Genomic DNA, 44,732 nt, shown 5'->3' with positions numbered 1-44,732 from the left:
AACAAACCGTAGCCGCTCGTCCATGATCCCAGTTTCTCGCCAAACCATCGCCGGTCCTCCCGGCGGACAAGAAAACTGTCACCCATGCTATCGGTCCATTCTGTTACCTATCTATCCGGTTCGGACACCGGGACCTTCTCCCCGTATAGTGACGGGGAGAAGGGACAAGGCTCAACCCTACAGCTTGCCGTTGCGCTGCTGGACCATCATGAAGGTATCGTAATTGTATTCGGCAACCTGCGCCCAGAGATAGTGCTCCTTGCGGAAGCCCTTGATCGATTCCCAGATCTTCTTGAAGGGCGCGTTCGAGGCTTCCATTTCGGCATAGACCTCGTTTGCCTTCTCGAAGCACGCGGTCATGATCTCCTGGCTGAACGGGCGCAGTTTGGCGCCGCCGGCCACCAGCCGCTTCACCGCCGGAGGGTTCACGTAGTCGTATTTCTGCAGCATGTTGGCATCGGCGGCCTGGGCGCATGTACGCAGCAGCGACTTGTAGGTCGGCGAAAGCTCTTCGTATTTCGCCTTGTTGAACATCAGGTGGACGGTCGGGCCGCCTTCCCACCAGCCGGGATAGTAGTAATAGGGCGCGACCTTGTAGAAGCCGAGCTTCTCGTCGTCATAGGGGCCGACCCACTCAGCGGCGTCGATGGTGCCCTTTTCCAGCGCCGGATAGATGTCGCCGCCGGCGATCTGCTGCGGCACGACGCCGAGCTTCTGCACCACTTTGCCGGCAAAGCCGCCGATACGCATCTTGAGGCCGGAGAGGTCGGCGACGGTTTTGATCTCCTTGCGGAACCAGCCACCCATCTGCACGCCGGTGTTGCCGCCCGGTAGGCCGAACAGACCTTGCGTGGCGAGGAACTCGTTGAACAGGTCTATGCCGCCGCCATGATAATGCCAGGCATTCATGCCGCGCGCATTGAGCGAAAAGGGCACGGCGGCACCCAGCGCCCATGTCGGATCCTTGCCCCAGTAATAATATGCCACCGTGTGGCAGGCCTCGACCGTGCCGGCCGTGGTGGCGTCGGCGGCCTGCAGGCCAGGGACGAGCTCGCCGGCGGCAAAGACCTGGATCTGGAAATTGCCGTCAGTGGCTTCAGACAGCATCTTGGAGAACACTTCGGCGCCGCCATAGATGGTGTCGAGCGACTTCGGGAAGGACGACGCCAGCCGCCATGTCACCTTGGGGTTGGACTGGGCTATGGCCGGTGCGGCGAGCGTGGCCGCCGCCGCGGCTGCACCGACGCCGGTCACGCCGGCCTTGCGGATGAATGAACGACGATCCATGCAGTTCCTCCCTTTTGGATCAACAGACCGACGCCGGAGACATCCTCCGTACCCGCATCGGCTGGCGAAACAATACACAGGCAGGGGGTCGAGTCCAGCACGGCCACCGTATTTGGCGACGGGGCCATGGGGGCCTGCAACTATAGTCTAACAGGGGATTTCGTGGCCTATGCGACACGCTGAAACTTGGCATGGAAAAATGCCCTGACATCGCCTATTTTGAGGGCAGGACATTCCTTGCCAGATGGAAAACAGACCCAAAATGCAGCAGCCGCTCGTCGCCATATCGACCGACGTCCGTCAATTCGACAACTACACCTGGCATGCCGCGCCGCAACAATATCTGGAAGCGGCGATCGCGGGTGCCGGTGTTTTCCCCCTGCTCGTGCCCTCGTTCGGCGACCGGCTGGACTTCGACGAACTCCTGTCGTCGGTCGACGGCGTCATGCTCACCGGCTCGAAATCCAACGTCGACCCTTCGCTCTATGGCGGCGATGCCAGCGAAGCCAATGGCCCCTATGACACCGCGCGCGACTCCACGACGCTGCCGCTGATCCGCAAGGCGATCGAGCGCGGCGTGCCGCTGCTCGCCATCTGCCGCGGCATTCAGGAGCTGAACGTGGCGCTTGGCGGTACGCTGGGCACCGAGATCCAGGAGCGCGAGGGATCGCTGGACCACCGTGCGGCGATGAGCGACAAACAGGACGAGCGCTTCGCCATTCACCAGACCATTTCGATCAAGCCGGGCAGTTGCCTGGCCGGCGTGTTCGGTGCCGGCGACATCAAGGTCAATTCCTTGCATCGCCAGGCGATCGAGCGGCTGGGGTCGAAGCTCGAGATCGAGGCTGTCGCCACCGACGGCACGGTCGAGGCGGTTTCGGTCAAGGGCGCCCGCGCCTTCGCCGTCGGCGTCCAGTGGCATCCCGAATATTGGGTCAAGTCGGACAGCAATTCCGCCAAGATTTTCCGCGCCTTCGGCGATGCGGTGCGTTTGCACGCCGCCGCGAAAGCCGGCGCGCGGGCCGCGGCGGAGTAGTTCAGTCTCGCGGCTTCAAGTCACCATCCGCCGCGAGCGACAACAACGGTAGCGCCGGGGCATAGGATTCGTAGCCATCGCCGTCAGCCACGGCAAAGGTGACGATCGGATCGACGCCGTCGGCACTGAAGGCGACCGTTCCGTCGTTTTGCTGGCGCCAGAATTTCACCTGCTCGATGCCTGGCAGGAGCCGTCGGCAATTCGGAGCCACGGTCAACAGCGACAGACCATCCGAGACCGAGGCGCCGCGCGTGACCGCGCAGGCCCCCCCGTCGCCATTGGCGACCAGCCTGTAGGTGTTGGACGGCGTAGCCTCTAGGGCGACGCTTTCGCCATTGCCGTCATGAAACAGTTGAACGCCGCCAACCAAGGCTGCGGCTGCGATTACCGCGGAAAGCGCCTTCATACTGATCTTCACCCATGCATACAGACAGGATGAAGAATGATTTCAAAGGGTTAAGCAGACGTTAATAAATATGGCAGCCCGACCGCTCAAGGGCGAGCCTTCACATTGACCGTCTCCGGCACCGGCGTCAGCGCCCGGCGCTCGCTGAACCAGGAGACCAGATTGTCGACGCAGAGATCGGCCATGGCGCGGCGTGTGTGCTCCGAAGCCGAGCCGACATGCGGCAGCAGAGAGGTGTTTGGCAAGTCGAGCAACGCCTTGGGGACATTCGGCTCGTCGGCGAAGACATCGAGCCCGGCGGCGGCAATGGTGCCGTCGGCAAGGGCGGCCGCGAGGGCCGCTTCGTCGACCGTGCTGCCGCGGCCGATGTTGACGAAGACGCCATTCGCGCCGAGTGCCGACAGGATCTCGGCATTGACCGCTTTCTGCGTCGAAGCTCCGCCGGGCGCCACCGAAATCAGCGTATCGACCGCCTCGGCCAAGCCCTTCAACGTCGGATGGTACTGGTAGGCAAGGGCTTCGACACGACGCCGGTTGTGGTAAGCGACCGGCAGGCCGAAGGCCTCCAGCCGCCCGGCAATGGCCTGCCCGATGCGGCCCATGCCGAAAATGCCGACGCGGCGCGCGCGCAAGGTGAGCCGGCTCAGCGGATAGTTGCCCTTGCGCATCCAGTTGCCGTCACGCAGCCAGGTCTCGGCGCGCGGCAGGTCGCGCACCGTGTTGATCAGCAGCCCGATCGCGGTGTCGGCGACCTCCTCGGTCAGCACGTCGGGCGTGTTGGTGACCATGATGTTCTTCGCCGCCGCATGGCCGACATCGACGGAATCGTAGCCGACGCCGAAAGAGGCGATGAGTTCGAGATTTGGCAACGCATCCATCATCGCCGCGCTGATGCCGGCAAAGGAAGCGACGCCACGTACGGCGCGGCGCATCTCCTCGGTGACCAGCGCCGGATCGGCCCGCTCGATGCCGACGCGCCTGAATGTCCGGTCGATGCGATCGGCGGCATGGCCGCTGAAATCCGATGGCACCAGAATGGCAACGGCTTGCAGATCTTCGGCCCTGGTCATGCACGCTCCACCGGCTTGCCGGTCGACTGGCGCACATGCAGTTCCGGCTTGATCAATTCCTGCGAGGGCCGCACCGTCTGACCGTTGAGCTTGTCGAGCAGCGCGCTGGCGGCGCGGCGGCCAACCTCGCGCTGGCCGTTCCAGACGGTGGTCAGCGCCGGCGTGGCGATCGCCGCCTCCTCGAGATCGTCATAGCCGGTGACGGAGATGTCGATGCCCGGCACCAGGCCGGCGCGCGCAATGCCGTTCATCAGGCCGATGGCGACGAGGTCGTTCCAGCAGCAGGCGGCGGTCGGCCTGTCCTTCAGCGCCAGGAATTGCCCGGCCGCCTCGAAGCCCGCCTGCTTGGTGCGCGGGCCGGCGATGCGCCAGGACGATCTGACTTCGAGCCCCGCCGCCTCCATGGCGTTGACATAGCCCTGGTAGCGATCGCGGCCGGTCGAGGTCTGATCGGTGCCGCCGATCATGGCGATGCGCTTGTGGCCGAGCGAGATCAGATGGTTGGTGGCGAGGCCTGTTCCATAAGAGTCGTCGCCGCGAAACACCGGCACGTCGGCGCCCTCGACGGTGCGTGCGATCAGCACCGCCGGCAGGCCGTTCTCCTCGGCCATGACGATGTCGGACGCGGGCGTGCCGATGGCCGGTGACATGATGACGCCGTCGGCGCCGAGTTGCAGCAGCGTATCGATGAAGGTGCGCTGCTTTTCGAGCTGATCATAGTGATTGGACAGGATGAAGGTCTGCCGGCTGCGGTCGAGCTCGCTCTCGATCGAGCGCAGGATCTCGGCGAAGAACGGGTTCATGATGTCGTGCACGACGACACCGACAATGCCCGAGCGCGAGGTGCGCAGGCTGGCGGCGCGGCGGTTGTAGATATAGCCGATGGCGCGCGCATGTTCCTTGATGCGGTCGCGCGTCGAGCCGGCAACCAGCGGGCTGTCGCGCAGTGCCAGCGACACGGTGGCCGTGGACACGCCAAGCGCATCCGCGATCGTCGACAGCTTGATCTTCTGTGCCAGGCTTTCGCTCCCCGTCGTTTTTTAAACTGTTTAAGGGCGGCCTTATGCCATCGATCGGGGCCAAATCAAAGTTTTTTTGCCAGCGCCTCGGCCTCGACATCCGAGGCGGCGCGGCTGCGCAGCCGAAGCCGGTGTTCGCGATGGACGATGTAGAGGCCGCTGGCGACGATGATGGCGGCGCCGACCAGCGTCCAGCGGTCGGGGAACTGCTTGAAGACAAGCCAGCCGGAAAGGATCATCCACACCATCTGCGAATAGGGATAGGGGGCGAGCGCCGTGGTCGTTGCCCGCCGATAGGCCTGGACCAGCAGCCAGTGGCCGACGCCGCCGAACACGCCGAGCATGAGCAAGACGAACCAGTGCCAGCCATCGTGCGGCAGAGAGAAGGAAAACGGCAGCATGGGCAACAGCAGCACCGCCGGCGCCAGCGCCGAGAACAGGATCAGGCTTTCCGAGGTCTCGGTGGCCGACATGCGTCGCGTCATGATGACATAGAAGCAGTTCGACAGCATCGAGCCGAGCGCAAAGAGGTGTCCGATGCCGAAAACGCCGACACCTGGCCTCGTGATGATCAAAACCCCGGCGAAAGCGGCCAGGATCGCCAGCCACCTCCGCCAGCCGGCCCATTCGCCGAGCAGCGGGCCGGCAAGGGCGGTGATCACCATCGGCCCGAAGAAATAGATCGACGTCGTCTCGGCCAGTTGCAGGGACCGCAGCGCCAGGACGTTGAACATGGTCGAGCCGAACAGGAAGGCGCCACGGATCACATGCGCCGGCAGGTTGACCGGGCGAAACCGCGCCGGCTCGCGCCAGCCCCGCAGCAGCGCCCCAACCAGCACGACATGCACGGCAAAGCGCACCCAGGCGACGATCAGGACGGAGACGCCGGCCAGGACGAGATATTTGCTTGAGGTGTCGAGGAAGGTGAAGAAGACATAGGTGGTCAGCATGCACAGGATCGCCACCGGCGGCGTCGCGCTTTCTGACTGTCTTTGGGAAGGATTCACGTGCAGGCCGGGGAAAAGCTGGGCTGGAGCCCACCTTTGCGGGAATTGTCGCTTGCCGGCAAGCCAATTGTCGCCCGCTGCCGCGCCTGGGGTCGCTGGTACAACAACAGCCGCCGTCAGGCTTAGTCCGCGGGCGCTATGTGTGCATTCGGGCGCCCTTGGTGATCTTGTCGACAACCTTCTTCTCGGCGCGCAGCGCGATGCCGACCACCTTGGCGTCTTCGGGCGCGAATTCGGCAAACACGGCGCGGTTGGCGGCGTCGAAGCCGGTGGAAAACATCTCCTCGACATAGAGCGAAGTCGTCACGCCGCGTTCCAGCACACGCCGGTGGATCGCACCGAGCGTCGCCTGGTCGGCCGAGAGCACGATAACCGGCTGGATCGACAGCGGATTGTAGAGATTGCCGGCGCGGTCGCGATAGGGCTCGCCGATGATGTCGGGGAATTGCGCGACGATGCCGCTGGTCAGGAAGGCGGTGACGTTGAGTTTCTGCCAGACGGGCAAGTCTTCTCGCAGTACGATTGCAAATTTCGTATCGAACATGACAAAATGGCCATTCGAGGTTAGGCCCCGATAGCGAGGCTGTGAAGGAGACGATGTTGCACGATCTAGGCAGCCAGGCCTTCGAGGGTCTTGGACGTTTGTGCGCAGATGCCGCTGAAAACTGCATCATCTCGGCTCCCGATCCCGCCGGGATGGAGCGCATCGAGGCCCGGTTTCACGGCAGCGCCTTCGATCCGCATCGCCACGACACCTATGCGATCGGGGTGACGCTGCGCGGCGTGCAGACCTTCCGCTATCGTGGCGCGGCACGGCTGAGCCTGCCTGGCCAGGTCATCGTGCTGCATCCCGACGAATTGCACGATGGCGGCGCGGGCACCGAGGAAGGCCTGCGCTACAGAATGCTCTATCTCGAGCCGTCACTGATGCTCGACTGTCTCGGCGGCGCGGCGCTGCCGTTCGTCGGGGACGGGGTGGTGACGGACGATGCCTTCTGCGCGACGCTGTTTTCGGCGCTCGGGCCGTTGGAGCAGGAACTCGACGAGCTGTTCGTCGACGACTTTCTGGCGCAGCTGATGCAAAGCCTGGCCCGGCATGGCGGCCAGCCGGCAAAGCCGATAGCCGGGACGGCGCGGCGGGCCGCGACGCTGGCGCGCGAGTATCTGACGGAAAACCTCGACCGGCCCGTGCGCTCTGGCGAGTTGGAAGCCGTCACGGGTCTCGACCGCTATGCCCTGTCGAGACATTTCCGCACGGCCTTCTCGACCAGTCCGCATCGTTTCCTGGTGATGCGCCGGCTTCAGCGCGCGCGCAGGATGATCGCCGCCGGCGAGCCCTTGGCGCAGATCGCGATCGAAGCCGGCTTCAGCGACCAGAGCCACTTCAACAGGCAATTCAAGAAAGCGTTCGGCATGACACCGGGACGCTGGTCGTCCTTGATCCATGGAGCTGCCGCGGCAGCCTGATTGCCGAAGAGATCAGTCGTCCGACTCGGCGTCGTCGTCGATCAGCACCAGTTCCTCATTGGAGAGGTTGGCCTCGATGCGGGCGAGCAGCTTGAACAGCGCCTTCTGGTCCTTCTTGTCGAGGCCTTTCAACGCTTGCTTTTCGGTCTTCTTCACCGACTTCTCGATGGCGCGGATGGTTTCACGGCCGGTATCGGTGAGGAAGATATGCGCCTGGCGGGCATCGGATTCCGACGCGCGTTTTTCCAGAAAACCCTGCGCCTGCAGCCGGTTGATGGTCTTGGTGATGGTCGGCGGGCGCACGCCGAGACGCCCGGCGAGATTGCCCGGTGTCTGGCCGTCCTCACGGTCCAGCGCCAGCATGATCTGGTCCTGGCCGGCGTAGAAGCCATGCGCCAGGAGCCGTGCCGCCAGCGCGGTCCTTGCCAGCCTTGCCGCTGAATGCAGCCGGCTCATCGTTGCAGTCTTGTCCGCCTTGGCCATGGTCATCCCTCTTCGGCCGTACCGGTGCGCACAGCATAGACGCAGCCGGCCGGTTGGCAATCGACGATCGAAAGATTCCGGCATTCGAAACAGCTTTGCCGGCAAGCATTGCGGTGTCCGCCGTGGTGATGCCAGATGTTTATTTCAGTTAGATGACAAACGAGTTTGGCGGGGAACGGATTCGCTGCGGCTGCGATCCCACGACCGGCGGCCCCCGGACAGGACGTCGTCTTGATCTTCCATCGCCGGGGCGGCGATGGCTTTTCGCGGCCACGATGTCAGGACGAATCCCAGCCGGCAACTTTGGCCCATGGTTTGCCCGTGCAAAAACCCGGCGCACATCCTATATGGAACCGACAATCCCTTTTCGCGGCCTGGATTTCAGGGCCCAGTCATTTCGAGGCAAGCCATGAGCGACGCACAGACGCAGATTCCCGTAACCGTTCTCACCGGCTATCTCGGCGCCGGCAAGACTACGCTGCTCAACCGCATCCTGTCGGAGAACCACGGCAAACGCTACGCCGTCATCGTCAACGAATTCGGCGAGATCGGCATCGATAACGAGCTGATCGTGGAATCCGATGAGGAAATCTACGAGATGAACAATGGCTGCGTCTGCTGCACGGTGCGCGGCGACCTGATCCGCGTCGTCGAAGGCCTGATGCGGCGACCCGGCCGCTTCGACGCCATCGTCGTCGAAACCACCGGGCTCGCCGATCCGGTGCCGGTGGCGCAGACCTTCTTCATGGACGACGACGTGCGCTCCAAGACCAAGCTCGATGCCGTGGTGGCGCTGGTCGACGCCAAGCACCTGCCGCTGCGGCTCAAGGATTCCAAGGAGGCCGAGGACCAGATCGCCTTCGCCGACGTCGTCGTGCTCAACAAGACCGACCTCGTCACCCCCGAAGAACTCGCCAAGGTCGAGGCAACGATCCGCGCCATCAATCCGGCAGCCAGGATCCACCGCACGACACGCGCCGGCGTGGCGCTGTCGGAAGTGCTCGACCGCGGTGCCTTCGACCTGTCCAGGGCGCTGGAAAACGACCCGCATTTTCTCGAGGCGCATGACGACCATGATCACCATGACCATGACCATGATCATGATCATGATCACGACCATCATCATCACGACCACGATGGGCACGACCACCACCATCACGCGCATCCGTCCGATATCCATGACGTGACGGTGCAGTCGGTGTCGCTGCGCGGCGGCGAAATGGACCCGAAGAAATTCTTCCCGTGGATCGAGAAGATCACTCAGATGGAAGGCCCCAACATCCTGCGGCTGAAAGGCATCATCGCGCTCAAGGGCGATGACGAGCGCTATGTCATCCAGGGCGTGCACATGATCATCGAGGGCGACCACCAGCGGGCCTGGAAAGACGGCGAAAAGCATGAGAGCCGGCTGGTGTTCATCGGCCGCGAACTCGACGCCGAACGGCTGAAGAAGAGCTTTGACGCCTGCCAGGCATCGTAAAGTCGTATTGATGATCTTGAAGGGTTGATGTCGACTTCATGTACACATAGGATGTGTACATGAGTTTGAGGAGATTTCCGATGCCCAGGTCGGCAGACAATAAAACTGAGCGCTATCAAATCCGCATCGCGCCTGCGCAGAAGGCGATGATCGCGCGCGCTGCCGCACTGTCTCATCAGGACGTTACCGACTTCATTCTCAACAAGGTGGTTCCCGAAGCACAGGCGGTAATCGAAGCAGCCGAGGTTGCGAAAGTATCCGACCGCGATTTCACACGTATACTCGACCTGTTGGAGAACCCGCCGAAACCAAATGCCAAGCTCCGAGCGGCGATCGCGGCCTTGCCGGATACTCTGTGACACTTCCGTCCTGGCACGAGGAGCCGATCGCGAAACGCCATGATCGGGCCTCGTTCGATTGCGGCGATGCGCAGATGAACGATTTTCTGCGGCGGTACGCGCGGCAAAGCCACGAACAAAATGCCGCCAAGACCTTCTGTGCGATCGACGATGCGGCTTTGGAGCAGATCCTCGGCTTCTATACGATCGCACCTTCAGCCGTTGCTCATGAAGCCGTGCCCGAGGCGATGACGAGAGGTTTGGCGCGGCACGAGGTTTCCGGCTTCAAACTTGCCCGGCTGGCGACCGACCGCAGAGTCGCCGGACAGGGGCTCGGAAGTCAGCTGCTTGCCGCCGCGGCATTGCGCTGCTTGCGACTGGCCGGCGAAGGTGGCGGAATCCTGCTCATGATCGATGCCAAGAGCGAGCGGGCCGCAAGATGGTATGCCAGCTACGGAGCCGAGCGCCTCCAAGGATCGAATCTGACCCTGGTGATGCCATTGGCGACGTTCGCAACCGATCTGCGGGCGAAGGGGCTGCTTTGATGACAGCCTCTCGCACTTCGCTGATCCTCCGGTTGCCGGAACCGCAAACGTCGAGTAAGCCGCCTCTGTACTGTCATCTAGCTGAACAAAGATAATCATGCCCACAGTCGCCCCGCTCGATCTCGAAGGCCATTGCGTCGCCGCCGTCTTCCTTGGCGATGTGCCGCATTTCGCGCTGGCCGATGGCGCTATCCACCGGCTCGACAATGGCCACAAGACTGTACAGGCCAATGACGGGCTGCTCGCGGCCTTCCATGACGCGGCAAACGACCGGCTGATCACCGGCGGCGAGGACGGCAAGGTGTTTGCCGTGAAAGCCGGAGGTGAGACCCGGGAGGTGGCGAGCGCCGGCAAGAAATGGATCACCAGCGTTGCCGCCGGGCCGCAAGGCGCCATCGCCTATGCCACGGGAAAGACGGCCTTCGTGCGCTTCGCCGATGGCAAGATCCGGGAATTTGCCCATCCGCGCTCGGTCGAGGGGCTGGCCTTCTCGCCCAAGGGGATGCGCTTCGGCGTCGCCCGCTACAATGGCGCGACGCTGCATTTCCCGGCCGCCGAAGGCAAGCCGGTGGAGCTCGAATGGGCCGGCGCCCACACCGGCATCACCTTCTCGCCGGACGGCACCTTTCTGGTCACCACCATGCAGGAAAACGCCCTGCATGGCTGGAAGCTCGCCGACGGCAAGCACATGCGCATGAGCGGCTATCCCGGCAAGGTCAAAAGCCTGTCGTGGAGCGTCAAAGGCAAGTGGCTGGCCAGTTCCGGCGCGCCGGCGGCGATCGTCTGGCCGTTTTCGGCCAAGGACGGGCCGATGGGCAAGGCGCCGCTGGAACTCGGCACGCGCGGCAACGCCATGGTGACGGCGGTTGCTTGCCACCCGAGCCAGGATGTCGTCGCCGTCGGCTATGATGACGGCATGGTTATGGCCGTGCGCTTTTCCGACGCCAAGGAAGTGCTTTTGCGGCGCCCGGGCAAGGGCGCCATCACCGCGATGATGTGGGACAAGGAAGAACGCCGCGTCGCCTTCGGGAGTGCCGCCGGCGACTGCGGCGTCATCGACATCACTGCCTAGTTTCGAACCAGCGGATTACTCGGCGCCGCAGGAAACCTTGCCGGTCAGATCGACCGGCTTGCCATCGCTGTCCTTGTCGGCCGTGCTGTCATAGACGGCGAGCTTGTAGTTTCCATCATAGACGCCTTCGTCGCTGGCCTTGGTCAGGATCGTCAGTTCGACCGAACTGTAGGTCTTGGCCACCTCCTGCTCGCGGTAGATGTTCAGCCGCAGTTCCTTGTTGTCCAGCCAGTACTGGGTGAGGTTGGAGTTCTCAAAAATGGTCTTTCGCAGCTGATCGCCGGCGGGCCTTGCCTTGATTTCGAGATCACCGCGAAAATTGAAGGTCGGGCCGCCCATCCCGGTGGTGACGCCGGCATCGACCTGGAATTTGACCAGTGGATCATCGACGGAGCACCAGATGCCGCCGGTGGCGAACGCCGTACCGGTCGACAGGAACAGTATCGTCACGCAGATGATCGTCCGCATTTCCCTTGCCCAATTACCGTCCACATTGGCGCCGACTTCGCACGGAGCGTCAAGCGCCGCCGGCCAAGGCTGAGCCAATGCAGAACAGACGCACGGCCAATTGCCGTTGCGGAGGTGGATTGGCTAAGAGGAATGAGCCAGAGGGGTTTTCATGCACAGCAGCGATAGTTCAAAGACCATCGGCGGCATCAGCCGCGACCGCATCGCGCACTTGCGTGAGACGGAAGGGGCTGCCTTCCGCAAGGCGCGGCCGAAATCGCAGGCCAAGGTCGGCAACGGCCTGCCCGGCTTCTTCGGCGGCGTGCCAATGCACTGGATGAATGACTGGCCGACGCCGTTTCCGATCCTGGTGGACAGCGCCAGGGGCGCCACGATCACCGACGTGGACGGCAACAGGCTCGACGATTTCTGCCTCGGCGACACCGGCTCGATGTTCGGCCACTCGCCGCTGGCAGTGGCACGCGCCATTCGCCGCCAGGCCGGGCGCGGCCTGACCTATATGCTGCCATCCGAAGATGCGCTGGCCATCGGACCGCTGCTGCAGCAGCGCTTCGGCCTGCCGTTCTGGCAGATCGCGACGACGGCGACCGACGCCAACCGCTTCGCGCTGCGCGTCGCCCGCGCCATCACTGGACGGGAGAAAATCCTGGTCTTCAACGGCTGCTATCACGGCTCGGTGGACGAGACGATGGTGCGGCTGATCGACGGTATCCAGGTCAACCGGCCAGGACTGGCGGGCGAATTCCGCGACCTGACCCGTATGGCCAAGGTCATCGAGTTCAACGATGTCGCCGCACTGGAAGCCGCGCTCAACGACAGGGATGTCGCTTGCGTCATCGCCGAACCGGTGCTGACCAATTCCTGCATGGTGCTTGCCGATCCCGGCTACCACGAGGCGCTGCGACAGTTGACCCGTGCTGCCGGCACGCTGCTTTTGATCGACGAGACGCATACGATCTCGACCGGCCCGGGCGGTTACACCAGGAAATATGGGCTGGAGCCGGACTTGTTCGTTCTGGGCAAGCCGATTGCCGGCGGCGTGCCGGCGAGCGTCTGGGGCATGAGCCATGAAGTCGCTTCGCGCTATGCCGACTACAACAGGACGAAAGAGCCTGGCTATTCCGGCATGGGCACGACGCTGTCGGCCAACCCGCTGCAGTTCGCCGCCATGCGCGCCACGCTCGAGGAGGTGATGACGCAGGAGAATTACGACCGCATGGATCATCTGGCGCGCCGGCTCGATGCCGGGCTGACCGGCGTGATCGACCGTTACCGCCTGCCCTGGCATGTCGCCCGTGTCGGGGCCCGTGTCGAGTTCATCTGCGCGCCCGGTCCGCTGCGCAATGGCGCCGAGGCGGAGGGTGCGCATGCGCCGGAACTCGAAGCCGCCATCCATGTCGCGCTGGTCAATCGCGGCGTGCTGATCGCACCCTTCCACAACATGATGCTGATCTCGCCGGCGACGTCAGGTGCCCAGGTCAACCGGCTGATCAGCGCCTTTGGAGCGGTTGCGGCAAAGCTTGCGGCATGAGACAAGCCCCTCAAGCCAACCCGAGTTCCATCATGACTTCACCTTCGGGCTCGACGCCCACCGAGGCGCAAGCCTTCCTCGACGCCCATCCCGAGATCGAGGCCTTCGATATCGTGCTGACCGACGCCAATGGCGTCGGGCGCGGCAAGATCGTGCGCCGGCACGAGCTGAAAAGCATTTTCGAAGGCGGCCGGCATATGCCGATCTCCATCCTCGGCCTCGACATCACCGGCGAGGATGTGCACGAAACCGGGCTGATCTGGGACAGCGGCGACGGCGATCTCCGGGCCTGGCCAATTCCCGGCACGCTGGTGCCGCTTTACGGTACGAATCCGCCGCGCGGCCAGGTGCTGATGGCTATGTATCATCTCGACGGCCAGCCAATGTCGTCGGACCCGCGGCTGGCGCTCGCCCGGCAGGTCGACATACTGGCTGCCAAGGGCCTCCATCCGGCCGGCGCCTTCGAACTCGAGTTTTTTCTGCTGGCCAATGAGCGTGATGCCGATGGCAAGGTGCAGCCGGCGCGCGCGGTGCTCGATGGCCGCGTCTCGGGCAAGACCGAAGTCTATTCCGTCGACCATCTGCATGGCATGGAGCCGCTGTTCTCCGACATTTACGCCGCCGCCAAGGCGCAAGGCATTCCGGCCGAGACGGTGATCTCGGAATATGCGCCTGGCCAGTACGAGCTGACGCTGAACTACCGCAAGGACGTGATGCGGGCGGCCGACGATCTGGTCATGCTGAAGCGGCTGGTGCGGGCGCAGGCGCGCCGTCACGGTGTCACCGCCTGCTTCATGGCCAAGCCGATCGAGAAATATGCCGGCTCCGGCATGCATTTCCACGTGTCGCTGCAGGACAAGGATGGCCGAAACGTCTTTTCGGAAGCCACCGGCGAGAACTGGTCGCTGCCGCTGCTGCGTGGCCTTGGCGGCCTGATCCAGACCATGGCGGAATCGATGCTGGTGTTTGCGCCGCACGCCAATTCCTGGCGCCGCTTCGTCTCGCAATCCTACGCACCGGTGGCGCCGACCTGGGGCGTCAACAACCGCTCGGTGGCGCTGCGCGTGCCGGCGGGCGATGCGAAAAACCGGCGCATCGAGCACCGGCCGTCCGGCGTCGACGCCAATCCCTATCTGATCGCCGCGACGGTGCTCGCCGGCATCGTCAAAGGCCTCGACGAAGGGCTCGATCCGGGCCCCGAAACGACCGGCAATGGCTATGAGGCTGCCGTCACCCGTACGACGATGCCAGCCGATTGGCGCGCGGCAATCGAAGCGGCCAGGGCGTCCAGTTTCCTAAAGGGCGCGCTCGGCGAGGACCTGCACCGCACCTTCGTTGCGATCAAGCAGTCCGAATACCTGCGCGTGGCCCGCACGGTCAGTGAACTGGACTATCACCTCTACCTGCACGAAGTCTGACGGCTGGGCGACCCGGCGGCGATCACTTTTTCGCCGTCACCATCAAATGAGATGGCGTGATGATTGATCAGAACATATCATGAACAAATGAGTGTTCTCACCATCCGTGAAAAACTGGCAATCCTGTCCGACGCCGCCAAGTACGATGCCTCCTGCGCCTCATCGGGCTCCGCAAAAAAGGATTCGCTGAAGTCCGGCGGCGTCGGCTCCACCGAAGGCATGGGCATCTGCCATTCCTACGCGCCGGACGGCCGCTGCATTTCGCTGCTGAAAATCCTGCTGACCAATTTCTGCATCTACGACTGCAGCTATTGCATCAACCGCTCGTCGTCGAATGTCCGGCGCGCCCGCTTCGGCATCGACGAGGTGGTGAAGCTGACCATGGATTTCTACCGGCGCAATTATATCGAAGGCCTTTTCCTCTCCTCGGGCGTCATCCGCTCGCCTGATGAAACCATGGGCGAAATGGTCGAGGTGGCGCGGCGGCTGCGGCTGGAGGAAAAATTCTCCGGTTATATCCATCTGAAGACCATTCCGGAAAGTTCGGCGGACCTGGTGGAGCAGGCCGGGCTCTATGCGGACCGCTTGTCGATCAATATCGAATTGCCCACCGACGAGGGCGTGAAGAAGCTGGCGCCGGAAAAGAGGCCGGAGACAATCCGGCTCTCGATGGCCAACCTGCGCCGGAAGATGGAGGAGAAGGCCGAGCCGACGCTGCGGACCAAAAAGCGCGAACGCTTTGCGCCCGGCGGCCAGTCGACGCAGATGATCGTCGGTGCCGACAAGACCTCCGACGACGGCATCCTGCACACCAGCGCCCGGCTTTATGGCAGTTACCACCTGCGGCGCGTCTATTATTCGGCCTTCAGTCCGATCCCCGATGCCTCGTCTTCGCTGCCGTTGCAGAAGCCGCCGCTGATGCGTGAACACCGGCTCTACCAAGCCGACTGGCTGATGCGCTTCTACGGATTTTCTCAACCGGAAATCCTGGCCGGCAGCAGCGATGGCATGCTCGATCTCGCTATCGACCCGAAGCTTGCCTGGGCGCTGCGCAACCGGGGGCAGTTTCCCGTCGACATCAACCGCGCCGACCGTGAGACGCTGTTGCGAGTGCCCGGCCTCGGCACCAAGGTGGTGACGAAAATCCTGCAGACCCGCCGGCACCGGCGGATGCGGCTGGAAGATGTCGGGCGGATTTGCCATTCGATCGCCAAGCTACGGCCCTTCATCATCGCCGAAGGCTGGTCGCCAGGTGCGCTCACCGACAAGGCCGGCCTGCGCGGCCAGATCGAGCGATCCTGCGAACAACTGGCGCTGTTTTGACCATGCTGCCAGCGGAGCTCGACCTCGCCCGCTACACAGTTTGGCTTGAAAGCCAGACCGATTTCGCCGGCTGGCGCGACGCGGCTCGACGGCTGGCGCTGAATGAGGTCAGACCCGAGGATATCGGCTGGCATGTCGCAGCCGGTTCCGACCGGCCGCAAAGCGATTTGCCTGACGTGCCCGAGGGCGCGCAGCTCGTTGTGCCGCGCGATTTCATCGATCACACTGAAACCGCCTTCTGCCATTGCGACCCCGGCCGTTTCGCCTTCCTCTACCGGCTGTTGTGGCGGCTGCGTGCGGAGCCCAAGCTGCTGGCGATCGCATCGGATCCCGATACCAGGCGGCTCGAGGCGATGGAAAAGGCGGTGCGGCGCGATAGCCACAAGATGCATGCCTTCGTCCGCTTCCGGAAGATCGGCGATGGCGAGGAGGAACGCTATGTCGCCTGGTTCGAGCCCGACCATTTCATCGTCGAGCGCAATGCGGATTTCTTCGTCCGGCGTTTTACCGGCATGCGCTGGACGATCCTGACGCCTTACGCCTCCGCCGACTGGGATGGCGAAAGGCTAGCGATCGGACCGGGCGCCGCCAAGACCGACGCGCCTGACCAGGACGACACCGAAGCGCTGTGGCGGACCTACTTCGCGAACATCTTCAATCCGGCGCGGCTGAAGGTGAAAGCCATGCAGAAGGAGATGCCGAAGAAATATTGGCGGAACCTTCCCGAGGCCTCGCTCATTCCTGACTTGATCGCGGGAGCGGACAAGGCCGCCAAGGATATGATTGCCAGAATGCCGACAACGCCCGCGCCGCACCACGCCAAGGTGCAGGCAAAGCATTGGCCGAAGCATCAGCCAGCCGAAACGCCTGACGGCGATGCCGCGCACACGATTTCCGAGTTGCGCGAAGCCGCGAAGGGCTGCCGCCGCTGTCCGCTTTGGCGCGATGCGACGCAGACCGTATTCGGCGAAGGACCTGACAATGCCAAGGTGATCTTCGTCGGCGAACAGCCTGGCGACCAGGAGGATCTCGCCGGCAAACCTTTTGTCGGCCCCGCGGGCAAGGTGTTCGATGCGATCTTGGACGATGCCGGTGTCGACCGCCTGGAGGTCTATGTCACCAACGCGGTCAAGCACTTCAAATTCGAGCCACGGGGCAAACGCCGCATCCATTCCAAGCCGAATGCCGGCGAGGTTCAGGCCTGCCGCTGGTGGATCGACAGGGAATTCGAGCTGGTCAAGCCGGAGCTTGCGGTGGCGCTCGGCGCGACGGCGGCGCTGTCCCTGCTTGGCAAGGCGATCCCGGTGACCAAGATGCGCGGCCAGGTGGTCGAACGCGAGGACGGGTTGCGCGTCTTCATCACCATCCACCCCTCCTTCATCCTGCGCATCCGGGATCACGCGGATAAAGAAGCCGAACGCGAGCGGTTTTTGCAGGATATGAAGCAGGTGAGGAAGCTTATGTCGACTTGATCCATCAGGTCCGAGCGCTGGATAAGGATCGAGCGGTTGGCGCCGCCCCTCATTGTCCTGCCGGACATTTCTCCCCGTGTAGTGACGGGGAGAAAGGGGCTGTGCCCTGCGCTTTCGTCAATCACCATCGTTGCAAGAAAAAGCTCCAAGACGCAGTTAGCTTCCTTCTCCCCGTCACTATACGGGGAGAAGGTGCCGGCAGGCGGATGAGGGGCAGCGCTTGCGTTTGGGAGAGGGGACGCACCAGCCTTTAACGGACGAGAATTGCCCTGAGATCATTGACGTTCGTGCCGGTCGGGCCGGGCACGAAGAGATCGCCGACGGCATTGAAGGCCGTCCAGGCATTGTTGCCGGCCAGCATCGCCTTGGCATCCACACCCGCCGCCCGCATGCGCGAAACGGTCGAACCGTCGGCGAAGGCGCCGGCATTGTTTTCGGAGCCATCGATGCCGTCGGTATCCGCGGCAAGGGCATGAGTACCCTCTACGCCATTGATGCCGATGGCGAAGGAGAGCAGGAATTCCGAATTGCGGCCGCCCTTGCCCCTTATGCCGTCAATGGGGGCACGGAGCGTTACGGTCGTCTCGCCGCCCGACAGGATCAGCACCGGCTTCGAGAACGGTCGGTTGCGGGTCGCCACTTCGCGGGCGATGGCGGCGTGGACGCCGCCAACCTCGCGCGCTTCGCCCTCGATGGCATCGGAGAGTATGACGGCTTCGATGCCTTGCCGCCTCGCTTCCGCCGCCGCCGCTTCCAGTGATACGCCGGCCGAGGCGATCAGATGCACCTCGTTGCGCGCAAAGCGCTGATCGTCGGGACCTGGTGCGTCGGCCCCCGGCGACTGGATGTGCGCCATGACCGCGTCCGGCAGTTTCATGCCATAGGCGGATATCGACGCCAGCGCGTCTTCACGGCTGCCAGTGTCGGGAACGGTCGGGCCGGACGCCACCAGGGCCGGATTGTCGCCGGGGATGTCGGAGACAACCAGCGACACCACCTTGGCCGGCCATGCGGCAGCGGCCAGCCGGCCACCCTTGATGGCGGAGAGATGCTTGCGGATGGTGTTCATCGCCGCGATCGGCGCGCCGGAAGCAAGCAGCGCCTCGTTGACGGCAATTTCGTCGGCCAGCGTCAGGCCGGCGGCCGGAGACGGCAGCAGGGCCGAACCGCCGCCGGAAATCAGCGCCACGACCAGGTCGTCCGCTGTCAGCCCTTGCACTTTCTCCAGCAGCCGCCGCGAGGCCTCGAGCCCGGCGGCGTCCGGCACCGGATGCGCGGCCTCGATGATCTCGATGCGCTCGCATCTGGCGCCATAGCCGTAGCGGGTGACGACCAGCCCTTCGATCAGGCCGTCCCAGACCTTCTCGAAGGCCGCCGCCATCTGTGCCGAGCCTTTGCCGGCGCCGATGACGATGGTGCGGCCCCTGGGTCTGGCCGGCAAATGGTCGCGGATGGTGCGCTCCGGATCGGCGGCGGCGACGGCGGCATTGAAGATCGAGGTAAGAAAAACCTTGGGATCGGGCACGGTCATTCGGGGTCCGCGGACAACGCCAGCTTGCGCCTGTCTATGCCCAGGTGATCGCACAGCGCATCGACCACCACGCCATGATCCTGGCGCTCCGGCAGGCCGGACACCGCGATCACGCCGATGACACCGGCACCCTTGACCGCGACCGGGAAGCCACCGCCGGCGAGCACATAGTCCGCAATATCCAGCCCCTCGCCGATCTTGAAGGTGCGGTCGGGACGCTGCTGCTCCAGAACCAGACGGTAGGTGCTTTTGAGGTAGCGCTTGACGACATTGATCTTGCGCCGCGCCCAGTCGGGATTGGATGCATTCGACCCCGGCATGGCGGCATAGAAGAGCGGCCGGTCGAAAGTCCTGATGTCGACGATAACGGGCAGGTTCTCAGCCAGCGCGCGATCACGGATCGCCGAACCGAGCTTGAAGGCGACGGCCTCGTCGAAGGCCGTGAAGACAAGGGTCTCTTCCTGTTTCTTGATCAGAGCGATGTCGTCAGCAACGGTCATGTCGTTCCCCTGTCAACTTCGCCGCACGCTTTGACCGATGGCTGCCGCCGGGTCAAGCAGGCAACACACCGCAGCGCTAAATTGCGATGTCGCTCTTGGCCGCTCGCCCCGCGACATAGACCTCGCGCACGGCTCGATCATCGCCCAGCGTCTGCAGCAGGAACAGTTCCTGCGCCAGCGTCTCGACCGTTTCCATCCTGAGCCGCATGGCCGGCGTTGCCCTCGCATCGAGCACGACGATGTCGGCATCGGTGCCTTCCTCCAGCGTGCCGATCTTCTCGACGACAGATAGCGCCTCGGCATTGCCGCGCGTGATCTGCCAGAAGGACTGGAAAGGGTTGAGCTTCTCGCCGTTCAGGGCGATCACCTTGTAGCCCTCGTCCATGGTGCGCAGCATCGAATAGTTGGTGCCGCCACCGACATCGGTGGCGGCCGCTATGCGCAACGGCTTGTCGCGGCGGCGAAAGCGCTGGTAGTCGAACAGGCCCGAGCCGAGGAACAGGTTCGAGGTTGGACAGAACACGGCCACCGAACCGCTGTCCGCCAGCGCGTCCGCCTCGCGCTCCGACAGATGGATGCAGTGGCCGAAAAGGCTCTTTTTGCCCAGCAGCCCATAGTGCTCGTAAACGTCGGTGTAGTCGCGCGACCAGGGATAAAGCTGTTGCGTGAAGGCGATCTCGGCGTGATTTTCCGACAGATGCGTCTGCATGTGCAGGTCGGGATGTTCGCGGCACAGCGCGCCGGCCATCTCCATCTGCTCCGGTGACGAGGTGATGGCGAAGCGCGGCGTGATGGCATAGTGCTGCCGCCCCTTGCCGTGCCACTCCTTGATCAGCGCCTTGGTGTCGTCATAGCCGGTCTGCGGCGTGTCGAGCACGCCTTCGGGCGCATTACGGTCCATCATCACCTTGCCGGCGATGTTGAGCATGTCGCGCGCGTGCGACTCGGCGAAGAAGGCTTCCGCCGAGGCCTTGTGCACCGAACAGTAGGCGGCAACCGTCGTTGTGCCGTGGCGCACCGTTTCATCAAGAAACAGCCGCGCGATGCGGCGGCCATGCTGCGCGTTGGCGAATTTTGTTTCCTCGGGAAAGGTGTAGGTGTTCAGCCAGTCGAGCAGTTCGGCGCCATAGGAGGCGATGACCTGCATCTGCGGGAAATGCACATGCGTATCGATAAAACCCGGCAGCAGCAGATGCGGCCGATGGTCGATCTTTTTGACGCCCTCGCCGGCCTGTTTCTCGACATCGGCATAGGCGCCTGATGCAACGATCCTGCCATCGCTTATCAGCAGGCCGCCATCCTCCTCGTAGCGCCAGGCTGAGTGGTCGTCGATGGTTTGCGGCCAGCGCACGAAGGACAGGGTGCGGCCGCGCAGAAGTGTCGAGGTCATGCTTATTTCCCCGCGCCTTCGAACCAGGCGACCAGCAGCGCCCGTTCCTTGTCGGTGATCTGGCTAACATTAGCCGGCGGCATGGCGTGGCTGCGGCCGGCCTGCAGATAGATCTCGCGGGCATGGTCGGCGATGCCGGCGTCGGTGTCGAGCATCACGCCCTTGGGCGCATGATAGATGCCTTCATAGACCGGCTCGGCCGCATGGCACATCGAACAGCGGCCGAGAACGGTGTCGCGCACCGCCGGGAAATGCGCCGAGGCGATATAGACCTGCGCCGAGGCGGACACCTTCGGTTCACCGGTCAGCACCTTCGGCACGGTCGACAGCCAGATGACGATGATGAACAGGACAAGGGCGCCGAGCCACGTCCAGTGCGGGTTGCCGGCACGCTTGTGCACGGTGTTGAAATAGTGGCGGATGAGGACGCCGATGATGAACACCAGCGAGGCGATGACCCAGTTGAACTCAGTCCCGAATGCCAGCGGATAGTGGTTCGACAGCATCAGGAACAGTACCGGCAGCGTCAAATAATTGTTGTGGAGCGAGCGCTGCTTGGCGATCTTGCCGTATTTCGGATCAGGCTTGCGGCCGGCGATGAGGTCGGCGACGACGATCTTCTGGTTGGGAATGATGACCATGAAGACATTGGCCGACATGATCGTCGCGGTAATCGCGCCCAGATGCAGGAAGGCGGCGCGGCCGGTGAACAGGTGCGTCAGCCCCCAGGCGATGAAGACCAGCACGCAATAGAGCACCAGCATCAGGCCGGTGTCGCTTTTGCCAAGCGGCGAGCGGCACAGGAGATCATAGACCACCCAGCCGACGCCGATCGTGGCCATCGACAACAGAATGCCCACCGGCACCGACATCGGCAGCACATTGGGATCGATCAGGAACAGATCGGCTCCGGCGTAATAGACCACGCACAGCATGGCGAAGCCGGACAGCCAGGTGGCATAGGATTCCCATTTGAACCAGGTCAGGTGCACGGGCATCTCGGCCGGCGCCACCAGGTATTTCTGGATGTGGTAGAAGCCGCCGCCATGCACCTGCCATTCCTCGCCGAAGGCGCCGACCGGCATGCCGGGCCGCTGGCGCAGGCCAAGATCGAGCGCGACGAAGTAGAAGGACGAGCCGATCCAGGCGATGCCGGTGACGACGTGCAGCCAGCGCACGGCGAAGCTCAGCCAGTCCCAGAAAATCGCGAAATCCATCATTGAAATCGTCCCTGCCGATCCGATGACTTTACGGTGTGGGGCGCAAACGAAAAGAGGCGAGGTGTACGATGACTTTCAAAAAAAAATGGAAAATACTAGGTTGATCACCGCAAACCGGTGAAGGGTGCCGATCCGCATGGCCTATCTCGACAACATCGCCGTCTTTGTCCGCGTCGTCGAGCTCGGCAATCTGTCGGCGGCCGGCCGCGACATGCGCATTTCGCCGGCGGTCGCCTCCAACCGCATCAAGGAACTGGAGAAGCATCTCGGCGTGCGGCTGTTCAACCGCACCACCCGGCAATTGATGCCGACCGAGCACGGCACTGTTTTCTATTCCGGCGCCAAGCAGGTGCTGGAGGCGATCACCGAGGCGGAAGCGGCCGTCTCGGCGCTGTCCGGCCAGCCGCGTGGCACCATCCGCGTCACCGCACCGCTCGGCCTCGGGCGCCGGCTGGTGGCGTCGGGCATTCCCGATTTTCACGACAAATACCCTGACGTCGAGGTGCGGCTGAGGCTCTCGGACCACAATGTCGACATCATGAAGGAAGGCATCGACGTCGCCTTCCGGTTAGGGATCATCGAGGATTCCAGCCTCAGGATGCGCGGCATCATGGAATGCGAGCGCGTGCTGGTCGCCGCACCCAAATATCTGGAAGCGCGCGGCGAGCCGACGGAGCCGCAGGAGCTGATCGGCAGGAAGCATGACTGCCTGATGCTGCGCTATTCCGGCGCGCGCGAATATGTCTGGACCTTGCAAACGCCCACCGGCCCGCAGAAATTCGAGGTGCATGGGCCCTATGACACCGATGATGGCGACGTGCTGACCGGCTGGGCGCTGTCGGGGCGCGGCATCATCAACAAACCGCGCTTCGAGGTCGAGCCGTTCATCCGCGACCAGCGGCTGAAAGTGATCCTGACCAGCACCCCGCCAACGCCGGTGCAGTTCGCCGCCGTCTATCCGCACAAGAAGCTGCAGGATCCCAAGGTGCGGCTATTGCTCGACTTCATGGCCGAGCGTTGCCAAAGGCTGATCAAGGACATTCTGGCGGGCAAGTGAGGGGCGGTCGCGTTGCTACGGGATCGGCCGAAGGCCCGCGACTTCGTCATCCACGGGCGGAGCGACGCGAAGCGGAGCGCAGACCCGAGGACCCATTCCGTGACTTTCGCCGTAAAGTGCAACGGAGCAGAATTCTGCACCGTGGCAGCGCCTTGACGCCGCGGCATGGATCCTCGGGTCTGCGCGACGCCGCTTCGCGGCTGCTCCGCCCGTGGATGACGACGCGGCGGATGTTTCAGCTAATTTTCGAGGTGTTTGAGAGCCAGCCGAAACGTGACTGCTGGCCGGCACATGGCCGGCGGTTGGCCCAGCGCCAGCGGTTGCCATTGGGGCATGCGGCGAACATAGTTCCCGCATGCCTTCCCCCAGGAACCATCCATGACCGACGGCGCCACAACGCATCTGGCCGCTTCGCTCAACATTGCCCTCGCAACCGGGCAAGCGCTCACTTTCAGCGATCTGGCCGGCTTCGCCCGGGAGGCCGAGGCGGCGGGGCTGGACATGATCATCCTCGACGACTCCGCGCCGCATGGCGCCGCGCCGAGCAGTCCGTTCGAGGCGACCACTCTCATCGCCGCGCTGGCGACCGTGACCGAAAAGATCGGTCTCGTCGCCAGCGCCTCGACGATCGCTCACCAGCCCTACAATCTCGCGCGCCGCTTTGCCTCGCTCGACATGATCAGCCATGGCCGCGCGGGCTGGAACGCGACGCTGGCGCAGACACCGCGAGAGGCCGCCAATTTCAGCCGGCCCGACGGGTTTTCAGCCGATGATTTTCGCCGCCGCTCGGAGGAATATATCGGCATCGTTCAAGGGCTCTGGCAGGGCTGGGACGCGGACGCGCTGCTGTTCGACAGGGACGGCGGCCGCTTCCATGATCCGCAAGGAATGCACCTGCTCGACCACAAGGGCGAGTTCTTCTCCGTGCGCGGGCCGCTGAATGTCGCGCGGTCGCCGCAGGACGCGCCGGTGCTGGTGCTGTCCGATCTCACCGAAGGCGACCTCGACTTTGCCGCCCGCACCGCCGATGTCGTTCTGCTGGACGAACGGGCGGCGGCAGAAGACAAGGCGTGTCATGGTGATTTGAAGCGCCGGGTTTCCGCCTGTGGGCGCGAGCCGGATGCGGTGAAGATACTGGCTGATATCTCGCTCACCGCTGACGGCGTCAGCGGGCTGGCCGACAGGCTGGAAGAAAAATCCTTCTCTAAGAGCTGCGACGGCTTCAACATCCGCTTGCCGGCGCAGCTTTCGGTGTTCGACGATTTGATCGATCGTGTTCTTCCGGAGTTGCGGCGGTGCGGGCTGCTTCGAGAAAACCATCCCGGCACCACCTTGCGCTCGCATCTCGGCCTTGCCGGCGGAGGTGACCAATGACCGCGCAAATGAAGCTCGGCGCCTTCCTGTGGGCGACGGGCCATCACATCGCCGCCTGGCGCCATCCGAAGGCGCATGTGAAAGCTGGCATCGACATCGATCACTACATGGCGCTGGCGCGCACGGCTGAAGCGGCGAAGTTCGACATGATCTTCTGCGAGGACGCCGCCGGCCTGCGCGAGGCCAATGTCGACATTGCCAGCCAGACGTCGCGCTCGATCGGCTTCGAGCCGATCAGCCTGCTTTCGGCGCTGGCTGTCCAGACCAGCCGCATCGGCCTCGTTTCCACCGCGTCGACCAGCTACAACGAACCTTACGGCCTGGCGCGGACCTTCCTCTCGCTCGATCACCTGAGCGGCGGCCGGGCCGGCTGGAACCTGGTGACCTCGGCCAGTCAGATCGAAGCCGCCAATTTCGGCGCAGCCGGCCTCAAGCCTCATGCCGACCGCTATGAGCGGGCGCGCGAGTTCGCCGAGGCGGTGACAGGGTTGTGGCGCGGCAAGGCAGGCCATGACGGACAGAGTTTTTCGGTCCGCGATCCGCTCGATCTGCCGCGCTCGCCGCAAGGCGCGCCTGTCATGGTCCAGGCCGGCGCTTCCGACGTCGGCCGCGACCTCGCCGCCCGCACCGCCGACGTGGTGTTCACGGCGGCACAGACCTTCGAGGAAGCGAAGGCCTTTTACGACGACCTCAAGGGGCGCATGGCGGCGTATGGGCGTGAACCCGATGACATCAAGATCATGCCCGGTGTCGCGCCCGTGGTGGCGGAGACCGAAGCCGAGGCCCGCGAAAAATTCGAGGAATTGCAGGAATTGATCCCCGACGACGTCGGCGTGGCGCTGCTGTCCAGCTATCTCAGCATATCCGACCTCTGGCGCCATCCGCTCGACGGTCCACTGCCCGACTTGCCCGAGAGCGAGGGCATGAAAAGCCGGCAGGCCCTGGTCGTCGAGCAATCGCGCCGCGATGGCCTTTCCATTCGCCAACTGGCGCGGCATTTCGCCGGCGCGCGCGGCCATTGGCGCATCGTGGGAACCGCGGTCCAGGTGGCGGACGAGTTGCAGGCGCGGTTCGAAGGCGGTGCCGCCGACGGCTTCAACGTCATGCCGTCTTATTTTCCCGGCGAACTCGATGCCTTTGCCACGCTGGTCGTGCCGGAACTGCAGCGGCGCGGCCTGTTCCGCAAGGCGTATGAAGGCGCCACGCTGCGCGCGCATCTGGGCCTCAGGCGACCGAGCTAGCCGGCGGTCACCCTGTCATGCGGAGCGTGATGCTCTGCGTTCGAAGCCGCATTGTGGATGACCAGCGCCGTCATGATCTCGGCGGCGGCGAGCGCGGCAATAACCGGCGGACGCTTGTCCTTGACGGCGTCGCCGCCGATCGGCGAGACGAGGCGGGCGAATTCGGTCTCCGTGCCGTCGGCCGATTTCAGGAACCAGTGCCTGAAGGTCGCTTTCTTGGTCTTCGAACCGATCATGCCGACATAGGCCGCGTCGTCGCGTTTCAGCGCTTCGGCGACGATCAGGAAATCGAGCGCGTGGTCATGCGTAAGGACGGCGAAGGCGGTGCCGGCCGGGGCGTTGCGCAGCTCTGCCTCGGGCATCGGCGTCAGCCGCGTCTCGACGGTTTCCGGCATGCCTTCCAATGCCTCGGCGCGTGTCTCGATGACGACGCCATGCACGGGAAGAAGCGCAATGGTCGACGCGAGCGCTTGGCCGACATGGCCGCCGCCGAAGATATAGACATGCGGCAGATGCGCCTCCTCCGATTCAGCGTGCGCCATCAGCTTTTCCTCGATTGTGCCGTCGACCAAGCGGATCAACACCTTGACCCGACCCCCGCAGCACTGGCCGATTTCCGGCCCGAGCGGAACGTCGAGCGTGACGCCAGCTTCGTCAGCGTCGCGCTGCCCCTCACCCTTACCCTCTCCCCGTAAGGACGGGGAGAGGGGGTCGCCGGCGTTACGGCCGCTTCCCTTCTCCCCGTCACTATACGGGGAGAAGGTGCCGGCAGGCGGATGAGGGGCGGCGCCGACATCGGCAAACTCGCTGAAAGATGCGGAGCGCAAAGAGCCCAGCATCTGCCGCGCCTTATCGATCGCCATATATTCGAGCTGACCGCCGCCAATGGTGCCGAAAATCGCCGATGGCGAGACAAGCATGAACGCACCGGCCTCGCGCGGCGTCGAACCCTTTGCCGCCGCAACTTCGACAAGCGCGACCCGACCGGCATGGTCGAGAAACACTTTCAGCTCTTGAACCTTCGAGTTCATCGCCTGCACTTCCATCCAGGAAATATAGTATTTTTCGGCGCGATTTGCACGTTTTGGCCTCAGGAAGGCTCTGAAGCCTCCCGCTTCAGCCGCTCGATCGCCATCAGCACGCGTTCGGGTGTCGCCGGCGCGTCGAGACGCGGGCAGATCTTGTGGTCGGCGACGCTGGCCACTGCGTCCGACAGCGCGTGCAGCACCGCCATGCCATGCGGCAGCGGCGGTTCGCCGACCGCCTTGGAGCGATGGATGGTCGGCTCATAGGCCTGCGACCAGTCGGTCAGCGCCACGTTGAAGATCTTCGGTCGGTCCGACGCCAGCGGAATCTTGTAGGTCGACGGCGCGTGCGTGCGCAGCCGGCCCTTGTCGTCCCACCACAGTTCCTCCGTCGTCAGCCAGCCCATGCCCTGGATGAAGCCGCCCTCGACCTGGCCGAGGTCGATGGCCCGGTTCAGCGAACGGCCGCAGTCGTGCAGGATATCGGCGCGCTCGACGACATATTCGCCGGTCAGCGTGTCGACCGACACTTCGGCGCAGGCCGCGCCATAGGCGTAGTAATAGAAGGCGTGGCCCTGGCCCTTGCTGCGATCCCAGTGGATCTTCGGCGTCTTGTAGAAGCCGGCGGCCGAGAGCTGCACACGTGCGATATAGGCCTGCTTGACCAGATCGTTGAAGCTGACCTCCTGGTTGCCGACGCGCACCCGGTTTGGCAGGAACAACACCTGGTCGACAGGGATCTGATATTTCTCGGCGGCGAAGTCGGTCAGCCGGCGGCGGATCTGGCGCGCCGCGTTCTGCGCCGCCATGCCATTGAGGTCGGCGCCCGAGGACGCAGCCGTCGGCGCGGTGTTGGGCACCTTGGCGGTGGTGGTGGCGGTGATCTTCACGCGATCGAGGTCGATCTGGAACTCCTCCGCAACGACTTGCGCCACCTTGAGATGCAGGCCCTGCCCCATTTCGGTGCCGCCATGGTTCATGTGCACCGAACCATCGGCATAGACATGCACCAGCGCGCCGGCCTGGTTGGCCTCGGTCTTGGTGAAGGAGATGCCGAACTTGACCGGCGTCAGCGCCAGGCCGCGCTTGACGAAGCGGCTGTTGGCGTTGAATGCGGAAATCTCGCGACGGCGGCGCGCATAGTTGGCGCTGTCTTCCAGTTCCGCCACGATGCGCTGGATGATGCAGTCCTCGACCTTCTGGTGATAAGGGGTGACGTTGCGGCCGCCGATCGCTTCCATCGGATCGTAGAAATTCAGCTTGCGGATTTCGAGCGAATCCTTGCCGACCGCGAAGGCGACCTCGTCGATGACACGCTCGGCGCCGACCATGCCTTGCGGGCCGCCGAAGCCGCGGAACGCGGTGTTGGAGACGGTGTTGGTGTAGAGCGGCGCGGACTTGGCCAGCACCGCGGGATAGAAATAGGCGTTGTCGCAGTGGAACAGCGCACGGTCGCCGACCGGGCCGGACAGGTCGGCGGAGAAGCCGCAGCGCAAGGCGTAAGTGAAATCGACGCCGAGAATATTGCCCTCGTCGTCGAAGCCGACCTCGTAGTCGATGGCGAAATCGTGCCGCTTGCCGGTGGCGGTCATGTCCTCGTCGCGGTCGAGCCGGATCTTGACCGCCCGCTTCAGCCTCTTGGCGGCGATCGCGGCGATCGCGGCGCACTGGTTGGCCTGCGTTTCCTTGCCGCCGAAGCCGCCGCCCATGCGGCGCACTTCCACCGTCACCGCGTTACTCGGCACGCCAAGCGTGTGGGCGACCAGATGCTGCGTCTCGCTCGGCCCCTGGGTCGAACAATAGACGGTGACCTCGTCGTCCTCGCCGGGGATGGCGAGAGACACCTGGCCTTCGAGGTAGAAATGGTCCTGGCCGCCAAGCCACATCCGGTTCTTGATGCGGCGGGGCGCTGCCTTGATTGCCGCAGCCGCATCGCCGCGCCGCAAGATCAGCGGCGTGGTCACCTGCTTGTCCTTCGCCGGATCAAGGTCCCAGATGTCGATCACGGCGGGAAGCTCGTCATATTCGATCCTGGCCAGGCGCGCGGCGCGCCGGGCTGCTTCGCGCGTCTCGGCAATCACCGCGAAGATCGGCTGGCCGAAGAACTGCACCTTGCCTTCCGCCAGAACCGGATCGTCATGCATGTTGCTGGGCGAGACATCGTTCTCACCCGGCACGTCGGCATAAGTCAGCACGTCGACGACACCAGGGGCCGCGCGCACCGCCGAGAGGTCGACGCTTTTCAGAACGCCATGCGCCACCTTGGACAGGCCAAGGCCGGCATGCAGGGTGCCGGCCGGCTCCGGCATGTCGTCGATATAGACGGCGCCGCCGCTGACATGCTTGTGGGCGGAATCATGCCGCTGGTCGGTAGCGACGCCGCCGACGATCTTCTCGGCCTTGAGGTTTGATGGTGCGTGCTTGTTCATCAGGCCGCCTCGCTGCGTGATACCTGGAACGGCGCTTTCGTTCCGGTCGTCTCGACGTAAAAACGCAGCAAGAGGTTCTTTGCCGCCAGCGCTCGATATTCGGCGGTCGCGCGCATATCCGTGAGCGGCGTGAAATCCTTGGCGTATTCGGCCATCGCTGCCGCCACCGTCGCTTCACTCCAAATCTTGCCTATCAAAGCCCGTTCAACCGCCGACGCCCGCTTCGGCGTTGCCGCCATGCCGCCATAGGCGATGCGGATATCGGCCACCGTGCCGTCCTTGGCCAGAGCCAGACAGAAGGCACCCAAGGTCGCGGTGATGTCCTCGTCGCGGCGCTTGGTGACCTTGTAGACGGCGAATTTCACGTCCTTTGCCGGCACGGGCACGTGCACGGCCTCGACGAACTCGCCCGGCTGGCGATCCTGCTTGCCATAGGCAATGAAGAAGTCCTGCAACGGGATCGTGCGCCGCTTCTTGCCCTTGCGCAATGTCAGCCGTGCGCCGAGCACGATCAAGGGCGGCGGCGTGTCGCCGATCGGCGAGCCGTTGGCGACATTGCCGCCGATCGTGCCCATGTTGCGGACCTGTTCGCCGCCGATGCGGTCGAACAACGGCCCCAACGCAGGGATGCGTTTCGACAGCGTCGAAAAGGCTTCGGTGTAGGTCACGCCGGCGCCAATCGATATGACGCCGTTTTCTTCCGTGACGGCGCAAAGCCCCGGCAGATTGCCGATGAAGATCGCCGGCGAGATATCGCGCATGTGCTTGGTCACCCACAGGCCAACATCGGTCGAACCGGCGACGACCGTCGCGGTGGGTTCCTTCTCGAAGACAGAAGCGAAATCGTCGGCGTCGGCCGGCACGACCAGCCGCGTCCTGCCGGAGCCAATCTCGACCCTGGCGCCATCGCGCAACGACTGCAGCCGTGTCGTGATGTCCCGGCGCTCCGCCGCCAGCGGGTCCTTCGCCGCCTTGCCATAGCTCGATATGGCGTGCGCGGCGCGCATGATCGCTTCGTAGCCGGTGCAGCGGCAGAGATTGCCTTGCAAGGCTTTTTCGATGGCCGCGTCCGACGGGTCCGGCGACTTCATCCACAGGCCGTAGAGCGACATGACGAAACCCGGCGTGCAGAAGCCGCATTGCGAGCCATGGAAATCGACCATCGCCTGCTGCACAGGATGCAACCGGCCTGACACACCGCGCAGATGTTCGACCGTCACGACATGGGCGCCGTCGAGCGAGCCGAGGAAGCGGATGCAGGAATTGACGCTTTCATAGACCAATCCGGCGGCCGATAGCCTGCCGACCAGCACGGTGCAGGCGCCGCAATCGCCCTCGGCGCAGCCTTCCTTGGTGCCGCGCAGCGAACGATCGAGCCGCAGCCAGTCGAGCAAGGTCGCGTCGGGCGCCACGGATGACAGCGCGACATCCCTGCCATTCAGAATGAAGCGGATTTCGTTGCGGATATTGACCTTGGCCATGCCTCAGCTCCCCCTGTAGGTGGAATAGCCGTAGGGCGAGATCAGCAATGGTACATGATAGTGCACCGCCTCCGCCATGCCGAAGCGGATCGGCACGCTGTCGAGGAAGGCAGGCTCCGGCAGCTTCGTTCCCTGACCGCGCAGATAGTCGCCGGCCGCGAACACCAGTTCGTATTCGCCGGTGCGGAAGTCGGCGCCTGCCAGCAGCGGCGCGTCGCAGCGGCCGTCTGCATTGGTGACGACCGTCTTCAGAAGCGTGCGAGCAGCACCGTCGAGACGGTAGAGCGCGATCGACAATCCCGCCGCCGGCCTGCCGGTCGCGGTATCCAGGACATGGGTCGTCAGACGCCCGCCATCGGCTTTCGACGTTTCTGCCATTGGCCGCCTCCCATTTCCAGTACGAACAAATTGGCCGATATAATCGAGCACTGCTGATGAATTGTGCGCCAATTAAAGGCGATGCATAAGTCCCGGTCGAGCGGAGTGCGACAAAAACACTTTCAAAAATTTTGAGGGGAATGCGAGAAGCACCCTTTCGATATTCTGATCATACTTCCGGTGATGCCGGGCGCGGAGGGACGATGCGTTACACCAGGGACATGCGTGGCTACGGGGCCAATCCGCCAGATCCGAAATGGCCTGGCGGCGCGCATGTCGCCGTGCAGTTCGTCGTCAATTACGAGGAGGGCGGCGAGAACTGCGTGCTCCACGGCGACAAGGCTTCGGAAGCCTTCCTCTCGGAAATCGTCGGCGCGGCGCCCTGGGTGGGCCAGCGCCACTGGAACATGGAATCGATCTACGAGTATGGGGCGCGAGCCGGCTTCTGGCGGCTGCTGCGCCTGTTCGGCGAGGCGCAAGTGCCCGTGACCTGCTATGGCGTCGCCACGGCGCTCGCGCGCTCCCCCGACCAGGTCACGGCGATGCAGGAAGCCGGCTGGGAAATCGCCTCGCACGGGTTGAGATGGATCGACTACCGCGACCACGACGCCGAGGACGAGCGCCGCGACCTCGAGGCGGCGATCAAGCTGCATTACGAGGTGACCGGCCAGCGCCCGACCGGCTGGTATACCGGCCGCACATCGGTCAACACGGTGCGCCTGGTGGCGGAAGAAGGCGGCTTCGACTACGTCTCGGACACCTATGACGACGAACTGCCCTACTGGTTCGAGCATAGCGGCGGCACGCAGCTCATCATCCCCTACACGCTCGATGCCAACGACATGCGCTTCGCCACGCCGCAAGGCTTCAATTCGGGCGACCAGTTCTTTGCCTATCTCAAGGATAGTTTCGACACGCTCTATGCCGAAGGCAAGGCAGGCAGGCCGCGCATGATGAATATCGGCCTGCATTGCCGCCTTGTCGGGCGGCCGGGCCGGGTGGCGGCGCTGAAGCGCTTCGTCGATTATGTCAAATCGCATGACAAGGTCTGGCTGGCGCGGCGCATCGACATCGCCAAGCACTGGCAGGAGAACCATCCCTACAAACCGGCCGCCCTGCGCCCGTCGAAGATGGAATTCGAGACGTTCGTTCACACCTTCGGCGCCGTGTTCGAACATTCGCCCTGGATTGCCGAACGGGCCCACGAGTTGGAGCTCGGTCCGGCACACGACACGGCGGGGGGCCTGCACAATGCGCTCTGCCGCATCTTCCGCGCCGCCAGCGAAACCGAACGGCTCGGCGTGCTCAACGCCCATCCCGACCTCGCCGGCAAACTGGCCAAGGCCAGGCGGCTGACGGCGGAATCCACCCGGGAACAGGCTTCCGCCGGCCTCGACGCGCTGACCGACAAGGAACGCGAACTGTTCTCCAAGCTCAACGCCGCCTACGTCACCACCTTCGGCTTCCCCTTCATCATCGCGGTGAAAGGCAAGACAAAGGAGGAAATCCTCGCCGAATTCGAAGCCCGTATCGGCAACGGCCGCGGCGTCGAATTCGAAACCGCCTGCAAACAGGTCGAGCGCATTGCGCTGCTGCGCCTCAAGGACATGCTTCCACAATAGGTTTAAACCCATGGATACGATCAGGATGCCCGAGCGAACCTATTATGCCCCACAGGGGGGCCATCCCGGCCAGAACGAGCTTTTGACCGGGCGCGCCGTCTTCACCGAGGCCTATGCGGTCATCCCCAAAGGCGTGATGCAGGACATCGTGACCAGCCCGCTGCCGTTCTGGGACAAGACCAGGGCTTGGATCATCGCAAGGCCGCTGTCGGGCTTTGCCGAGACGTTTTCTCAGTACATCGTCGAGGTTCTGCCGGGCGGCGGCAGCGACCGGCCGGAACCTGACTCCGGCGCCGAAGGCGTGCTGTTCGTGGTCGAGGGGGAACTCACCGTATCGCTCGCCGGCAAAAAGCATGTGCTTGCCGCCGGTGGCTTTGCCTTCCTGCCGCCGGCAAGCGGCTGGACGGTGCGCAACGAGAGCAGCGCTGCCGTGCGCTTCCACTGGATCCGCAAGGCCTATGAGGTGGTCGACGGCCTGGACGCGCCGGAAGCCTTCTTCAGCAGCGACCAGCAGGTGGCGCCGACGCCGATGGCCGGCACCGAGGGCCGCTGGGCGACGACGCGTTTCGTCGATCCGGACGACATGCGCCACGACATGCACGTCACCATCGTCACGCTCGAGGCGGGCGCGGTCATTCCCTTCGCCGAAACCCATGTCATGGAACATGGGCTCTACGTGCTCGAAGGCAAGGCGGTCTACCGGCTGAACCAGGACTGGGTCGAGGTCGAGGCCGGCGACTTCATGTGGCTGCGCGCCTTCTGCCCGCAGGCCTGCTATGCCGGCGGCCCCGGAAAATTCCGCTATCTGCTCTACAAGGACGTCAACCGGCACGCCAAGCTCGGCGGCTATCTCGGGGGCCGCGCGCGGTGAGCCGCATCGTCGCGCAGCCGCTGAGCCGCGAAAACTTCGCGCCCTTCGGCGACGTCATCGATATGGGCGGCGACAACCGCTACCCAATCAATGGCGGCAAGGCGATCCGCTATCATGATCTCGCCACCGCCGAGGCCGCTGGGCCGAATGCGCGCGTGCTGATCTCGATGGTGCGCGGCACACCCTATGAAATGCCGCTGAAGCTGACCATGGTCGAGCGCCATCCGCTCGGCAGCCAGGCTTTCATCCCGCTGTCGCCACGGCCGTTTCTGGTCGTCGTCTGCCACGATACCAAGGACGGGCCGGGCGAACCGCATGGCTTCATCGCCGCGCCCGGACAGGGCATCAACTACAAGCGCAATCTCTGGCACGGTGTGCTGACGCCGATCGGCGAGGAACAGGATTTCCTCATCGTCGATCGCGGCGGCGATGGCTCCAACCTCGAAGAGTTTCACTTCTCGCACCCTTACGAAATCCACCTTCCCAGAAAGCCCGAGATTTCATCATGACCGACATTTCGCTGATCGACCGCCTGCTCGACGTGATCGAGCACGACATCGTGCCGAAGACGGCAGAAGGCGTCGCCCATGGCAACAAGCTGTTCGGCGCGGCGATCCTGCGCAAGGACGACCGGTCGCTGGTGCTGGCCGAGACCAACAACGAGATGGAAAACCCGCTCTGGCATGGCGAGGTGCATTGCCTGAAGCGTTTTTACGAGATGCCCAGAGCCGAACGCGTCGACACGAAAGAGGCCATCTTCATTGCCACGCATGAGCCGTGCTCGCTCTGCCTGTCGGCGATCACCTGGACCGGTTTCGACAATTTCTACTATTTGTTCAGCCACGAGGACTCGCGCGACAGTTTTGCCATCCCGCATGATCTCAAAATTCTGAAAGAGGTCTTCACTCTCGACCCTGGCGGCTACAATGCCGAGAACGCCTATTGGAAAAGCTTTTCGATCCGTCGGCTGGTGCGGGCCCTCCCCGAGGCCGAGCGCGCGAGGCTGGAGACGCGGATCGGCAGGATTTCCGCACGCTATGACGAACTGTCCGACGCCTATCAGGCGAACAAGGCCGCAAACGACATTCCGCTGAGTTGATGGTATGAGACAAGTCGCATATTTCGCTGCTCCAGTCGCGAATGGCGATTGAAAGTTTTCGTGCCGCGGAGCGTTATGCCTGCCATGAAAACCATCACCGAATTTCCCCGTAAGGTCGTCGAATTTCCCGACATGGGTATCGTCATGCCCGATGGCTGCCGGTTGTCGGCGCGGGTGTGGATGCCGGAGGATGCGGGCGACGATCCGGTACCTGTCATCCTTGAGCATCTGCCCTACCGCAAGCGCGACGGAACGATCTTTCGTGATCAGCTTACCCATCCCTATTTCGCCGGCCACGGCTACGCCTCGATCCGCGTCGACATGCGCGGCAATGGCGATTCCGAAGGGCTGATGGACGACGAATATTCCGAGCAGGAACTGCAGGACGCCTGCGATGTCATCGCCTGGGCGGCGGCGCAGCCCTGGTGCAACGGCAATGTCGGCATGATGGGCATCTCTTGGGGCGGCTTCAACTGCCTGCAGGTGGCGGCCAAACAGCCGCCGGCGCTCAAGGCGGTTATCAGCCTGTGCTCGACCGTCGACCGCTATGCCGACGACATCCACTACAAGGGCGGCTGCCTTTTGAACGAGAATTTCGGCTGGGCCTCGACCATGCTGTCCTATTCGTCGCGGCCACCGGATCCGCTGATTGCCGGCGACAACCGCTGGCGCGATCTGTGGCTGAGACGGCTGGAGAACCAGTCCTTCCTTTTGCCGCTCTGGCTCAGCCACCAGCATCGCGACGCCTACTGGAAACGCGGTTCGATCTGCGAGGATTTTTCCGCAATCAAAGCCGCAGTGCTGTCGATCGGCGGCTGGCATGACGGCTACCGCAACACGATCTCGCACCTCGTCACCAACATCGAGGCACCGGTCAAGGGCATCGTTGGACCGTGGATACACAAATACCCGCACTATGCGGGCCCCAAGCCGGCCATCGGCTTCCTGCAGGAAGCGCTGCGCTGGTGGGACCACTGGCTGAAGGGCGCCGAGACCGGCGTCGAGGCCGATCCCGACTATCGCGCCTATGTGATGGACAGCGTGCGCCCCGCTCGCTGGCATCCGGAGCGGCCCGGCCGCTGGATAGCCGAGCAGGAATGGCCGTCGTCCAACATAACGATTGAAACGATCGAACTCGTTTCCGCTGATGCAGGACCTTCCATCGTCGCTTCGCCGCAGACCTGCGGGCTTGCCGGCGGCGAATACTTTCCCTTCACCTTCGGCCCGGAATTGCCTGGTGACCAGCGCCCTGACGACGGGCTGTCGGCGTGTTTCGACCAGCCTGAGCTCACCAAGCCGATCGAGATCGTCGGCGCGCCGGAGCTTGAGATCCAGTTTGCCTCCGATCGGCCCCAGGCCAACATCGCGGTCCGGCTTTGCGACGTGCATCCCGACGGCGCCTCGGAACTTATCTCCTATGGCGTGCTCAATCTGACGCACCGCAAGTCGCATGAATTCCCCGAGGCGCTGGTCCCAGGGGAGACGGTTTCGGCGCGTGTCGTGCTCGATCAATGTGCCTACCGCGTGCCGGCCGGGCATCGTTTGCGCGTCGCCGTTTCGACCGCCTACTGGCCTGCCATCTGGCCCTCGCCGGAGCCGGTACGGCTGACCTTGTCGGCGGCCTCGCTATCAGTGCCGCTGCGCCTGCTCGCAACAGGCGACGAAGTCGTCTTCGGCGAACCGGAAGGCGCCACGCCCTGGGCGACCGAGACGGTTCGACCCGCCAAGTCCGAACGCCATGTCGACCGCGACGAAAAGACGGGAATCGTCACGCTTTCCATTGCGGATGATTTCGGCGAGGTGCGTGATCTCGACCACGGCCTTGTCAACGGCAGCATCGCCCGCGAAACCTGGACCATCCATCCTGACGATCCTCTGTCAGCCTCCGGGAAAACACATTGGACGCAGACCCTGTCGCGAAATGGATGGTCGGTCCGTACCGAGACATGGGCGCAGATGCGGTCGGATGCGCAAAACTTCATCGTCAGCGCCAGAATCGAGGCCTACGAAGGCGAAAACCTCGTCTTCGAGCGCGATTTCGACGAAAGGGTCCCGCGCGCGCTGGTCTGAGTGCTGAAACCGTTGGTCCAAATGCGACGTGCGATTTACGCCACGGCATGTCGCATTCGGTCTTGCTTACCGCTTTCCCTTGCGGTCATTATTCCCCTCACAAGAAGCAAGAAAATCGACCAGAGAGTCGAACCAACAGAGTGAGGAACTCAAAATGTCGAATGAACTCGAATTCCTTAGCCGGCGCGTTGCAGCAGGCAAGCTGAGCCGTCGTGATTTTCTCGGCCGGGCGGCAGCGCTCGGCATCGCCGCACCCTTCGCCAACTCGCTGCTTTCAAGCGCGGCGCGGGCGGCCGGTCCGGTCAAGGGCGGCACGCTGAAGGCCGGCCTGGTCGGCGGTGAATCCACCAACAGTCTCGATCCGGCCCTGTTCATGACCCAGGTGCCGTTCGCCTTCGGCAAGTGCTGGGGCGAAATGATCGTCGAGCTGTCGCCCGACGGCAAGCTCGAGAACCGCATCGCCGAGGAGATCGGCTCGTCCAAGGACGCCAAGACCTGGACGCTGAAGATCCGCGACGGCGTCGAATTCCACAACGGCAAGAAAGTGACCGCCGAGGACGTCGCCGCGACGCTCGAGCGCCATTCGGACGAGAAATCGAAATCCGGCGCGCTCGGCTACATGAAGGGCATCGATACCATCAAGGCCAGCGGCAAGGAAGTGGTGCTGACGCTGAAGGAGGCCAATGCCGACCTTCCCTACCTGCTCAGCGACTATCACCTGATCGTCCAGCCGAACGGCGGCAAGGACAAGGCCGACGCCGGCATCTCGGCCGGACCCTATAAGGTCACCACCAACGAGCCCGGCGTGCGCCATGGCGGCGAGCGCTTCGCCAATTACTGGCAGAGCGACAAGATGGGTCATGCCGACCAGATCGAGATCATCGTCATCAACGATGCGACTGCGCGCACGGCGGCCCTGCAGGGTGGCCAGGTCAACATGATCAACCGCGTCGAGCCGAAGATCGTCGACCTGATCAAGCGCGTGCCTGGTGTAACCATCCGCAACCATGCGGGTCCGGGCCATTACGTGTTCATCATGCATTGCAACACGGCGCCGTTCGACAACAACGACCTCAGGATGGCGCTGAAGCTGGCGATCGACCGCGAGGAGATGCTGAACAAGGTGCTGCGCGGCTATGGCTCGCTCGGCAACGACTTCCCGATCAACGCGTCCTATCCGCTTTTCACCGAGATCGAGCAGCGCAAATACGATCCCGACAAGGCCAAATTCCACTACAAGAAGTCCGGTCATGACGGCGCCGTGCTGCTCAGGACCTCGGACGTCGCCTTCCCGGGCGCTGTCGATGCGTCCCAGCTCTTCCAGCAGAGCGCGGCCAAGGCCGGCATCAAGATCGAGCTCAAGCGCGAGCCCGGCGACGGCTACTGGAACGAGGTCTGGAACAAGCAGCCCTTCTGCGCTTCCTATTGGGGCGGCCGCTCGACGCAGGACCAGATGTACTCGACCGCCTACCTGTCGACCGCCGACTGGAACGACACGCGTTTCAAGCGCCCGGATTTCGACAAGATGGTGCTGGCGGCGCGCGCCGAACTCGACGAGGCCAAGCGCAAGCAGATGTACCACGATATGGCGGTCATGGTGCGCGACGAAGGCGGTCTGATCCTGCCGATGTTCAACCAGTTCATCGACGCCACCGGCGCCAAGGTCGATGGCTGGGTGGACGACCCGCATCAGGAGCTGATGAACGGCTACGCCCTGGCGAAGTGCTGGCTGCAGGCCTGAGTCCGGCTTTGCGGATATGTCTTCACCCATCCTGAAACTAATCGCCCAGCGCATCGCGCTGGGCATCCTCCTTTTGTTGGCCATTTCGGTCCTGATCTTTGCCGGCACGCAAATCCTGCCCGGCGACGTCGCGCAAGCCATTCTGGGACAATCGGCGACACCGGAGTCGCTCGCCAATCTGCGCGAGCAGCTTGGACTGAACGACCCCGCCTATATCAGGTACTTCCATTGGCTCGGCGGCGTCTTGACCGGGGACCTCGGCACGGCGATGTCGAGCGGGCAGGATATCGCAACCTCAATCAAGGGCCGGCTGTGGAACACGCTGTTCCTCGCCTTCTGGGCGGCGATCGTGGCCGTGCCGCTGGCAATCATCCTTGGGCTGATCGCGGTGCGCTATCGCAATGGCTGGGTCGACAAGCTGATCTCCGGACTGGCGCTCGCCTCGACCTCGTTCCCGGAATTCTTCATCGGCTATCTCCTGGTCTATTTCTTCGCGGTGAAATGGCAGATCTTCCCTGCCATCTCCACCGTCTATGATGGCATGCCCTTCGGCGAACGCATGCAGGCCATCGCGCTGCCGGCCACGGCGCTGACGCTGGTAGTGCTCGCGCACATGATGCGCATGACACGTGCGGCGATCCTCAACGTCATGCAGTCGGCTTATGTCGAAACGGCGGAACTCAAAGGGCTTTCAGCCTTCTCCGTCATCCGCAGGCACGCCTTCCCGAATGCCATAGCGCCGATCATCAATGTCGTCATGCTGAACCTCGCCTATCTCATCGTCGGCGTCGTCGTGGTCGAGGTGATCTTCGTCTATCCCGGCATGGGACAGTATCTGGTCGACCACGTCACCAAGCGCGACGTGCCGGTGGTGCAGGCGGTCGGCCTGATCTTCGCCGCCGTCTACATCAGCCTCAACATCATCGCGGACATTGCGGCGATCGTCGCCAATCCGCGTCTCAGACATCCAAAGTGAGGGGGCGGGCATGCTCGATATAAAACGCATCCCCATCCCCGCTCTGATCGGCCTGGTGCTGACAGCCCTGTTCGTGCTCGCGGCGATCCTCGCGCCGTGGATTTCGCCCCACGACAATGCCGAGATCGTCGGCGACGTCTGGGAACCGATGTCGGCGGCGCATTGGCTTGGCACCGACAATCTTGGCCGCGATCTCTTGTCGCGCATGATCTACGGTGCCCGGATCACCCTGTTCATCGCCGTGCTGGCCACCGCGCTGTCGTTCTCGCTCGGCGCCATACTGGGTTTTTCGGCGGCTGTGTTCGGCGGCTGGTTCGACACGATCCTGTCCCGCCTCGTCGATCTCCTGATGTCGATCCCGACACTGATCATGGCCCTGGTCGTGCTCTCCGTGCTGCCGACCAACCTGGTGACGCTGATCCTGGTGATGGGCATTCTCGATTCGACGCGCGTCTATCGCCTGGCGCGCGCGGTCGCCGTCGACATCAACGTCATGGACTATGTCGAAGCGGCCAAGCTGCGCGGCGAAGGCAGCGCCTGGATCATCTTCCGCGAGATCCTGCCCAACGCGCTGTCGCCGCTGGTCTCCGAGCTCGGTCTGCGCTTCATCTACGCGGTGCTGTTCCTGTCAACGCTGTCCTTTCTCGGTCTCGGCGTGCAACCGCCAGACGCCGACTGGGGCGGCATGGTCAAGGAGAACAAGGACGGCATCGTCTTCGGTATCGCCGCCGCGCTCATTCCCGCGGCCGCGATCGCGGCCCTGGCGATCTCGGTCAACCTAGTGGCCGACTGGGTACTGAACCGCACGACAAGCCTCAAGGGAGGACGCGGCTGATGGCTGACGGCAAGGCAAAGTCCACTCCCCTGCTCGACATCCGCAATTTGCGCATCGAGGCGACGGTCTATCCGCCTGGTGAGGCGCCGAAGACCATCACGCTGGTCCACGACGTGTCGCTGACGCTGGAGAAGGGCAAGGTGTTGGGCCTGATCGGCGAATCCGGCGCCGGCAAGTCGACGATCGGCCTGTCGTCGATGGGCTATGGCCGCGGCGGCGTGCGCATCACCGGCGGCGAAGTCATTCTCAACGGCCGTGACATCCTGAAGGGCGGCAAGGACGAATTCCGCAAGCTGCGCGGCCGCGAGGTCTGCTATGTCGCGCAATCGGCGGCAGCCGCCTTCAATCCGGCGCACAGGCTGATGGACCAGGTTGTGGAAGCCACGCTGCTGCATGGCACGGCAACCCGCGCGGAGGCCGAGAAGCGGGCCGTCGCGCTGTTCAAGAAGCTCAGCCTGCCCAATCCGGAAACCATTGGCGAACGCTTTCCGCACCAGGTGTCGGGCGGCCAGCTGCAGCGCGTCATGACGGCGATGGCGCTGTGCTCCGAACCCGACCTGATCGTCTTCGACGAGCCGACCACAGCGCTCGACGTGACGACGCAGATCGACGTGCTGTCGGCGATCAAGGACGCCATCCGCGACACGCATGTGGCGGCGCTCTACATCACCCATGACCTTGCCGTCGTCGCCCAGGTCTCCGACGAGATCATGGTGCTGCGCCACGGCCGGCTGGTCGAATGGGGAGGCACCCGCCAGATCATCAAGGAGCCTCGCCAGGAATACACCAACGCGCTGGTCTCGGTGCACGAGATCGAGCATGCCGAACAGAACCCGGGCGCGACGCCGTTCCTGTCGGTCAAGAACGTCACCGCCGCCTATGGCGGCGGCCAGGTCAAAGTGCTCAAGAACGTTTCGGTCGACATCTATCCTGGCCAGACGCTGGCCGTGGTTGGCGAATCCGGTTCCGGTAAATCGACGCTGGCGCGCGCCATCACCGGCCTGTTGCCGCCCGAGCAGGGCAATGTGACCTTTGACGGGCGCCCGCTGGCCAACCGGCTTGCCGACCGGACGAAGGAGGATCTGCGCCAGTTGCAGATGATCTACCAGATGGCCGACGTGGCGATGAACCCGCGCCAGACCGTCGGCACCATCATCGGCCGGCCGCTCGAATTCTATTTCGGCATCCGCGGCAGGGAACGCGACCGGCGTGTGGCCGAGCTGCTCGACGAGATCGAGATGGGCAAGGGCTTCGTCGACCGCTATCCGGCCGAGCTTTCGGGGGGCCAGAAGCAGCGCGTCTGCATCGCCCGCTCGCTCGCCGCCAAGCCGAAGCTGATCATCTGCGACGAGGTGACATCGGCTCTCGACCCGTTGGTGGCCAACGGCATCCTCAAGCTGCTGCTCAACCTGCAGCAGCACGAAAAGGTCGCCTACCTGTTCATCACCCACGATCTGGCGACGGTGAAGTCGATCGCCGATTCGATCGCGGTGATGTATCGCGGCGAAGTGGTGCGCTACGGCTCCAAGAGCAAGGTGCTCACACCGCCCTTCGACGCCTATACCGACCTGTTGTTGTCGTCCGTTCCGGAGATGGAGATCGGCTGGTTGGAAAAGGCGATCAAGGGGCGGCGCATGGCCAGCGCGGGGAACTAGCCAGCCAGCAGCCGCCAGCCAGGGGAGATGGCGGCCGTCATCCGCATGCAACACTAGGGCGCCACACGTCCTTCGGACGGGCGCCACTGGTGCGACGTTGTTTTCAACAAGGGGCAGGACATGAAGACTGAACTCGACCATCTCGCTGATCTCGCTGGCCAGGGCCGGATATCGCGTCGCGACTTTCTTGGCCGCACAGCCGCACTTGGCGCGTCCGCCGCGCTGGCAACGACGCTGGCCGGGAAAGCCTTCGCGCAGAGCCCGGTCAAGGGCGGCATCCTCAAGGCCGGCCTGCAAGGCGGTGAATCGACCAACAGCCTCGACCCGGCGCTGAACCTCAGCCAGGTCACTTTCAGCTTCGGCAAGCAGTGGGGCGAGTATCTTGTCCGTCTCACCCCCGACAACAAGCTGGTGAACCTGATCGCCGAGGATATCGGCGCCTCCAAGGATGCCAAGACCTGGACGATCAAGATTCGCGACGGCATCGAATTCCATAACGGCAAGACGGTTGGCGCCGAGGACGTCGCCGCCACCATCGAGCGCCATGCCGACGAGAAATCGAAGTCGGGCGCGCTCGGCATTCTCAAGAACATCAAGGGCGTCAAGGCGAGCGGCAAGGAAGTTATCTTCACGCTCGGCGACGCCGATGCCGACTTCCCATATCTGATGGCCGACTACCACCTCGTCATCCAGCCGAATGGCGGCAAGGACAACCCGAATGCCGGCATCAGCGCCGGGCCTTACAAGGTGACCGTCAACCAGCCGGGCGTTCGCCATGGCGGCGAGCGCTTCGCCAATTACTGGCAGGGCGACAAGGCCGGCCATGCCGACCAGGTCGAGATCGTCGTCATCAATGACGCGACGGCCCGTCTGGCCGCGCTGCAGGGCGGCCAGGTCCACATGATCAACCGCGTTGAGCCAAAGGTCGTCGACCTGGTCAAGCGCATTCCCGGCGTCAGCATCGAGAATGCGTCCGGCAAGGGCTATTATCCGTTCAACATGTTCTGTGACACGGCGCCCTTCGACAGCAACGATCTCCGGATGGCGCTGAAGCTCGCCATGGATCGTGACGAGATGCTGGAGAAGATCCTCCGCGGCTATGGTTCGGTCGGCAACGACTTCCCGATCAATGAGGCCTATCCCCTGTTTACCGCCATCGAACAGCGCAAGTTCGACCCGGAAAAGGCGGCTGCGCTCTACAAGAAGTCCGGCCACAGCGGTTCGATCCTGCTGCGTACCTCCGATGTCGCCTTCCCTGGTGCCGTCGATGCAGCCCAGCTCTACCAGCAGAGCGCCGCCAAGGCCGGCATCAAGATTGAGATCAAGCGCGAGCCGGGCGACGGCTACTGGTCGGAAGTCTGGAACAAGCAGCCCTTCTCGCTCTCCTATTGGGGCGGACGCGCCACGCAGGACCAGATGTACTCCACCGGCTATGTCTCGACCGCCGACTGGAACGACACACGCTTCAAGCGGCCGGAGTTCGACAAGATGCTGTTTGCGGCGCGCGGCGAGCTCGACCAGGACAAGCGCAAGGCGATCTACCACGACATGGCGGTGCTGATGCGCGACGAAGGCGGCCTGATCGTGCCGTTCTTCAACCAGTTCATCGACGCCGTCGCCACCAACAAGATCGGCGGCTTCGCCAAGAGCCCGATCGGCGAAATGATGGATGGTTACGCGCTCGCCGAGTGCTGGCTGAACGCCTGATGTCCATCTGACACTGAAAGCGCCGCGTGTTCGTGCGACACGCGGCGCACTCGTTTCAACCGACAATCCCATGGAGCCGCCCGTGGCGCTCGACACCAAGCTTCTGCTGATCATCCTCGACGGCGTGCCTTACCGCAACTGGCGCCGGCTAATGGGCAATCTCGAAGGCTGGGTGCAGTCGGGCGAGGCGCGGGTGTGGAAGATGCGCTCGGTGCTGCCGTCGACCTCGGCCTGCTGCTATGCCTCGATCCACACCGGCGTGTCGCCGCAGGTGCACGGCATCCTGTCCAACGAGAACCGCTTTCGCGTCGGGCAGCCCGACATCTTCTCGGAAGTCAGCAAGGCCGGCGGCAAGACAGGTGCGGTCACCCATTCCTACTGGTCCGAATTCTTCCGCTCCTACCCGTTCGACCTCGTTGAGGACATGGAGTATGATGAGCCTGGTGGGCCGATCACGCATGGCCGCTTCCACACCATGACCGGCTACAATCTCAAGAACCAGATGACGCCGAGCGATGTCGACCTGTTCGCTACGCTGACCATGCTCACCCGACGCCATGGCATCGACTACGGCATCCTGCATACCTGCACGCTGGACTCGATGGGCCACCGTTTCGGCCATGACTGCCACGAGATGGACCATGCCTGCTACGCCATGGACGGCATGCTGGCGGCCTTCCTGCCGGGCTGGATCGAGGCCGGCTACGAGATCATGGTCACCGCCGACCACGGCCAGACCGACCGTGGCCACCATGGCGGCCATGACGACGAGATGCAGGATTTCGCGCTCTATTATTTCGGCGCCGGCAAAGGACCGCAGGCCGACACGCTGCTCGACCAGCTGCAGCTTGCGCCGACCGTGCTGAAGCGGCTGGGCGTGGCAATACCCGAGACGATGAAGGCCAAGCCGTTTTTGGATTAGTGCGGCGATCTTCCCTTCTCCCCTTGTGGGAGAAGGTGGATCGGCGCGGAGCGCCGAGACGGATGAGCGACTATCTGAGGTGTCAAGTTGCATTTGCGAACTCGTTTCGCGCATCGCGTGCTTTTGCATTGAGAATGACGAGCAGCTTGCGGGCGAGCGCGATGCGGATGACCATTTTCTCCTTTC

At 63.6% G+C, this 44,732-nt stretch carries 40 protein-coding genes and 1 pseudogene; 24 read left to right on the top strand and 17 right to left on the bottom strand.

Translation table 11 applies throughout. The features are described 5' to 3' along the window. Positions 1 to 177: 177 nt before the first annotated feature. Positions 178 to 1,287 (bottom strand): TRAP transporter substrate-binding protein, encoded by a 1,110-nt coding sequence (locus EN851_RS33645; RefSeq protein ID WP_127278183.1) that lies wholly within the window; start codon positions 1,285 to 1,287, stop codon positions 178 to 180. A gap of 262 nt (positions 1,288 to 1,549) precedes the next feature. Here EN851_RS33645 and EN851_RS33640 point away from each other — a divergent pair, with 262 nt between their 5' ends. Then, positions 1,550 to 2,323, top strand: a complete 774-nt coding sequence (locus EN851_RS33640) for a gamma-glutamyl-gamma-aminobutyrate hydrolase family protein (RefSeq protein ID WP_135882814.1) — start codon at positions 1,550 to 1,552, stop codon at positions 2,321 to 2,323. A gap of 1 nt (position 2,324) precedes the next feature. Here the strand turns inward: EN851_RS33640 and EN851_RS33635 are convergent, their stop codons facing one another. The 5 genes from EN851_RS33635 to EN851_RS33615 all read right to left on the bottom strand — a co-directional run bounded on the left by EN851_RS33635 (position 2,325) and on the right by EN851_RS33615 (position 6,369). Further along, the gene (locus EN851_RS33635; protein ID WP_135916992.1) at positions 2,325 to 2,729 is read right to left on the bottom strand and encodes a hypothetical protein; all 405 of its coding nucleotides are present in this window, start codon (positions 2,727 to 2,729) and stop codon (positions 2,325 to 2,327) included. Between the two features lie 86 nt (positions 2,730 to 2,815). After that, entirely contained in the window at positions 2,816 to 3,799 is a 984-nt protein-coding gene (locus EN851_RS33630) for a 2-hydroxyacid dehydrogenase (protein ID WP_135930996.1), read from the bottom strand. After that, positions 3,796 to 4,818: a LacI family DNA-binding transcriptional regulator gene (locus EN851_RS33625; RefSeq protein WP_127278020.1), complete on the bottom strand. Its 1,023-nt coding sequence runs from the start codon at positions 4,816 to 4,818 to the stop codon at positions 3,796 to 3,798. The genes EN851_RS33630 and EN851_RS33625 overlap by 4 nt, the downstream gene beginning before the upstream one ends. 65 nt (positions 4,819 to 4,883) lie before the next feature. Next, a complete protein-coding gene (locus EN851_RS33620) occupies positions 4,884 to 5,768 on the bottom strand; it encodes a DMT family transporter (protein ID WP_167531481.1) in 885 nt (294 codons plus the stop codon). 193 nt (positions 5,769 to 5,961) lie between these two features. Then, positions 5,962 to 6,369, bottom strand: coding sequence for a DUF2000 family protein (locus EN851_RS33615; protein ID WP_127278018.1), 408 nt, complete (start codon positions 6,367 to 6,369; stop codon positions 5,962 to 5,964). Between the two features lie 53 nt (positions 6,370 to 6,422). Here EN851_RS33615 and EN851_RS33610 point away from each other — a divergent pair, with 53 nt between their 5' ends. After that, positions 6,423 to 7,292 carry an AraC family transcriptional regulator gene (locus EN851_RS33610; protein ID WP_135930995.1) on the top strand — a complete coding sequence of 290 codons (870 nt, stop codon included), beginning with the start codon at positions 6,423 to 6,425 and terminating at the stop codon, positions 7,290 to 7,292. Positions 7,293 to 7,304: 12 nt separating this feature from the next. Here EN851_RS33610 and EN851_RS33605 read toward each other — a convergent pair whose 3' ends face one another. Continuing rightward, positions 7,305 to 7,775, bottom strand: coding sequence for a MarR family winged helix-turn-helix transcriptional regulator (locus EN851_RS33605; protein ID WP_127278016.1), 471 nt, complete (start codon positions 7,773 to 7,775; stop codon positions 7,305 to 7,307). 409 nt (positions 7,776 to 8,184) lie between these two features. Between EN851_RS33605 and EN851_RS33600 the strand changes: the two genes are divergently transcribed. The 4 genes from EN851_RS33600 to EN851_RS33585 all read left to right on the top strand — a co-directional run bounded on the left by EN851_RS33600 (position 8,185) and on the right by EN851_RS33585 (position 11,210). After that, on the top strand, positions 8,185 to 9,255 hold the full coding sequence (locus EN851_RS33600) for a GTP-binding protein (RefSeq protein ID WP_127278015.1): 1,071 nt from the start codon (positions 8,185 to 8,187) through the stop codon (positions 9,253 to 9,255). 80 nt (positions 9,256 to 9,335) lie between these two features. After that, positions 9,336 to 9,614, top strand: a complete 279-nt coding sequence (locus EN851_RS33595) for a DUF1778 domain-containing protein (RefSeq protein ID WP_027142795.1) — start codon at positions 9,336 to 9,338, stop codon at positions 9,612 to 9,614. Further along, the gene (locus EN851_RS33590; RefSeq protein WP_127278014.1) at positions 9,611 to 10,138 is read left to right on the top strand and encodes a GNAT family N-acetyltransferase; all 528 of its coding nucleotides are present in this window, start codon (positions 9,611 to 9,613) and stop codon (positions 10,136 to 10,138) included. Before EN851_RS33595 ends, EN851_RS33590 begins: the two co-directional genes overlap by 4 nt. A gap of 97 nt (positions 10,139 to 10,235) precedes the next feature. Continuing rightward, positions 10,236 to 11,210 (top strand): WD40 repeat domain-containing protein, encoded by a 975-nt coding sequence (locus EN851_RS33585; protein ID WP_127278013.1) that lies wholly within the window; start codon positions 10,236 to 10,238, stop codon positions 11,208 to 11,210. 15 nt (positions 11,211 to 11,225) lie between these two features. Here EN851_RS33585 and EN851_RS33580 read toward each other — a convergent pair whose 3' ends face one another. Next, positions 11,226 to 11,678, bottom strand: a complete 453-nt coding sequence (locus EN851_RS33580) for a hypothetical protein (protein WP_127278012.1) — start codon at positions 11,676 to 11,678, stop codon at positions 11,226 to 11,228. 151 nt (positions 11,679 to 11,829) lie between these two features. On the opposite strand from EN851_RS33580, the gene EN851_RS33575 reads away from it, so the two are divergent. The 4 genes from EN851_RS33575 (at position 11,830) to EN851_RS33560 (ending at position 17,422) form a co-directional block, all read left to right on the top strand. Further along, positions 11,830 to 13,209, top strand: coding sequence for an aspartate aminotransferase family protein (locus EN851_RS33575; RefSeq protein ID WP_127278011.1), 1,380 nt, complete (start codon positions 11,830 to 11,832; stop codon positions 13,207 to 13,209). 32 nt (positions 13,210 to 13,241) lie between these two features. Further along, positions 13,242 to 14,627, top strand: coding sequence for a glutamine synthetase family protein (locus tag EN851_RS33570; RefSeq protein WP_127278010.1), 1,386 nt, complete (start codon positions 13,242 to 13,244; stop codon positions 14,625 to 14,627). Positions 14,628 to 14,714: 87 nt separating this feature from the next. Continuing rightward, positions 14,715 to 15,950, top strand: coding sequence for a putative DNA modification/repair radical SAM protein (locus EN851_RS33565; RefSeq protein ID WP_127280646.1), 1,236 nt, complete (start codon positions 14,715 to 14,717; stop codon positions 15,948 to 15,950). Positions 15,951 to 15,952: 2 nt separating this feature from the next. After that, a complete protein-coding gene (locus EN851_RS33560; RefSeq protein WP_127280645.1) occupies positions 15,953 to 17,422 on the top strand; it encodes a UdgX family uracil-DNA binding protein in 1,470 nt (489 codons plus the stop codon). A gap of 250 nt (positions 17,423 to 17,672) precedes the next feature. Here the strand turns inward: EN851_RS33560 and EN851_RS33555 are convergent, their stop codons facing one another. From EN851_RS33555 to EN851_RS33540, 4 genes are all read right to left on the bottom strand, one after another. Beyond that, on the bottom strand, positions 17,673 to 18,953 hold the full coding sequence (locus EN851_RS33555; protein ID WP_135930994.1) for a glycerate kinase: 1,281 nt from the start codon (positions 18,951 to 18,953) through the stop codon (positions 17,673 to 17,675). Next, positions 18,950 to 19,453, bottom strand: coding sequence for a heme-degrading domain-containing protein (locus EN851_RS33550; RefSeq protein ID WP_135882803.1), 504 nt, complete (start codon positions 19,451 to 19,453; stop codon positions 18,950 to 18,952). The genes EN851_RS33555 and EN851_RS33550 overlap by 4 nt, the downstream gene beginning before the upstream one ends. A gap of 76 nt (positions 19,454 to 19,529) precedes the next feature. Continuing rightward, positions 19,530 to 20,843, bottom strand: a complete 1,314-nt coding sequence (gene guaD / locus EN851_RS33545) for a guanine deaminase (protein WP_135917005.1) — start codon at positions 20,841 to 20,843, stop codon at positions 19,530 to 19,532. 2 nt (positions 20,844 to 20,845) lie between these two features. After that, complete coding sequence (locus EN851_RS33540; protein ID WP_135930993.1) at positions 20,846 to 22,063, bottom strand: urate hydroxylase PuuD; 1,218 nt, start codon at positions 22,061 to 22,063, stop codon at positions 20,846 to 20,848. Positions 22,064 to 22,199: 136 nt separating this feature from the next. Between EN851_RS33540 and EN851_RS33535 the strand changes: the two genes are divergently transcribed. From EN851_RS33535 to EN851_RS33525, 3 genes are all read left to right on the top strand, one after another. Beyond that, positions 22,200 to 23,120 (top strand): LysR family transcriptional regulator, encoded by a 921-nt coding sequence (locus tag EN851_RS33535; RefSeq protein ID WP_127872927.1) that lies wholly within the window; start codon positions 22,200 to 22,202, stop codon positions 23,118 to 23,120. 378 nt (positions 23,121 to 23,498) lie between these two features. Beyond that, complete coding sequence (locus tag EN851_RS33530; RefSeq protein ID WP_127279468.1) at positions 23,499 to 24,494, top strand: LLM class flavin-dependent oxidoreductase; 996 nt, start codon at positions 23,499 to 23,501, stop codon at positions 24,492 to 24,494. Continuing rightward, complete coding sequence (locus EN851_RS33525) at positions 24,491 to 25,735, top strand: LLM class flavin-dependent oxidoreductase (protein ID WP_127872926.1); 1,245 nt, start codon at positions 24,491 to 24,493, stop codon at positions 25,733 to 25,735. The genes EN851_RS33530 and EN851_RS33525 overlap by 4 nt, the downstream gene beginning before the upstream one ends. Here the strand turns inward: EN851_RS33525 and xdhC are convergent. The 4 genes from xdhC to uraH are packed head-to-tail and all read right to left on the bottom strand — an operon-like array spanning position 25,732 to position 31,048. After that, a complete protein-coding gene (gene xdhC, locus EN851_RS33520) occupies positions 25,732 to 26,766 on the bottom strand; it encodes a xanthine dehydrogenase accessory protein XdhC (protein ID WP_127872925.1) in 1,035 nt (344 codons plus the stop codon). The two genes, EN851_RS33525 and xdhC, sit on opposite strands and share 4 nt — an antisense overlap. A 59-nt stretch (positions 26,767 to 26,825) precedes the next feature. Further along, positions 26,826 to 29,189 (bottom strand): xanthine dehydrogenase molybdopterin binding subunit, encoded by a 2,364-nt coding sequence (gene xdhB / locus EN851_RS33515; protein ID WP_135862457.1) that lies wholly within the window; start codon positions 29,187 to 29,189, stop codon positions 26,826 to 26,828. Then, the gene (gene xdhA / locus EN851_RS33510) at positions 29,189 to 30,670 is read right to left on the bottom strand and encodes a xanthine dehydrogenase small subunit (RefSeq protein ID WP_135862461.1); all 1,482 of its coding nucleotides are present in this window, start codon (positions 30,668 to 30,670) and stop codon (positions 29,189 to 29,191) included. The genes xdhB and xdhA overlap by 1 nt, the downstream gene beginning before the upstream one ends. 3 nt (positions 30,671 to 30,673) lie before the next feature. Further along, the gene (gene uraH, locus EN851_RS33505) at positions 30,674 to 31,048 is read right to left on the bottom strand and encodes a hydroxyisourate hydrolase (RefSeq protein ID WP_127275736.1); all 375 of its coding nucleotides are present in this window, start codon (positions 31,046 to 31,048) and stop codon (positions 30,674 to 30,676) included. Between the two features lie 203 nt (positions 31,049 to 31,251). Here uraH and puuE point away from each other — a divergent pair, with 203 nt between their 5' ends. The 11 genes from puuE to EN851_RS33450 all read left to right on the top strand — a co-directional run bounded on the left by puuE (position 31,252) and on the right by EN851_RS33450 (position 44,546). Beyond that, positions 31,252 to 32,670: an allantoinase PuuE gene (puuE, locus tag EN851_RS33500; RefSeq protein WP_127872921.1), complete on the top strand. Its 1,419-nt coding sequence runs from the start codon at positions 31,252 to 31,254 to the stop codon at positions 32,668 to 32,670. Between the two features lie 10 nt (positions 32,671 to 32,680). Next, positions 32,681 to 33,541 (top strand): bifunctional allantoicase/(S)-ureidoglycine aminohydrolase, encoded by an 861-nt coding sequence (locus EN851_RS33495; RefSeq protein WP_135862463.1) that lies wholly within the window; start codon positions 32,681 to 32,683, stop codon positions 33,539 to 33,541. Next, entirely contained in the window at positions 33,538 to 34,050 is a 513-nt protein-coding gene (locus tag EN851_RS33490; RefSeq protein ID WP_135862465.1) for an ureidoglycolate lyase, read from the top strand. Before EN851_RS33495 ends, EN851_RS33490 begins: the two co-directional genes overlap by 4 nt. Next, positions 34,047 to 34,640 carry a nucleoside deaminase gene (locus tag EN851_RS33485; protein ID WP_135862467.1) on the top strand — a complete coding sequence of 198 codons (594 nt, stop codon included), beginning with the start codon at positions 34,047 to 34,049 and terminating at the stop codon, positions 34,638 to 34,640. The genes EN851_RS33490 and EN851_RS33485 overlap by 4 nt, the downstream gene beginning before the upstream one ends. 84 nt (positions 34,641 to 34,724) lie before the next feature. Then, a complete protein-coding gene (locus EN851_RS33480; protein WP_135862469.1) occupies positions 34,725 to 36,710 on the top strand; it encodes a CocE/NonD family hydrolase in 1,986 nt (661 codons plus the stop codon). A gap of 154 nt (positions 36,711 to 36,864) precedes the next feature. Next, positions 36,865 to 38,451 carry an ABC transporter substrate-binding protein gene (locus tag EN851_RS33475; protein ID WP_127275730.1) on the top strand — a complete coding sequence of 529 codons (1,587 nt, stop codon included), beginning with the start codon at positions 36,865 to 36,867 and terminating at the stop codon, positions 38,449 to 38,451. A 16-nt stretch (positions 38,452 to 38,467) separates the two neighbouring features. Continuing rightward, the gene (locus tag EN851_RS33470) at positions 38,468 to 39,427 is read left to right on the top strand and encodes an ABC transporter permease (protein WP_127275729.1); all 960 of its coding nucleotides are present in this window, start codon (positions 38,468 to 38,470) and stop codon (positions 39,425 to 39,427) included. A 10-nt stretch (positions 39,428 to 39,437) separates the two neighbouring features. Next, on the top strand, positions 39,438 to 40,262 hold the full coding sequence (locus tag EN851_RS33465; RefSeq protein ID WP_127275728.1) for an ABC transporter permease: 825 nt from the start codon (positions 39,438 to 39,440) through the stop codon (positions 40,260 to 40,262). Next, a complete protein-coding gene (locus EN851_RS33460; RefSeq protein WP_135930992.1) occupies positions 40,262 to 41,917 on the top strand; it encodes an ABC transporter ATP-binding protein in 1,656 nt (551 codons plus the stop codon). Before EN851_RS33465 ends, EN851_RS33460 begins: the two co-directional genes overlap by 1 nt. A 120-nt stretch (positions 41,918 to 42,037) precedes the next feature. Beyond that, a complete protein-coding gene (locus EN851_RS33455) occupies positions 42,038 to 43,624 on the top strand; it encodes an ABC transporter substrate-binding protein (protein WP_135930991.1) in 1,587 nt (528 codons plus the stop codon). An 82-nt stretch (positions 43,625 to 43,706) separates the two neighbouring features. After that, positions 43,707 to 44,546: an alkaline phosphatase family protein gene (locus tag EN851_RS33450; RefSeq protein WP_135930990.1), complete on the top strand. Its 840-nt coding sequence runs from the start codon at positions 43,707 to 43,709 to the stop codon at positions 44,544 to 44,546. Between the two features lie 82 nt (positions 44,547 to 44,628). Here EN851_RS33450 and EN851_RS37955 read toward each other — a convergent pair. After that, positions 44,629 to 44,732, bottom strand: a pseudogene (locus tag EN851_RS37955) (IS110 family transposase); the annotation flags it as partial.

Source organism: Mesorhizobium sp. M8A.F.Ca.ET.208.01.1.1, assembly GCF_004791315.1.
Taxonomy (GTDB): Bacteria; Pseudomonadota; Alphaproteobacteria; order Rhizobiales; family Rhizobiaceae; genus Mesorhizobium.
This window is presented reverse-complemented; position numbering and strand designations above follow the sequence as displayed.

What these genes read in the sequence shown, in the direction of transcription:
- EN851_RS33630 (WP_135930996.1), bottom strand. Translation starts at nt 3,799, where the DNA reads ATGACCAGGGCCGAAGATCTGCAAGCCGTTGCCATTCTGGTGCCATCG.
- EN851_RS33475 (WP_127275730.1), top strand. Translation starts at nt 36,865, where the DNA reads ATGTCGAATGAACTCGAATTCCTTAGCCGGCGCGTTGCAGCAGGCAAG.
- EN851_RS33560 (WP_127280645.1), top strand. Translation starts at nt 15,953, where the DNA reads ATGCTGCCAGCGGAGCTCGACCTCGCCCGCTACACAGTTTGGCTTGAA.
- EN851_RS33585 (WP_127278013.1), top strand. Translation starts at nt 10,236, where the DNA reads ATGCCCACAGTCGCCCCGCTCGATCTCGAAGGCCATTGCGTCGCCGCC.
- xdhC (WP_127872925.1), bottom strand. Translation starts at nt 26,766, where the DNA reads ATGAACTCGAAGGTTCAAGAGCTGAAAGTGTTTCTCGACCATGCCGGT.
- EN851_RS33530 (WP_127279468.1), top strand. Translation starts at nt 23,499, where the DNA reads ATGACCGACGGCGCCACAACGCATCTGGCCGCTTCGCTCAACATTGCC.
- EN851_RS33465 (WP_127275728.1), top strand. Translation starts at nt 39,438, where the DNA reads ATGCTCGATATAAAACGCATCCCCATCCCCGCTCTGATCGGCCTGGTG.
- EN851_RS33580 (WP_127278012.1), bottom strand. Translation starts at nt 11,678, where the DNA reads ATGCGGACGATCATCTGCGTGACGATACTGTTCCTGTCGACCGGTACG.
- EN851_RS33600 (WP_127278015.1), top strand. Translation starts at nt 8,185, where the DNA reads ATGAGCGACGCACAGACGCAGATTCCCGTAACCGTTCTCACCGGCTAT.
- EN851_RS33640 (WP_135882814.1), top strand. Translation starts at nt 1,550, where the DNA reads ATGCAGCAGCCGCTCGTCGCCATATCGACCGACGTCCGTCAATTCGAC.
- xdhB (WP_135862457.1), bottom strand. Translation starts at nt 29,189, where the DNA reads ATGAACAAGCACGCACCATCAAACCTCAAGGCCGAGAAGATCGTCGGC.
- xdhA (WP_135862461.1), bottom strand. Translation starts at nt 30,670, where the DNA reads ATGGCCAAGGTCAATATCCGCAACGAAATCCGCTTCATTCTGAATGGC.
- guaD (WP_135917005.1), bottom strand. Translation starts at nt 20,843, where the DNA reads ATGACCTCGACACTTCTGCGCGGCCGCACCCTGTCCTTCGTGCGCTGG.
- EN851_RS33470 (WP_127275729.1), top strand. Translation starts at nt 38,468, where the DNA reads ATGTCTTCACCCATCCTGAAACTAATCGCCCAGCGCATCGCGCTGGGC.
- EN851_RS33550 (WP_135882803.1), bottom strand. Translation starts at nt 19,453, where the DNA reads ATGACCGTTGCTGACGACATCGCTCTGATCAAGAAACAGGAAGAGACC.
- EN851_RS33610 (WP_135930995.1), top strand. Translation starts at nt 6,423, where the DNA reads ATGTTGCACGATCTAGGCAGCCAGGCCTTCGAGGGTCTTGGACGTTTG.
- EN851_RS33535 (WP_127872927.1), top strand. Translation starts at nt 22,200, where the DNA reads ATGGCCTATCTCGACAACATCGCCGTCTTTGTCCGCGTCGTCGAGCTC.
- puuE (WP_127872921.1), top strand. Translation starts at nt 31,252, where the DNA reads ATGCGTTACACCAGGGACATGCGTGGCTACGGGGCCAATCCGCCAGAT.
- EN851_RS33480 (WP_135862469.1), top strand. Translation starts at nt 34,725, where the DNA reads ATGAAAACCATCACCGAATTTCCCCGTAAGGTCGTCGAATTTCCCGAC.
- EN851_RS33525 (WP_127872926.1), top strand. Translation starts at nt 24,491, where the DNA reads ATGACCGCGCAAATGAAGCTCGGCGCCTTCCTGTGGGCGACGGGCCAT.
- EN851_RS33495 (WP_135862463.1), top strand. Translation starts at nt 32,681, where the DNA reads ATGGATACGATCAGGATGCCCGAGCGAACCTATTATGCCCCACAGGGG.
- EN851_RS33575 (WP_127278011.1), top strand. Translation starts at nt 11,830, where the DNA reads ATGCACAGCAGCGATAGTTCAAAGACCATCGGCGGCATCAGCCGCGAC.
- EN851_RS33555 (WP_135930994.1), bottom strand. Translation starts at nt 18,953, where the DNA reads ATGACCGTGCCCGATCCCAAGGTTTTTCTTACCTCGATCTTCAATGCC.
- EN851_RS33460 (WP_135930992.1), top strand. Translation starts at nt 40,262, where the DNA reads ATGGCTGACGGCAAGGCAAAGTCCACTCCCCTGCTCGACATCCGCAAT.
- EN851_RS33605 (WP_127278016.1), bottom strand. Translation starts at nt 7,775, where the DNA reads ATGGCCAAGGCGGACAAGACTGCAACGATGAGCCGGCTGCATTCAGCG.
- EN851_RS33485 (WP_135862467.1), top strand. Translation starts at nt 34,047, where the DNA reads ATGACCGACATTTCGCTGATCGACCGCCTGCTCGACGTGATCGAGCAC.
- EN851_RS33645 (WP_127278183.1), bottom strand. Translation starts at nt 1,287, where the DNA reads ATGGATCGTCGTTCATTCATCCGCAAGGCCGGCGTGACCGGCGTCGGT.
- uraH (WP_127275736.1), bottom strand. Translation starts at nt 31,048, where the DNA reads ATGGCAGAAACGTCGAAAGCCGATGGCGGGCGTCTGACGACCCATGTC.
- EN851_RS33635 (WP_135916992.1), bottom strand. Translation starts at nt 2,729, where the DNA reads ATGAAGGCGCTTTCCGCGGTAATCGCAGCCGCAGCCTTGGTTGGCGGC.
- EN851_RS33540 (WP_135930993.1), bottom strand. Translation starts at nt 22,063, where the DNA reads ATGATGGATTTCGCGATTTTCTGGGACTGGCTGAGCTTCGCCGTGCGC.
- EN851_RS33565 (WP_127280646.1), top strand. Translation starts at nt 14,715, where the DNA reads ATGAGTGTTCTCACCATCCGTGAAAAACTGGCAATCCTGTCCGACGCC.
- EN851_RS33620 (WP_167531481.1), bottom strand. Translation starts at nt 5,768, where the DNA reads ATGCTGACCACCTATGTCTTCTTCACCTTCCTCGACACCTCAAGCAAA.
- EN851_RS33570 (WP_127278010.1), top strand. Translation starts at nt 13,242, where the DNA reads ATGACTTCACCTTCGGGCTCGACGCCCACCGAGGCGCAAGCCTTCCTC.
- EN851_RS33595 (WP_027142795.1), top strand. Translation starts at nt 9,336, where the DNA reads ATGCCCAGGTCGGCAGACAATAAAACTGAGCGCTATCAAATCCGCATC.
- EN851_RS33615 (WP_127278018.1), bottom strand. Translation starts at nt 6,369, where the DNA reads ATGTTCGATACGAAATTTGCAATCGTACTGCGAGAAGACTTGCCCGTC.
- EN851_RS33455 (WP_135930991.1), top strand. Translation starts at nt 42,038, where the DNA reads ATGAAGACTGAACTCGACCATCTCGCTGATCTCGCTGGCCAGGGCCGG.